47 protein-coding genes and 1 riboswitch (2 of these 48 only partly in view) are annotated in these 57,671 nt (G+C 35.0%); all 47 genes read left to right on the top strand.

Going from position 1 to position 57,671, the window contains the following annotated elements; genetic code table 11:
• Positions 1-1,048: the 3' end of a non-ribosomal peptide synthetase gene (locus HBB17_RS09420; protein WP_167957221.1), read on the top strand. It extends 1,334 nt beyond the left edge of the window; the window shows 1,048 of its 2,382 coding nt (coding positions 1,335-2,382); its start codon lies off the left edge, out of view; the stop codon is at positions 1,046-1,048.
• Positions 1,049-1,072: 24 nt separating this feature from the next.
• On the top strand, positions 1,073-2,710 hold the full coding sequence (locus HBB17_RS09415) for a PhpK family radical SAM P-methyltransferase (RefSeq protein ID WP_167957220.1): 1,638 nt from the start codon (positions 1,073-1,075) through the stop codon (positions 2,708-2,710).
• A 132-nt stretch (positions 2,711-2,842) separates the two neighbouring features.
• Complete coding sequence (locus HBB17_RS09410) at positions 2,843-4,759, top strand: alpha/beta fold hydrolase (protein ID WP_167957219.1); 1,917 nt, start codon at positions 2,843-2,845, stop codon at positions 4,757-4,759.
• Positions 4,760-4,777: 18 nt separating this feature from the next.
• Complete coding sequence (locus HBB17_RS09405) at positions 4,778-5,038, top strand: acyl carrier protein (protein WP_167957218.1); 261 nt, start codon at positions 4,778-4,780, stop codon at positions 5,036-5,038.
• Between the two features lie 15 nt (positions 5,039-5,053).
• Complete coding sequence (locus tag HBB17_RS09400; RefSeq protein WP_167957217.1) at positions 5,054-5,482, top strand: VOC family protein; 429 nt, start codon at positions 5,054-5,056, stop codon at positions 5,480-5,482.
• 17 nt (positions 5,483-5,499) lie between these two features.
• Positions 5,500-6,678, top strand: a complete 1,179-nt coding sequence (locus tag HBB17_RS09395; protein ID WP_167957216.1) for a pyridoxal phosphate-dependent aminotransferase — start codon at positions 5,500-5,502, stop codon at positions 6,676-6,678.
• Between the two features lie 77 nt (positions 6,679-6,755).
• Complete coding sequence (locus HBB17_RS09390; RefSeq protein ID WP_167957215.1) at positions 6,756-8,519, top strand: non-ribosomal peptide synthetase; 1,764 nt, start codon at positions 6,756-6,758, stop codon at positions 8,517-8,519.
• Positions 8,520-8,554: 35 nt separating this feature from the next.
• The gene (locus tag HBB17_RS09385; protein ID WP_238483713.1) at positions 8,555-10,207 is read left to right on the top strand and encodes a B12-binding domain-containing radical SAM protein; all 1,653 of its coding nucleotides are present in this window, start codon (positions 8,555-8,557) and stop codon (positions 10,205-10,207) included.
• Between the two features lie 45 nt (positions 10,208-10,252).
• Positions 10,253-10,501 (top strand): acyl carrier protein, encoded by a 249-nt coding sequence (locus tag HBB17_RS09380; RefSeq protein WP_167957214.1) that lies wholly within the window; start codon positions 10,253-10,255, stop codon positions 10,499-10,501.
• A gap of 13 nt (positions 10,502-10,514) precedes the next feature.
• On the top strand, positions 10,515-11,594 hold the full coding sequence (locus HBB17_RS09375; protein WP_167957213.1) for a C45 family autoproteolytic acyltransferase/hydolase: 1,080 nt from the start codon (positions 10,515-10,517) through the stop codon (positions 11,592-11,594).
• A gap of 17 nt (positions 11,595-11,611) precedes the next feature.
• A complete protein-coding gene (locus HBB17_RS09370) occupies positions 11,612-12,349 on the top strand; it encodes a hypothetical protein (protein WP_167957212.1) in 738 nt (245 codons plus the stop codon).
• Positions 12,350-12,400: 51 nt separating this feature from the next.
• On the top strand, positions 12,401-13,522 hold the full coding sequence (locus HBB17_RS09365; RefSeq protein ID WP_167957211.1) for a hypothetical protein: 1,122 nt from the start codon (positions 12,401-12,403) through the stop codon (positions 13,520-13,522).
• Between the two features lie 324 nt (positions 13,523-13,846).
• Entirely contained in the window at positions 13,847-14,791 is a 945-nt protein-coding gene (locus HBB17_RS09360; RefSeq protein WP_167957210.1) for a DUF362 domain-containing protein, read from the top strand.
• A 36-nt stretch (positions 14,792-14,827) separates the two neighbouring features.
• Positions 14,828-17,248 carry a hypothetical protein gene (locus tag HBB17_RS09355; RefSeq protein WP_167957209.1) on the top strand — a complete coding sequence of 807 codons (2,421 nt, stop codon included), beginning with the start codon at positions 14,828-14,830 and terminating at the stop codon, positions 17,246-17,248.
• 21 nt (positions 17,249-17,269) lie between these two features.
• A complete protein-coding gene (locus HBB17_RS09350) occupies positions 17,270-17,539 on the top strand; it encodes a phosphopantetheine-binding protein (protein ID WP_167957208.1) in 270 nt (89 codons plus the stop codon).
• Positions 17,536-18,960, top strand: coding sequence for a condensation domain-containing protein (locus tag HBB17_RS09345; protein ID WP_167957207.1), 1,425 nt, complete (start codon positions 17,536-17,538; stop codon positions 18,958-18,960). The genes HBB17_RS09350 and HBB17_RS09345 overlap by 4 nt, the downstream gene beginning before the upstream one ends.
• Positions 18,944-20,065, top strand: a complete 1,122-nt coding sequence (locus HBB17_RS09340) for a U32 family peptidase (protein ID WP_167957206.1) — start codon at positions 18,944-18,946, stop codon at positions 20,063-20,065. The genes HBB17_RS09345 and HBB17_RS09340 overlap by 17 nt, the downstream gene beginning before the upstream one ends.
• A complete protein-coding gene (locus HBB17_RS09335) occupies positions 20,062-21,168 on the top strand; it encodes a U32 family peptidase (protein ID WP_167957205.1) in 1,107 nt (368 codons plus the stop codon). The genes HBB17_RS09340 and HBB17_RS09335 overlap by 4 nt, the downstream gene beginning before the upstream one ends.
• 19 nt (positions 21,169-21,187) lie before the next feature.
• The gene (locus HBB17_RS09330; protein WP_167957204.1) at positions 21,188-23,782 is read left to right on the top strand and encodes a non-ribosomal peptide synthetase; all 2,595 of its coding nucleotides are present in this window, start codon (positions 21,188-21,190) and stop codon (positions 23,780-23,782) included.
• Positions 23,782-25,734, top strand: a complete 1,953-nt coding sequence (asnB, locus tag HBB17_RS09325; protein ID WP_167957203.1) for an asparagine synthase (glutamine-hydrolyzing) — start codon at positions 23,782-23,784, stop codon at positions 25,732-25,734. The genes HBB17_RS09330 and asnB overlap by 1 nt, the downstream gene beginning before the upstream one ends.
• A gap of 15 nt (positions 25,735-25,749) precedes the next feature.
• Positions 25,750-27,162, top strand: coding sequence for a radical SAM protein (locus HBB17_RS09320; RefSeq protein ID WP_167957202.1), 1,413 nt, complete (start codon positions 25,750-25,752; stop codon positions 27,160-27,162).
• Positions 27,163-27,240: 78 nt separating this feature from the next.
• Entirely contained in the window at positions 27,241-28,299 is a 1,059-nt protein-coding gene (locus tag HBB17_RS09315) for a hypothetical protein (RefSeq protein WP_167957201.1), read from the top strand.
• Positions 28,300-28,480: 181 nt separating this feature from the next.
• A complete protein-coding gene (locus HBB17_RS09310) occupies positions 28,481-28,957 on the top strand; it encodes a pyridoxamine 5'-phosphate oxidase family protein (RefSeq protein WP_167957200.1) in 477 nt (158 codons plus the stop codon).
• Between the two features lie 250 nt (positions 28,958-29,207).
• Positions 29,208-30,464: an ACP S-malonyltransferase gene (gene fabD / locus HBB17_RS09305; protein ID WP_167957199.1), complete on the top strand. Its 1,257-nt coding sequence runs from the start codon at positions 29,208-29,210 to the stop codon at positions 30,462-30,464.
• Between the two features lie 75 nt (positions 30,465-30,539).
• Positions 30,540-35,624, top strand: a complete 5,085-nt coding sequence (locus tag HBB17_RS09300; protein ID WP_167957198.1) for an SDR family NAD(P)-dependent oxidoreductase — start codon at positions 30,540-30,542, stop codon at positions 35,622-35,624.
• A gap of 50 nt (positions 35,625-35,674) precedes the next feature.
• Complete coding sequence (locus HBB17_RS09295) at positions 35,675-37,774, top strand: B12-binding domain-containing radical SAM protein (RefSeq protein ID WP_238483724.1); 2,100 nt, start codon at positions 35,675-35,677, stop codon at positions 37,772-37,774.
• 276 nt (positions 37,775-38,050) lie between these two features.
• Positions 38,051-39,064 (top strand): MerR family transcriptional regulator, encoded by a 1,014-nt coding sequence (locus HBB17_RS09290; RefSeq protein WP_167957196.1) that lies wholly within the window; start codon positions 38,051-38,053, stop codon positions 39,062-39,064.
• Entirely contained in the window at positions 39,054-39,668 is a 615-nt protein-coding gene (locus tag HBB17_RS09285) for a DUF6273 domain-containing protein (RefSeq protein WP_167957195.1), read from the top strand. The genes HBB17_RS09290 and HBB17_RS09285 overlap by 11 nt, the downstream gene beginning before the upstream one ends.
• A gap of 300 nt (positions 39,669-39,968) precedes the next feature.
• Positions 39,969-41,192: a methionine adenosyltransferase gene (gene metK, locus HBB17_RS09280; RefSeq protein WP_167957194.1), complete on the top strand. Its 1,224-nt coding sequence runs from the start codon at positions 39,969-39,971 to the stop codon at positions 41,190-41,192.
• Positions 41,193-41,258: 66 nt separating this feature from the next.
• The gene (locus tag HBB17_RS09275; RefSeq protein WP_167957193.1) at positions 41,259-41,636 is read left to right on the top strand and encodes a MerR family transcriptional regulator; all 378 of its coding nucleotides are present in this window, start codon (positions 41,259-41,261) and stop codon (positions 41,634-41,636) included.
• Positions 41,637-41,922: 286 nt separating this feature from the next.
• A riboswitch (cobalamin riboswitch) is annotated at positions 41,923-42,106 on the top strand.
• 293 nt (positions 42,107-42,399) lie between these two features.
• Complete coding sequence (locus HBB17_RS09270; RefSeq protein WP_167957192.1) at positions 42,400-43,170, top strand: sirohydrochlorin cobaltochelatase; 771 nt, start codon at positions 42,400-42,402, stop codon at positions 43,168-43,170.
• 55 nt (positions 43,171-43,225) lie between these two features.
• Complete coding sequence (locus tag HBB17_RS09265; RefSeq protein ID WP_167957007.1) at positions 43,226-43,447, top strand: hypothetical protein; 222 nt, start codon at positions 43,226-43,228, stop codon at positions 43,445-43,447.
• On the top strand, positions 43,395-44,465 hold the full coding sequence (cobT, locus tag HBB17_RS09260; protein ID WP_167957191.1) for a nicotinate-nucleotide--dimethylbenzimidazole phosphoribosyltransferase: 1,071 nt from the start codon (positions 43,395-43,397) through the stop codon (positions 44,463-44,465). The genes HBB17_RS09265 and cobT overlap by 53 nt, the downstream gene beginning before the upstream one ends.
• Positions 44,462-44,986: a bifunctional adenosylcobinamide kinase/adenosylcobinamide-phosphate guanylyltransferase gene (locus HBB17_RS09255; protein ID WP_167957190.1), complete on the top strand. Its 525-nt coding sequence runs from the start codon at positions 44,462-44,464 to the stop codon at positions 44,984-44,986. The genes cobT and HBB17_RS09255 overlap by 4 nt, the downstream gene beginning before the upstream one ends.
• A 30-nt stretch (positions 44,987-45,016) precedes the next feature.
• Complete coding sequence (locus HBB17_RS09250) at positions 45,017-45,742, top strand: adenosylcobinamide-GDP ribazoletransferase (protein ID WP_167957189.1); 726 nt, start codon at positions 45,017-45,019, stop codon at positions 45,740-45,742.
• A 64-nt stretch (positions 45,743-45,806) separates the two neighbouring features.
• On the top strand, positions 45,807-46,253 hold the full coding sequence (locus HBB17_RS09245) for a bifunctional adenosylcobinamide kinase/adenosylcobinamide-phosphate guanylyltransferase (protein WP_167957188.1): 447 nt from the start codon (positions 45,807-45,809) through the stop codon (positions 46,251-46,253).
• An 89-nt stretch (positions 46,254-46,342) separates the two neighbouring features.
• On the top strand, positions 46,343-46,951 hold the full coding sequence (locus HBB17_RS09240) for a histidine phosphatase family protein (RefSeq protein ID WP_167957187.1): 609 nt from the start codon (positions 46,343-46,345) through the stop codon (positions 46,949-46,951).
• 2 nt (positions 46,952-46,953) lie between these two features.
• Positions 46,954-47,931, top strand: a complete 978-nt coding sequence (gene cbiB / locus HBB17_RS09235; protein WP_167957186.1) for an adenosylcobinamide-phosphate synthase CbiB — start codon at positions 46,954-46,956, stop codon at positions 47,929-47,931.
• 44 nt (positions 47,932-47,975) lie between these two features.
• Positions 47,976-49,091, top strand: a complete 1,116-nt coding sequence (locus HBB17_RS09230; RefSeq protein WP_167957185.1) for a pyridoxal phosphate-dependent aminotransferase — start codon at positions 47,976-47,978, stop codon at positions 49,089-49,091.
• Positions 49,084-50,604 (top strand): cobyric acid synthase, encoded by a 1,521-nt coding sequence (locus HBB17_RS09225; RefSeq protein WP_167957184.1) that lies wholly within the window; start codon positions 49,084-49,086, stop codon positions 50,602-50,604. The genes HBB17_RS09230 and HBB17_RS09225 overlap by 8 nt, the downstream gene beginning before the upstream one ends.
• Before the next feature lie 123 nt (positions 50,605-50,727).
• Positions 50,728-50,808, top strand: coding sequence for a precorrin-8X methylmutase (locus HBB17_RS20790; RefSeq protein WP_167957327.1), 81 nt, complete (start codon positions 50,728-50,730; stop codon positions 50,806-50,808).
• Between the two features lie 62 nt (positions 50,809-50,870).
• On the top strand, positions 50,871-52,130 hold the full coding sequence (gene hemA / locus HBB17_RS09215) for a glutamyl-tRNA reductase (protein ID WP_167957183.1): 1,260 nt from the start codon (positions 50,871-50,873) through the stop codon (positions 52,128-52,130).
• Between the two features lie 24 nt (positions 52,131-52,154).
• Entirely contained in the window at positions 52,155-52,619 is a 465-nt protein-coding gene (locus HBB17_RS09210; RefSeq protein ID WP_167957182.1) for a precorrin-2 dehydrogenase/sirohydrochlorin ferrochelatase family protein, read from the top strand.
• Between the two features lie 77 nt (positions 52,620-52,696).
• Entirely contained in the window at positions 52,697-53,596 is a 900-nt protein-coding gene (hemC, locus tag HBB17_RS09205; protein ID WP_167957181.1) for a hydroxymethylbilane synthase, read from the top strand.
• Between the two features lie 7 nt (positions 53,597-53,603).
• On the top strand, positions 53,604-55,214 hold the full coding sequence (gene cobA, locus HBB17_RS09200) for a uroporphyrinogen-III C-methyltransferase (RefSeq protein ID WP_167957180.1): 1,611 nt from the start codon (positions 53,604-53,606) through the stop codon (positions 55,212-55,214).
• Between the two features lie 181 nt (positions 55,215-55,395).
• Entirely contained in the window at positions 55,396-56,379 is a 984-nt protein-coding gene (gene hemB, locus HBB17_RS09195) for a porphobilinogen synthase (protein WP_167957179.1), read from the top strand.
• A gap of 81 nt (positions 56,380-56,460) precedes the next feature.
• Positions 56,461-57,671, top strand: the 5' portion of a protein-coding gene (gene hemL, locus HBB17_RS09190; protein WP_167957178.1) for a glutamate-1-semialdehyde 2,1-aminomutase. 88 nt of this gene lie beyond the right edge of the window; the window shows 1,211 of its 1,299 coding nt (coding positions 1-1,211); the start codon lies at positions 56,461-56,463; its stop codon lies beyond the right edge, outside the window.

The following is a 57,671-nucleotide window of genomic DNA, read 5'->3' as shown; positions in this document are numbered from 1 at the left end:
TACACCATCACAACTAGAATTACTGATCAATGAGGGCATTTTGATTAAATGTAGCGATGTGTTAGAGGTAGTTTTGGTTGGGGGGGAGAGCATTCCCAGTAACATGTGGACTCAATTAGTAAAAGAAAAAAGGATTAATATCTTTAACGTCTATGGACCAGCAGAGTGTACAGTTGATTCAACTTACTATTTAATAAACGGAAGTGAGCATGAATATCCGGTGATTGGTAAGGCAATTGATAACTGTTGTATACATATTCTTGATGAGGAACAAAACATTGTCCCTATTGGTACAGTAGGGGAAATATATATATCTGGATACGGCGTTAGCCGAGGTTATTATAACAGAGAGGAGTTAAATAAGAGTAGTTTCTTTGAGAATCTTACTTCATGTAATGAAAAGGTTCGCCTATATAAAACGGGCGATAAAGCATACTATCTAGCTGATGGAAATATTAGGTATGTAGGCAGAAGTGACGATCAAGTGAAAATTAGAAGTCATAGAATTGAATTAGCCGAAATAACAACAAATTTGTGCAAGAATGATAACATTAAGGATGCTTTAGTTACTGTAAACGATTCTTCTGGTTATAAGAAACTAATTGCTTACGTAATCCTTAAGGATGATAGTAAGTTTGATGCGCAAAACATATCTGATTTTTTAGCGGATTATGTTCCAAAATATATGGTACCAAATCAATATATTCCTCTTTCTGAGTGGCCACTTACTGCAAATATGAAGATTGATAAGAAACGATTACCATTGCCGGAGGAAATTCATGAGGAAGGAGCCAATGGTATTGATTCTAAGGATGCGATTGAAAGGGAATTAGCGGAAATAATGGTAAGAATTCTGAAGATTAAGATGATTACAGATACGGATAATTTTATGACCCTTGGAGGAGACAGTTTACGGGTTATGACGCTACTAGCAGAGATATTCAGTAAGTATAATACCGAGATTGACTTTGAAGAGTTCTTTAAAAATCCTACGCTTAAGTTTATTAAACAAAAAGTAGTAGATACAAGAAATAAGGAAAACGTATAAAGAAAGAAATTGAGGTGAGAAGGAATGTCATTCGATTGTATATTAATTGGTTTTAATGATGAAAAAATGGAGACAACCATTAAAAGAATAGAACCATACAAAGCGCAAGGTGCAGCATATCAACATATGCTAACAAGATCAGCCATTGTGGATGGAAAGCGCTTAAAATATTCGGAGCTTGTAAGAGAAAGTATTAGTAGGTCTTTGGGTATGGAGAGTGATTTATCTATATACCGAATGCCTAATATGGCAGTTCATTATTTGAGACAATATCTGATAAAGAGAGGAATCAGTGTTGAAGTTATTAATAATTATAATTTTGGAAAGGAAAAATTACAATCACTATTAACGACAACAGAACCTCTCTTGGTTGGTGTATCAACTACCTGTATTGTTGAATCAGCACCAATAAGAGAAGTAGTCGATTTCATTCGTAAAAGTAATCCGAATGTCACAATTGTAATTGGTGGTCCATTTATTAACAGTATTAATTTTGAGTATCGAGACCAACAGCAAAAATACTTGTTGCAACGGATGGGTGGGGATATCTTTATTCATGAAAGACAAGGAGAGGATACGTTATTTCGTATATGTCAGGAATTAAAAAAAGAAAAACCTGATTTAAGCAGTATACCTAATATCCTATATAAAGAAGGAAATGAAATAAAGCGTACGAGAAAAGTACCGGAGAATATATCTTTAGATCTTGATCCAATTAAAGAATTCACATTCTATGAAAATCATATCTTACCACCCGTATATGTAAGAACTGCAATTAGTTGTACGTTAGAATGTGCCTTTTGTCGTTATCCAATACTAGGTGGGGAACCTATGTATATGAAACTGGATTCTGTAGAAAAGAATTTGGATTATATATATTCTTTAGGCGTTAAATATATTGTATTTGTTGATGATTCATTGAATATACCGTTGGACCGATTTAAGAGCCTATTACGATTAATGATAAAGAAAAAGTATAACTTCAGATGGTGTTCATTTTTTAGAATATCGCATTCTGATGAAGAGACATATGAATTAATGGAAGCATCAGGTTGCTTGGGAGTGATTCTGGGAATAGAATCCGGGAATAATACAATCCTAAAAAATATGAATAAACAAGTGACAAGAGAAAAATTTATATTTGGTATAGAGCAATTAAGAAAGCATAATATCATAAGTTATGCTTCCTGTGTAATTGGTTTTCCTGGTGAGACCATAGAGACTGCCAAAGAGACTTTGCAATTTATAGAAGATGTAAAACCAGTTTTTTATGACTTACAGACTTGGTTTTTTGAGGGTGCAGTTCCAATTGCAAGAGAGAAAGAGTATTACCAATTAACGGGATATGGATATGATTGGTCACATAAAGATATGGATAGTGCTACTGCCGCTAAGATTGTGGCAGAAGGGATTAAAACAATTAAGAATTCGCAATTTATGCCATCGTTGTCTTTTAATCTTTGGTCATTTGCCTACTATATGTCTCAAGGAGCAACTCTCAATGAATTTTTAAAGTTCTCAAATATCTTTAAAAAGGTAATTGATTATGAAAAAGAGGAAGTAGATGATACATATAAGTATAACATAAACGAACTCATGATGGTTTTCAAAGATAACAAAGCATTATATGATAATCTAAAAATGAGAAGTGTGAAAGAGTAACGCTTTCACACTTCTTTATTTATATAAATCCTCCGGGGGATGCGCACTCGCACATAAGGTTGCTGTCAGCTTAAGCTGACTGTGCTCAACGTTGTTTCAAAAAGCTGCCAGAGGCAGCAGAGGGGAGCTGATATGAGAGAAATTATACTATTTACCGGAATTTATGATCTGTTCAGTTTAAAACTAGCCAGTAAAGTAAGTGGAAAGTATCCATTTGCCGTATACTACTTTGGGACAGAGGAGAATACAAAATACCTATATAAGATAATCGAAACGGTTCGATCTGTGGAGGAAAGAGAGTACTTGTCTACATGCTTGAATCGATTTATCTGTATAAAGGATGAGAAGTACTTTGCACAGATAGATAAGCAAGACTTCCAGATATACGTATGGTACATGGATAACGTCTATCCCGAAACGGAAACGTATAATCTACAGGCATTACTTTATAACGAAAGAGAAGCCAAAAGAATAGAGCGACTTTGCAAGGAGTTTAAGGTAATACGAATTAATTATTTAAGCTCAATCTATGCATATATAGAAGATGGAATGAACAATATCTTCTTAAAAGCAAAAGAATTAAATGAAGAATATGTATTAAACATATGTAAAGATAATGATATTCAAGGGAGGATTTACCGGACACCAATTTTGTATAAACAGACGCAACAAGTAAGTGGGAATGATTATATTGGCTTACTTGCAAAACGGATTAAAGAGTTTGTTAATTGGGTAAAAGGTCGTGTGCCTAATTATTTTGAAAAGTACAAGATACAGCTGTTACTTGGTGATGATAGTGTCATACATACTCTTGACAGTAATAAGATCATTAACAAAATAATCGACTTAGAAACAGAAGAATATGAGAAACAAGAGAAACGAGAGTTGACGGAGGTTTATCATCTATGTGCAAGAACAAGCTATTCCACAATGGAGGTATGTAGAAGAATCCTAAAGGAATTCTATAATATTGATGCTGATCTGACAGAGAATGTAACCATGCTAACAGATATAGATCATATATTGCATAAGATTTGTACCTATCACTTACCTTATTTACAAGAAAAAAGGTGTAATACAAAAAAAGTGGAATTAGATACTCTTAGGTTGGAGGAATTAATAGAAAGACAATTAATAAGTGAGGATAGGACCGATGGATCAAATGGCGTGACTACAAAAGAAGTATGTTTGCAAACGGGGAATAAACTTACTTATCAAGTGGCTGGTAGTGGTCCAGCGATCTTAATTGTCAATGCTTATGGAGTGAGTACACAGGCATGGGATCCATTAGTGAAGATGCTATCACAGAACTATTATGTAATTTATTGGAGAAGTAGGGGATTATATCATCACGAGAAGAATGGAGATCCTGATTCCTATTGTGGTATAGAGGATCAGATCGAAGATGTGGAACAGATTGTAAAACAGGAACAATTGCGTAATTTTCATATTATGTCGTGGTGTTCTGGTGCAAAAACAGCTATTCTATATGGTTTAAAACATCCAGATAAAGTCTTGTCACAGATTTTTATAGCGGGTGAGTTTGCTCCTTTTATAGGGAGTGAACCGTATCATTCAAAATTCCGTGAGAATATACAGTTAATTGCAGAGTTAATACAGAACAATGAACGCATGTTGGATTTTTATATGAAGATTATAGACAAAGGAATGTTTAATCACCCGGTAAAGGAATTTTCAGATATAGACAAGGGATATATATATGAAATAATGCCGGAAGAACATAGAGATATTTTATTGTCTCCTTTTGCTACAAAAGAGACAATGGTGAACTTTTTAATGATGTGCATGGAGTACTACAAACATGATGTGACGGAAAAATTGAAGACGATCGATGTTCCAACACTATTTATAGCAGCGGAGTGTGATCAAGTAGCACCATATATGCAATCCAAGTGGGCTCATACGGAGGTAAAAGATTCTGCATATGTGTGTCTTCCGGCCGGAACGCATCTAATAATTTTAGAGAGAACCTCAGATGTATATGAGATTATCATGCAACACATGAAGTATAACAATTTTAAAAGTTAAGAAGGGTGGAATTGATTCATGAATGAAAAAGAATTACTTAAAGAGTTTTTAAAGAAGGAGATTTTCTTTAGTGAGGAGGAGTTTAGCGATAGTCAGCAATTAATTGATAGTGGAATGATTGACTCGATTAGTATTGTTAAGGTTATTATTTTTATTGAAAAAAACTTTGGTGTCTCGTTCAGTGAAGATGATATGTCGCCAGAAAATTTTGAGACATTGCAGGCAATGTTAAACACAATTGAGTTGAAAAGATCCAAACTTAAGTGTGAGAGTAAATAGTAGTGAGGTAGCTCAATGATAATACATATAGATTTATTTGTTAATTCGATGGATGAGATGTTGCAGTTTTATGTCGAAAAATTAGGAATGAGAATTGTAGATGACCAGATCGTATCAGGAGAGTTGGTAAGATTTGTGTCTGATAAGCAGTATAATTCCTATCGTGTTGTATTGCTCAAAGCCTCAGTTATGGGAACGATGCTCGAATTAATTGAATATTTGGGTGAGGATAAGAAGTATGTAGATCGATCAGCAACTGGTACAACGCTTACTGTACTCGTACCATCACTTGATGAGGAAGTAACACGCCTGAGGAAAAAAGGATTAGAACCTCTGAGCAGTGTATTTTCTGTAAGTTTTCCAGTTGTCGGTGACTCTAGACTTATCTTTTATGAGGACCCAGAAAGGAATAAAATTGAGCTGCTTGAGATGATAGAAAAATAATGGTAAGGAGAATGAATATGGATATAAGATCTAAGATTAACTTCAATGAAAATCAATTTTTAATGTTTGTTGTAGATGACATGGCAAACCATATGGAGTATGAAGAAGGAAAAAAAGTAATTCGAATGACTTTAGGGAAGTCGGAAGTACCATTGCATACTGATATTATACAGGAGATGAATAATGCGATTGAAGATTTTAAGAAGAGTTCACTTGTATATCCGGCAGGATTACCTGAATTAAAGAAAAAATTATCGGAACATTATAAAGAACATTACAATGTTGAAATTGATGAAAAGAATTTTATTATATCTCCAGGTACGAGTGCAATTTTTAGAAATCTTTTTGCAATCTTGACATCTTCAGGAGATGAAGTGTTGATTCCAAAACCTTATTACTCTTTATATCACTTTTCGGCATTACTTACAGGTGCGACGATAAGGTATTATTCGATTGACACTGAGACAAGAAGAATTGATATGGATTCTTTTAAGAAGAACTTTACGGATAAGACGAAAATTGTAGTAATCAATACACCTGGTAATCCATTGGGAAATGTTTTGACAGATGAGGAACTTTATGAAATGGATCGCTTCGTGAATGGAAGAGCGGTAATTATTAATGACGAAATCTATTCTAATGTGTACTTTGATGAACCAAATAAATCAGTAATGAACTTAAAGGATACGAAGTCCGTATTTATAACTACCAATGCTTTTTCCAAAGCGTATAGAATGTATAGTAAAAGAGTAGGGTATTGTATTGTTCCAGATGAGTTAATTGAACCATTAACAGTAATTCAGCATCATACCTTATTAACAGTAGATCCTGTTGTCCAATACGGTGCCATTGCCGCTTTAGATAAACAGGGTGAAGTGGAAGAATTGGTATCAAGGTATAGGGATAGACGTGATTACACAATGAAGGTTTTAAGTGGTATTCCATATATTAGACCTATTTATTCAGAAGGTGGATTTTATATAACACTGGATTGCGAAGAGTTTATGAAGAAATTCAATTATGGGACAAGTCTTGACCTAGCAGTGCGTATCTTAAAAGAAAAATCAGTAGCGGTAGTGCCAGGATCAGACTTTGGACTTGATTATACAATTCGCCTTTCGTTTTCGACGCCATATTATAATGAGGGTATCGACTTGTTGAAGGAATTTTTTCTGCAAGAAGAGAACCATGAATAAATTATGACTAATAGCTAAGTTAGTAAAGGAAAGGATTATGATGGTTTTACTTCTATAAACATCATACGAGAGAATATATGAAGGATAGATTATTGCAGGAATTAATAATCAAACAATGTAAACAAAATGGAGATAAGATTGCTGTTGTGGATTATAACAGAACAATTACGTACTCTGAGTTAGATCATATATCGGAATCCTATGCCAATCTATTCATAGAGGAAGGTATTGTAGCGGGTACACCTGTTGTAGTAGTTGCTGATAGATGTTTGGAACTAATTGCTATAGCACTTGCCATATTAAAATGCGGAGCTATATATGTGCCAGTTGATTTGAATTATCCATTACATAGAGTTGAGAAGATTATAAGTGATACAGGAAGTAAGATCGTTGTTAATTTATCTGATTATCAATTAACGGAGTGTAATAGAAGGATAATAACGTTACAGAAGTTACGTTCGTATAAAAGTGATAATTATAGAAAAAGAGATCGAGTATCAGCAGCACATATAGCTTATATTATCTATACCTCAGGTACCACTGGTAATCCTAAAGGTGTAATGGTATCGCATAAAGCAATTATTAATACACTTAGATGGATGACAAAACAATTTGAAATTAGTGGACAGGATGTTATTGCTCATAAAACATCAATTAGTTTTACGGATTCGATTTGGGAGATATTCTGGCCTTTGGTGAATGGAGCAACAATATCTATATTAAATAGTAAAGATGTGAAAGACCCCAAAAAGATGTTTGAGTGGCTACTACAACAGCGAATTACGTATACACAGTTTGTGCCATCTATGCTTAAAGTATTTGTAGAATATGCGGAAGTTAACAAATTAGGTGATTCATTAAAGGACTTGAAATGGGTTTTTAATGGTGGAGAACAAGTGGGAGTTAATTTGGTGCGACGCTTCTATGATAGCTTTAAGACCACGAAGTATGCCAATATATATGGTATGACGGAGTCTGCTATATATGCAACCTTTCAAATCGTAGAGAGAGAATCACTGGAAATGTGGAACTCCATTCCTATTGGGAAACCAATACGGAATACAACGGTACGTATTCTTAATGAGCGTAATCAAGTGTGCGATTCCTATCAAAAAGGGGAGATCTGTATAAGTGGTGTTAGTTTGGCGGATGGATATTGGAAAGATGAGCGATTAACCAGGGAGAAGTTTATATCTTATAAAGAGAATAAGGGGAGGCTGTATCGGACAGGAGATCTTGGAATGACAGATGAGAATGGTCGTCTTTGGTACTTTGGGAGAAAAGACAACCAGGTGAATGTATATGGTAATAGAGTAGAGATATACGAAGTAGAGAAGAATATTTTGGAATATGAAGGAGTTACTCTTACTGCAGTTATCCCTTATCTTGATCAATATGGTGAAACATATCTAGTTTGTTACTTAGAGAATGAACATATTGACATTAATAAATTAAAAGCATTCTTGAAACTAAGATTACCAGAATATATGATACCGAAAATATTCCAAAAGGTTAAAGCATTACCACTTTCCGTGAATAAAAAGGTTGATAAAACGCAGCTAAAAAACAGTATGAGGGATAGGGAGGTTGAGAAGAATCATAAACCAGTGATGAATTCGGTATCGCGTATTATTCGAGAGATATGGGGCTTGGTTTTGGAGTGTGATAATTTTGGCAATGATGATGAATTTCTACAGGTAGGTGGTGATTCTCTTACATTGGCAAGAGTACAAATTGAGTTGGAAAAACAAGGTTTGTATCTAAGTTACGATGATCTATTAGAACATAAAACAATTAACCAAATAGTTAGCTTATTGAAAAGGAGAGAATCTATTGGTTAACAACAAAATGGAATAACATTAGAAAGGATAGGGAAATGAGTATAAAAAAGAAGACAAAAATATTACTACTCAGTGTGTTAACTGAGAAAAATGCAATTATAACAGAGGAAATTGGAATGTGTTCCATTGCAGCTTTTCTAGAACAAGATGGATTTGATGTTGCATTAGTCAATTCTACACGTTCCTACTTGGATTTTAATAAAATCTATAAGGATAAACCAGATTTAATTGGTGTTTCTATGTACTCCACAACGGAAACAGTTGTATATGAGACCTGTAAAACAATAAAAGAAAATCTTCCAGATGTAAAAATCTCAATTGGCGGATATTGGCCAACACTATATGGGAAAAAGTTATTAGAAAAATACAGTATATATGATTATGCAATATGTGGAGAGGGTGAATTAGCATTTCGTGATTTAGCCAATGCGATCGAATATAATACGAGTTTATCTACGGTAGGTAGCTTAATATACCATGATAAGGGAGAAATAATTGAGAATAAAAGACAAGATCTGATTGAAGATTTGGATTCTCTTCCATTTCCAAGAAGAGATTTGTTGCTAAATAATAAACTTAAATATGCATATATCTCTACAAGTAGAGGGTGTATGGCTAGTTGTAGCTTTTGTTGGCATCAAAATTTCTGGGGGACGAAAGCGAATAATAGATGGAGGGGAAGAAGTCCTCAAAGTGTAGTTGCAGAAGTCAAAGAAATTGTTAATAAGTATGGAGTTAACCGCTTTTGGTTTATTGATGACAGCTTTGAGGATTCCAAAGCAGGTAATACAAATCGAATGTGGGATATTGCACAGTTAATCATTGACGAGGGATTGCATATTACCTATGAAACGTATTTTAGATCAGAAGTACATAAACGATTTAATCCAGAAAAAATGAAACTAATTAAGGAGTCTGGACTTGTAGGTATTGTGTTTGGAACAGAGTCAGGGAATGAAGAAGACCTTAAGTTATATAATAAACCTGCTTCTGTTACAGATAACCTAAAAGCAATTGAATACTTTAGGGAAAATGATATCGCAGTCGATATTGGATTTATTAATTTTAATCCATATTCAACTTTTGAAAACTTGAGAAAAAATATTGATTTTCTTGAGAAAACCAAATTTGCATCTGTACTATATTACATTGTGGAACGTTGTGGTATTACAGAATTTTCAAGCCTTTACTATAAACTAAAAAAAGATGGACTCTTAATCGAGGAACAGGATTTAGGCTGCTATTCCTATCATTATGTTAATGAGGATATTGGTAAACTTTCGAAGTTCCTCTACTATAAATACCATGAGAATGAAAATTCCAAAGTATATTTTTATGCAAAAAAAATCGGAAGTATTATCAGAGAAGAATTTAAGATCATTAATTATCTAAAAAGAAGTTTTGGACAAATGAATGATACGATTACTCGTATAATTGCTGAAAATGAAGAGAGGGCATGGGAGTATCTAGAACGCGTTAATCATTCAAATGCACAATGTTTTAGAGAATTATTAGATATGACGGAAAAAGGGTTTGATCAAGTATGTGCGGAGAGTATAACAGAAAAATATTTGAATTTAGAGTACATAAAAGGAATTAGTGATCTACTTGAGAAGAATAGGTTAGGACTTTATATGCGATTAAAGAATGAAGGAGTTCCACCAGAACTGTATCTTAACATTGAGTAACATGTATTTGGATTTATAGATAGGCAAATAGAAGGAGGTAGTAAGATGAACGTAGTTTCAAAGTATTCAGATAATATTTTAAAGATGATTTCCGAGGTTTTGGAATTATCAGGAGATATGGTTACCCCAGAGAAAAATTTTCAGGATATCGGTATGAATTCAATTGGATTTATTAACGTTATTATCAAATGTGAAACGGAATTTGATATAGAGTTTGAGGATGACAAATTCTTGATGACTAGTTTTCCTACTATTGGTGATTTTATCGAATATGTAGAATCCTTAGTGTTGTAAAGGAGTTATTATTGTGAATACAAAAATTCCTTATATAAAAGTTACAGGAGATAATTGGGAGAGAGGATATAGTCATGGAAGTCAATGTACGGAGTTGATTAGAAGAAACTTAGAAATATGTAAGTCTTTATGTTGCTATATGAGAAAAATCAGCTGGGATCGTTTATTGGTTGATGTAAAGCGTTTTCGTAAAGTGATTTGTAAATACGATTGGGATTTATACAAAGAGATGGAGGGGATTGCCTCCGGTGCTGGTCTAAGCATAGATGATATTATCTTTTTAAATGTAAGAACGGAGTTAATGAATGCAGTTTGGAATAAAGCATCTTTAACGAAGGAAGGATGTACTAGTGTATATGCAGGTACAGAACGAACAGATAACAATAAAATATATATGGCTCAGACCTGGGATTGGATTGAAGACTCGAAAGAGGTAATTATTATGTTGCATTCCGATGATCGCAAAGGTCATCAATTCATTACAGTTACAGAAGCTGGAATTATTGGAAGTATGGGGATTAATAATAAGGGAGTAGCAGTATTACTTAACTATTTACCAATCAGTGAGTTGAATGTACAAGGTACACCATACCATATTTTATTGAGACGAGCATTGGACTCTCAAACTATGTTAGAGGCACAGTGTAATGTTATACGGTCTCCAATAGCGTTTGCATTAAATATTATGATAGCTGATTCGAATGGAAAAGCAATCGATATGGAATTGACAGCGAAGGGAATCGATCTGCATTATCCAGAGAGGGATTTGTTAGTACATACGAATCATTTACTCAGTCAGCGTTTGAAGGTTAGAGAAGTAAAAGCTTTATATTTACAATCGAATATGCGACTAAAAACAGTATATGAGCAATTATATTCCAACTACAGTATTGAATTGAATCATGTGAAACAATTATTTACAAACCATACACATAAGACATTTGAGATATGCAAACATGCAATAAATAAGAATGATGCTTGTACAGTATATACAGTTATTTTTGAACTAAGTGAGCAGAAATTTTATTTATCCTACGGATTGCCTTGTCAAAATGAGTTTATTAGTTATGATCTTAAGGAATTATTTGGTTAGTAATAACGGAGGTAGATATGGAATATCAAGTAAGTTCGTACAATAAAGAGTCAAAATGCATTTGTGAAATACAGAATATTAATGAAAAAGCATGGCCCAAGTTTATGCAAGGGGAAAAGGTAATGAGAAGTTATTGGGGCTTCATGCTAGGAAATTATAGCGATTGTCAGAAAGTATTAACACACAATAATAAAATTGTAGCAGTTGTCAACGCAGCACCATTTCGATTAGGGGATGATGTGAATGCGTTACACGAAGATGGTATGTACTGGGGATTAAAGCAAGTAACACATAATTATTATAGTGGAGAGAAATTAGATACATTACTAGCATTACAAGTAGTGGTGAACCCTGAATTTCGTGGTAACGCAATTAGTTATGAATGTGTTGAAATTTTAAAAATGATTGCACGCGAACAAGGGGTGGATAAAGTAGTTATTCCTCTAAGACCCTCATTAAAACACTTATATCCGCTAATAGATAGTAGAGAGTATATTAGCTGGAAGAACGATGATGGTTTACCTTATGATCCTTGGTTACGAGTTCATGTAAAAGCGGGAGGGGATATCGTTAAACAATGTAGGGGAATATCCATATGGGCTCCTATCGAACAATGGAAAGAGTGGAGCGGCTTGTACTTTGGTTCAACAGGTGAGTATATAGTCCCAGGAGCCCTAAATCCTGTACATGTGGATATCGATAAAAATCTGGGTACCTATACGCAGGATAATATATGGGTAGTACATAGAGTATGACAAAGAGTAGGATACAATCAGTATTCAGGTGAGGTAAGAGGGTGATTGGATATGGATTTGAAAAATGTGATTTATACAGGAAGTAAAGATAAGAGTATATACAATTGCTTTGAACAGCAAATTATGACTTTGTGCTATTTTTTTTACAATGAATATTGGAAGCTATTTATTGAAAATTCAATTACGTGTACAAAAGAAGAACGTAGGTATATAGACGAGATTATAGAATTTAATACGAATATTAGTATTATGGCAACTAAATATTACGGTATTCAGTGTGAACCGATACCTTGTGATAGTGAGCTAACTTTTGATAAGGATCAGATTTACTTTATTATAATGAATTTACAGGATTATCCTTATACACAGAAGATCGAGGAGGAAGGGGAACATTGTTTTCTAATATATGGTAAAAGTCATGATGGATATCTAGTGAATGATGTTTATTATAATGTAACAGATTTTACGTTTGATGTTGAACAATATGAAAAGGCAAAGAAGAGTGTATACAGAGTAATCGTGCAACCTGATTTCAAACCATTATCGGATTATAAGAATCAAGTCATCCAAAAGTTAAAGTGTAATTACTACGATGAAATAGAAAAGGTAAGAAAGATAGTAAAAGAGAAGGAGTTGTATGACTACCATTCATCACTTCTGTTTGATCGAGTTCAATTAATCTACTCCTTTATTAAAAAAGATGTTTTGCTAGTAGAGAATAACTATATGGTAGAACCGTATATGAAGGTGTGTCTGAACATTTTAGACGAGGTTGCTAATAATATCAAAAAAGTATGGTTTTCTTTGATTAAAAGCCAATTAAAATACGAAACGATTCCAAGAGATAAAATTGAGGATAAGTTTGAGGAGATTAGCAGATATCTAGAAGTGGAAAAACGTGTTAAGAATGAAATTATTCAATTGCTATTAGCAAAAGATAGTTTAAAGGAACGGTTAGAGCAACAGCTCTTAGAGTACTTAGAAGTGGATAAGGTCGATGATACACGTTCAATCTATGAAGATCATGAAGGACTTGCAGTTATGCTTCTTATAAACTACTGGGAAGAGAAAAATGAGAATGTAGAGCTTGACTATATTTTATATAAAGAATTACAAACCTATGGCCAATATAAATTAGTGACGTATGAAAATATTCTAAGAGGAGGTATGTAATACTTACATACAATTGTACTTTTGGTGATAAGGAAAGGGGGTGAAGACATGAAAAAGATTAAAGTTAAACTTTTAGGAGCATCAGTAATTAAGGCAGTATCGTAAATGATGTGAAAAGAAGATGTGGTAGGACCTAGAATTAGGTTTTACCACAATTCTTTTTTCTGACGAGTAAAAAGTGCTTTAAGAAGGGAGTAAGTTAGAATAGATAGTAAGATAGAAGTAATTAATAAACAGAATTATGATAGCCTATATAATAGTTATAACCAAGTGTATAACTACATAAAGAATAACTTACCTACTGATAAAGGGAGAAAGGTTGCGGTGAAACTAAATCTCTTAGGTCCGCTAAAACCAGAACAAGCAGCAACAACACACCCTGCTGTAGTTTCTCTTATTGTAGATATACTAATCTCTTTAGACTGTGAGGTAATGCTCTGTGAGGATATGGATAGTATAAACACGCTCAAGGAGACGGGAATTTTACCTGTACTAGAGCAATATAATCTTCCTTTTTATAATTTGAGAGAGTATGGGTATACGGATATTGAGGTTGCTGGGATAACGTATAAATACTCTTCGCTCATTGCTATGTGTGATGTTCTAATTGAGATACCTAAGTTTAAGACACACATGTTAACAAACTATACAGGCGCAATTAAGAATATGTTTGGTTGTATAAAAAAGGAGCAAAGAAAAGAAACACATAAGTTTTTAGATGAGACTGATTTTGCTAATGTACTCTGTTCTATATATTCGATTAAAAAACCGGATATTGTTATTATGGATGCAATCGTGGCGATGGAAGGTATGGGGCCTTCATTTGGGAATCCAAAATATCTGGGGAAACTTGTACTTGGGACAGATGGAGTACTAGTAGATTACTACTGTACGAACATGACCGGATTTGATATTAGACAGCTAAAGACTTTACAACAAGCGATGAAAAGAGAACTTAGTATATTAAAAACACCACAAGAGTTTTCTTTATATTGCCCGAAAGAAGTTGATAGGAATGATGAATTATACCGATTGCCGATTTATGAAAGTGGAGATCGGAAAACCTATATTTCTGTTCTACGCCGATTATTTACGATTGATTATGATGTATGTATTCGATGTGGGAAATGTGCGGAGGTTTGTCCTTTTGGTGCAATAGAGATAATAGATAAAAAACCAAAGAATAATAGAAATAAGTGTAATTTATGCATTTGTTGTATGGAATTATGTCCAGTTGGAGCGATACGACTTAGTATTAAGAAAAAGTAGCATATATAGAATTTGAATTAGGAATGGAGAGCGGGTATGGATAATATAGTAAATTATGTTTATACGGGTAATACAATATTAGTTAATACATTTTCTATTCTGAACAAGGCGAGTAAGGAAAGCTTTGATATATTTTGTCTTCAATTAAATAAAACAATAAGGGAATCTATTCATAACATCCAAAACAACTTAAAAAGTACAGTAATCCATAACAAAATTAAACTTCTCTATAGTGATTTAACTGATTTTGATCCCGATCAGTGTATATGTTTTGGAGTAACAGTTGAGTGTAATCAAATGGAAAGAGTTGTGATGGATATTGGATTTTCTGGTATATTCAAACTATGGGTTAATAGAAAACCAGTTTGTGTAGGATTAGAATTTCAACAACGAAAATTCATTGAGTTAATGCTTAAGAGAGGTAAGAATGAAGTCATAATTGAATATATCAATCAAAAAGATAACACGTTAGCACAAGGATATATTCAATTATATGATTATACCAAAGCATTAAATGGTGAGATATTCCCACTACTAGGTAATATACTATCAGAAAAAAAGATAGAGATCATATCGCAATATAATTCAGAAAATGGAATGTTAGAATACATGCTGTTGTGTCCATTTGAGCAAATTACACAAGCTGAGTACATTACATATGGAATCCCGGCGATAAAGGAAGTTCAATTAAGAGGATTAACAAGATATAAGGTAAATTTGGGACGATATAAAGATAAGATATTTCATGTAGGACTCCGTATAAATAGGGAGAATCCGTTTATCAGCTTGGCCGTGAATTTACCAGAAAGGCAATTAACTGATTTATATGAGCGAGCAGATCATTGTGAAAAGGAATGGGATACGAAGAAAGCGATTACGATAAAAGGAATTCGTAAAAAGCTTACTAAGATGTATATACCAAAGGAAAGACGATTTGAGCTAGTTATGTTGTTATCGCATATTCTACACGATATACCAGTACATACGAATAGAAAATACTTTGTTTCTGACACAGATCATTCCATACAAGAAGTAATAGTAAAAGAGCCGGAGGGCTATGATGATACGTTATCCTATCCTTTAGTGCTTTATTTAGTAGATAAAGAAGAATATTTTTTTAGCGAGAGTGTAATCGATTGTGATGAATACATTCTCGCTGATTTTTATTGCGGCGGTATTTTAGGTGGAGGATATATGAGTGAAGCCAGATATTTTGAGGTGTTGGATTACTTGTATGACAATTATAACATTGATAAAAATCGGGTTTATCTAATCGGTCAAAGTCATTCAAGTTTTGATTTGTGGTTTTTGTTGGAGCATTATCCGGATTTATCAGCAGCAGCATTTTTGATATCCGGATCACCGATCTACGACAAATTAATGAATGTATCAAATCTACCTATAGTCAATGTAGTATCAAATTATGATTATAACTATTTAGACAATATCGGAGCTGTTAAGGCTGGTTTAAAATCAGAAAATTATCAAGAAGTTAGATGTGAAAATATCATTAGTGCTTCTTTATCAGATTTTAAACTATATCCAATTGCAGATTATTTTCGTAATAAAGGAAAAGACCAATATCCACTTGAAGTATATTTTAAGTCTAGTATGAATCGATATTTAAAGTCGTTTTGGTTAACGCTATATGGGATTTCTTATGATAAAACACAGTTGAGTATTCATGGGCGAATTGTTTCGAATGAGAGGATTGAGCTCGAAGTAGATGATACGGATGGATTTAAGGTGGAGTTACCACCGTTCATTAATAGGAAGAGCTTTACAATTGTGATCAATCAACAGGTGTTTTTATTTGAAGAATATGAGAAAGACCAAGTGATTTTTTTGTGTACGCAAGATAGTTACTTAGTCGTTAGTGAATGGACGAAATCTATTGACTATAGAAAGGGGATCGGAATCTTAGATGTATATATGGCACCTCTTACTATTTATATACCTGAAAATTATTCAAAAATAGTATATGAAACAGCAGAAAAATTTGCTTCTCCATTAACAAATGGTGTTGTAGGTAAATTCGATGTACATTATCCAATTCATATAATTGATAACTTTGATTTAGATGTGAGTCAAAAGATCAATAACATATTCATTAATGTAAATCAGAGCATCATTGAAAAGGAGCTATTCTACGGAACTTGTTTGAAGATACCAATTAAGACATATAATGAATATTTTGAATATAAAGGTATTCGATATTTTGGAGAGTATTGCGTTTTGCAAACGATACCGCACCCTAGAAATAATGAAAGAAGTATTCTGTTCATCCATACAAATAATGAAAAATTATTAACGCGCAATTTCTTAACAAGGAATGTTATTATTCCATTTATGTTTAATGGATTTCATCCATATTATCATAATGAAGCAGTAGTTTTGTATGAGAAACGATATTATGCAATTTATGAATGGGATAATGATTTTGTAGAAATTAATTAATCATGTTGAAAGGAAAAGCTAATGGAGAGAAAACAAATTAAAAATTATACGAAGTCTGTGATTGAAGAAATTAAAGGGGTTCAATATAATGAGGATTTATTTGATAAGCAGTTAGGCGAATTGAATATGGACTCTATCTCCTTTATCAAGATGCTCGTTAAACTTGAACTAGAATTTGACATCACTTTTGGAGAAGAAGTCATTTTAATTAATCAGGATACAACAATCAATTATATCATTGATTGTATCGGTACAATTATGGATAGTCAGATGGAGGTAGTTGATGAGTGAGTAAGTTCTGTAAAGAGAACGTAGAAGATATAATGGGGCTGACGCCTATGCAGATGGGAATGTTATTCCATTACCTAAGCGAATCAGGAGAGGGAGTTAACATTGATCAACACTGTTATCGTTTAAAAGGGGTAATTAAAATTGCGTTTTTAAAGAGAGCATGGGAGTATGTTGCCAAGAATAATGAGATGCTAAGAACCGTATTTTGTTGGATTGGACTTAAATTACCAGTACAAATTATATTAAAAGAATACCAGATTCCTTTTAGGGAATATGATTACTCAACATTATCCATGAATGAGAAACAAAAGTGTTTGGACGATTTGTTGCACTCTGATCAGAGCGAACGTATTAATATTGATCAAAACCCATATCGGATTATATTTTGTAAGGTATCAGATGATGAGTATTACATGATAGTCAGTGCACATCATATCATATACGATGGTTGGAGTAATGGAATAATATTTAAAGAGTTATTATATGCATACGAGGAGTATCTGAATGGTAGAGAGCCAAAGATATCGAATAAGACAAAATATAAAGAATTGGTAAGATGGTATCAAAATCAAGATAAGCAAAAGCAGAAAGTATTCTGGGAAAATTACCTAAAGAATTATAAGCCAACATGTTATTTGGGAAGGGAAGAGTCGTATAAGAGTAGAGGTATGCCAAGTAAATATATGTATCATCTAGATAGAAGCATGGAAGAAACGATGAAAGACTTTATTCAACAGGAACAGACTACATTAGCCGCCCTTATATACGCAGCGTGGGGGATCGCGTTACAAAAATACAGTGGATATGAGGATACAATATTTGGAGTAACACTGTCAGGTAGAAGCACAGACATCCCCTTGGTAGACAATATCGTAGGATTGTTTGTAAATACTCTTCCATTACGGTTGACGATACAGAAGAATCGTAAGATAAGAGACATTCTTAGAGAGGTTAAGCAAACAATAATAGCATTTGAAGAATATCAAGGTACATCTTTAGTTGACCTAAAGCAATATAGTATGTTGGGGATAGAGGGACAACTTTTTGATTCAATTGTAGTTGTTCAAAATTACCCACTTGAAGTTACAAAGATCAAAGATACGCAAAAGATGAGTATCGCGTTTGCCTCTTCTTCTTATTCAACAAACTTTGATATTGCATTAGATATAAGAACTATGGATGGGATAGATTTTGTGTTTAGCTATAATAATGAAAAATATGATTTATTAGGGATAAAGAAGATATGTGAGTGTGTTATTACAATTATAAATGCATTTATTTTAGATAAGGGGCATGCTTGTAAAGTGGAGGATATTGAATTAACGAATTTTAATGAAAGTGAAGATGTATTGAGTGAGATGAAAGATACAATAAATTATTTAGAAGGATTGGAAGAGGTTGATTATGAAGAAATATTTTAGTATACCGGCAGATTTTAAATTGGATACAATTGATCAGCTCCATGAATTAAATGAAACCTATAACGATTCAAAAGTGATTGAAACTTACGGACAAGCAACTTCTGTTCCTCTCGTTAACTCAGGAAGGGTGACAGATACATTACCTAAGGTAGACTTAAAAGATCTTGAAAAATACGTAATGTATCTAAGAAGAAAAGGAATGCAGTTTAATTACACATTAAATCCAGCTTGTATGGGGAATGCAGAATTTACGAAAGAAGGTACCAAGGAGCTTATTCGTTTTTTGAGGACATTGAATGGAATCGGTGTAGAGGCTTTAACACTCACCTCGCCACAACTGATAGAATTGGTACAAGCAACAAACTTAGGTTTTAAGATAAAAGCTTCTGCTATATGTGAAATTACTTCTCCAAGTAAAAGCTTATTCTATAAGAATAAGAATATCGACAGGATAGTTGTAGATCCTGATATTACAAGAGATTTTGATACACTTAGGAGGGTGTGCAAGGTTTTTGGTAGTGGGGTGGAGGTAATAGTAAACAATGTGTGTTACAAAAATTGTACATACAAGATGTTTCATTATAATCACGAAGCACATTGTACTCCTCAGAATACATCACAACTGGTAAGAGATTTTTATCTTTGTCGATGCTCTATGCAAAAAGCAAATGACTTCAAAAATTCAATTAAGTTAAATTGGATAAGACCAGAAGACTTAATATATTACGTCAATACAGGGATTTCATACTTTAAGATACAGGGACGACAAAATATATTACATGGAGACATTATCAAAACATTGAAACATTATTTTTCAGAAGATTTTGATGGTAATTTATTTGATTTAATAACGATATTCGCACCATATAATTCATTTCAACCTTATGTGGATAATAAAAAATTGGATGGGTTTGTAAAAATGTTTTATGACAAACCAGATTTTTGTAAGGATATCTGTCACTCGTGTGGATACTGTGAAAGTTATGCAAAAAAGAGTATGAATTCTAATGAAGTGAAAGAATTAAATGAAAAAGCACTTAGGTTTTTTGGAGAAATGGATACCTATACAAAGATGGTGAATAGATATTTGGAGGAAGATGTATGAGATATTATAATGTCCCAGCGGATTTTAAATCAGAAACTCTAGAACGATATTGTGAGTTAAGTAATACATATCCGGAGAATAAGGTAATGGAGACTTATGGACAAATTACCGTAGGAAATATAGTAGGATCGGGTAGAGCAGGGGATCTGTTACCAGAAGTTGATATGAATAAATTGAGTAAATATGTGAATGACTCAAAGCAAAAAGGAATTGATTTCAATTATACCCTTAATGCAACTTGCTTATCAAATAGAGAATTTACTACGAAAGGAATTAAGGAGTTAACTGATTTTTTAGATACAATTTATGAAATCGGAATTAATAAGTTAACCATCGCCATGCCTTCGTTAATCGAGCTTGTAAATCTATCGAAATATCAATTTGAAATAAAAGCATCCACATTGTGTCAAGTAATAAATGCAAATAAAGCAAGCAGTTTCAAGAAACTTGGGGTTGATCGAGTAGTCGTGGATGAATCCATTAATAGGGACTTTAATACATTAAGGAACATCATTGGAGCTTTTGGGAGTGGAGTAGAAGTTATTGTAAATGTTATATGCAATAAAAATTGTATCTATAGAATGTTTCATCAGAATCAGGTCTCACATGACTCCAGTATGGAAAAGAAAAGTACAACCTATTATTCACATAGATGTATTATGAAGAGAGTTGAAGATGTGGGAAATCTAATGAGAATGAATTGGATTAGACCAGAGGATATCAAGTATTATTCTGAGATTGGTATCAATAATTTTAAGATACAAGGGAGACAAGCTGTTATTACTGGTGATATTGTGAAAACGGTGGAAAGTTATTTTAGACAGTCATTTGATGGAAATCTGATGGAATTATTGGATTCCTTTTCTCCAACTAATAATTTTAAGATATATATGGATAATAAGAAGTTAGACGGATTTATCAAGCCTTTTGTCGAAAAGGATAACTTTTGTAAGAATAACTGTGATAACTGCAACTACTGTAATAAGTTTATTGAGGACAAAATTGATTATCAAAAAGTAAGTGAGGTTTTTCAGTTAGCCAGAGAATTTTATCCTAAGTTTGATGATTTTATTAATATGGTAGTAGAACATAATTATGAGTAAGTAAAGTAGGAGGTAGATCGTGATAAGGAATTACAGTATCTCAAGCAAAGAGTTTGAACAGGCCAAAGAATACTGGCTTAATAAACTTGCAGGTAATATAGAAGAAGTGAAGATACCTTATGGCCATAATAAAGAAATGATTGGGAGTGCTAGTGAAGAAATAATGTTCACTCTTAGCAGAAAATTGGATGAAAAGCTTACAAAGTTATGTAAAAAAAGTGAGATATTACTGTATGTATATACAGTAGCAGCACTAAAGATATTACTATTCAGATTGTCTGGAGTAAGGGATGTTTGTGTATCTTCGCCTGTCTATTCCCTACAGAACATGAAGAAAGAACAGGGATATAATAGATTCATCGTACTAAGGGATTATGTTAAAGAGAATATATCATTTAAAGAGCTTTTACAGGAAGTGAAGCAAACCGTAATAGAGGGGTATAAGTATCAATATTATCCGATGGACAGTATATCTGAACTATTAGGTGGGGGACAGAATCCCATAAGTAGTCATAACGTGTGTTTACATTTTGAGAGTATTCATAGCAAAATATCCTGTATTGATGAATTGATTCGTGATGAAAAGTGTCCGTTTGTTATTTCATTAGAGCATAAAAAATTTTTAAATGTAAAACTATTATATAACAAGAAGGTAATGGACGGCGAGTATGCCAAAAGAATACTTGAAGCGTATCAATCTGTTCTATCGCAAGTTATTAAGGACATTAATATAAGTGTAAAGGATATTCAACTAGTTAATAAGAAGGCAATAGAATCATTACAAAAGTTTAATGATACCTTCCTTGATTTTGGAGATGTAAAAACTATTACGGAGCTCTTTGAGGAACAGGAGAATACATGCAGTAATGCGATTGCAGTAACTTACGTGAAAGATCAGATGAGAAATTATGAACAACTAACCTATAGGGAATTAAATCGTAGAGCAAATCAACTTGCTCGAAATTTAAGAAGCCACGGTGCGAACAATGGTGACATCATTGGTTTAATGGTACACAATTCAACAGAGGTTGCAGTAGGCATACTAGGCATATTAAAGGCAGGTTGTGCTTATATGCCAATCGAACCTAGTTACCCAGACGACAGAATCCAATTTATGATTAGCGATAGCAATGTAAGGTTACTTGTAACAAATTGTTGTAAGGAAAGGACGATACCATTCGATGGAAGTATTATACATTTATCAAGTCCGGATCTCGATCATGAAATTGATACAAATCTGTCATTAAGGAGTTCGTCAGTCGATCCTGTATATGTAATATATACATCTGGTTCTACGGGAACTCCAAAAGGAGTTACTGTCTCACATAGGAATTTATATAATTATGTAAAATGGAGAATTCGTTCACTTGGACATAATGCAAGTGATATATCATTACAACTATTGTCAATTGCATTTGATGGGTTCGGAACAAATTTCTATCCATCATTATTATCGGGCGGTAGTGTTGTATTTGTCGACAATACTTATTGGAGAGACGCAAGTTATGTAGGAAATGTTATCTTAGAACGGAAGATCACAAACTTTAGTGTGGTACCTTTAATCTATAAAATGATACTTCAGAATGTGGAAAATGAAAGGTTAAAGAGTTTACGATTTATTGTACTTGCAGGAGAAAGAGCAGATGGTTCTATTATTGAGTTGAGCAAAAAAACATGTCCAGAAGTAAGGTTGATCAATGAGTATGGACCTACGGAAACTACAATAGGAACAACTTATTCAGAATCAATGGATGCGAATAATACGTCTATCATAGGTAGACCAATTGCCAATAATAAGATTTATATACTGGATAGTGAAAAACAGTTACTTCCAATTGGAGTATTTGGTGAGTTATGTGTAGTGGGGGAAGGGGTTTCGCTCGGTTATGGAAATCAAGCGGAGTTGACTGCTAAAAAGTTTATTCAGAGTCCATTTGCAGAGAATGAGATTATGTATAAAACAGGAGATTTAGCAAGATGGAGACAAGACGGAACAATCGAACTTATGGGCAGAATTGATAATCAAGTGAAGATTATGGGGTATCGTATTGAACCAAATGAGATTGAGGCGGTATTCGCTGGACATAGGTATATAGATAAAGTGGTTGTACTAACATGTACAGATCAAGCGGAACATACCGAACTATGCTTGTTCTTCACAGCAACAAAGAAAATCATGGTAGCGGAAATAAGACAGGATTTGGCCCGTGAACTACCGGACTATATGATACCAACTTATATAATTCAGCTACAGGAATTCCCTCTTATGACAAATGGTAAAGTGAATATAGCTGCACTTAAGCGAATAAGGCAAGAGGAAGCAATTAAGCAGTATGTTGCGCCTACCAATGAGATCGAACATACGTTAATTGGTATATGGGAGAATGTTCTACAAAATCAAGATATCGGGGTGAATGATAATTTTTTCAGTATTGGCGGGAACTCAATATTAGTAATGCAGGTACATAGCTTAGTGGAGAAAACGTATCCGGGAGTAACGACAATTCCAGATTATTTTTCCTACCCTTCCATATCCGAACTTGCAGAATATATAGAAAATCGTATCAATAAAACGAATCAAAAGGAATTAAGTTCGACGATAGGAGGAGAATAATGTGTAGTATATCCGGGATTATTAACAGTAAACTATCATTAACACAAAAGGAAAATCTTCTTCATAAGATGATGAATACCTTATGGTATAGAGGACCTGATTCGAAAGGAATGTATAATGACACGAATTGTACAATGGGATCGACAAGACTTAAAATTATAGGAATCAATAATGGAGACCAACCGATCTACAGCGAACGTATGGATATAGTTCTAGTATGCAATGGTGAAGTGCTTAATTATAAAGAACTGAAGAGGGAGTTAGTTAAATTAGGGCATATATTTAGAACGGATACAGATGTAGAGGTTTTTATTCATCTATACGAAGAGTATTCTGATCGGTTTTTAGAGAAGGTAAATGGTCAGTTTGCATTAGCCTTGTATGATAAGAACAAAAATGTCGTTATATTAGCAAGAGATCGAACAGGTATTTCGCCTTTGTTTTATTATTATCATAATAATCATTTTTATTTTGCATCAGAAATAAAAGCTCTATTTGAATTAGACATTCCTAGAGAACTATCATTTCAATCGGTATATGAGTCTTTGTGTTTATGGAGTGTTCCCTATCCATATACCGTATTCAAGGATATCTATCAAGTTATACCTGGAGAGTTAATTACTATAAAGATTGATGACGACAAATCCTTGCAAGTGAATAAGACAAAATATTGGGAACTTAATTTTAATACGAAGTTTGATGGGACCTTCCAAGATGCAAAAGTGGAGATGAGACAATTACTTATTGATAGTGTTGATAGAGCTATGACAGCAGATGTGCCAGTTGGTATGTATTTGAGTGGTGGAGTAGATTCAACGATTATCGCAAGTATTATTACAAAAGTATTAGGCAGAAAGATAGATACATTCTCTGTAGCTTTTGAAGAAAAGTCTATTGATGAATCAGCATATCAATCCCTAATTGTTAAAGACATAGGAAGTAATCATCATAGTATTACCTGTTATAATCAAGATTTAGCTAGAATGTATCCGAATATGGTAAAACATGCAGAAACAATCCTTTTTAAATGTGCGCCGATCCCTCTTCAAGTATTATCTAGTTTAGTAAAAGAGAATACGATCAAAACTGTATTAAGTGGTGAAGGGGCTGATGAACTGTTTTGGGGATACCATATTTTTCGTGAACTCAAATTACGATTATTATGGGCAAAAGATCCGGAGTCAGATACAATTCCATCTTTATACAGAAATAATTTTCTAGATGAAAAATCATATGAACAATTCAAAGCTTTTCAAAGAAAACATCTTAAACAAAACAATAACGTATTCTATTCTCATTTAACAAGATGGGAAACCAATAAGTCGGTTACGGAGTTTTTATCTTGTGAGCATCTAGAAACATTAACATCCTTATCATACACAGATCGATTATACGAGGTATTACCCAAGGAGTATAAATCGTTTAATCCTTATGAGCGAGCGCAATGTCTTGAAATGATTACTCTATTAAATGGTTATTTGTTATCCTCTCAAGGGGACAGAATGCTTATGAGTAATAGCGTAGAAGGCAGATTCCCATATCTAGATAAAAAAATAATGGATTTTGCGAATTCGTTACCTGAAAAATATAAATGTAATGGATTTAAGGATAAATACATATTGCGGGAAGCCTTTAAGGATATTATTCCAGATAAGATATACCAAAGGGACAAGTATGCCTATAGAGCACCTGGTTTTAAGATATTCTATCAGGGGAATAAAATAGAAGATTATGTCCATGAAATGATGAGTGAACATGTTACAAAAGAAGTCGGTATATTTGATCCTATGAAAGTAAAGGTATTGCATGAGAAAGGATTAAAAAAGAAATTTGAGACGGTAACAGATGTGGAGGATATGGCGATTAATTGTATCATATCAACGCATTTACTTTATGATATGTATAACAAAAAAAATGAAAGAACTCTCATAAGAGAAGAGAGAGTATCTTAGACCAGGAGGTATATATTGAATAGTCGAGATTGTGATTTCCTTCTTGTTTCATGTACAACACTTAGTTCTAAAAAAGCAACTTATGTTTATAACAATAACAAGTATGATATACAGTTTACATTACCGTTTAGTGGAGCAGCAGCTTATCTAGGTTCCTATGTTACGCAAAGAGGGTATACATTTGACTTCATCAATTCATTTGATGAAGAAAAGGATATGCTTAAAGAAAAACTAAAAGGGAATGTTAAATTAGTGGGGATAACTACAAAGTTTGTTCCAGAGCTACAAAAAAATGCATTACAGCTACAGCAGATTGTTTCATTTATAAGAGCGTGTAATTCAAAATGTGAGATCGTAATTGGCGGTCTAAGTTTTGCAAGTTTAATTCAATATGAGACAGACAGTATGCGTAGCTTATTTATGAGGATCGTTGGTGCAGATTATTATATTAATAGTTTCTATGGGGAAGAATCAATTGTCCAGCTTTTGAATTATAAAAGTGGGATAGGGGAAATAAGTGAGGTAAATAATCTTTTTTACAAGGTAAAAAGTAACTATTTATTTACAAAACAAATAGTGGATTACAGTAACTTAGAGGATAATTATATAGATTGGACAGTATTTAAAGATCGGTTGGGTCTACAGATACCCATTCGTACTGCAATTTCATGTCCATTTAATTGTGAATATTGTTCCTTTCCTATGTATGGAGGACCGTATCAAGTAATGAGTATTCGTAATATTGAACGTGAGCTTCGTACTTTAGCAGCTGTTAATCCTACGGCATTATTACAGTTTATTGATGATAGCTTTAATGTACCATTAAACCGTTTCAAAGATATACTAAGGATGTTAATTCGTAATAAGTTTTCATTTCGATGGATTTCATATTTTAGATGTATTGATACCGATGATGAAACAATTGAGCTTATGAGACAGAGTGGTTGTATAGGAGTCATGCTTGGTATAGAGTCTGGTAGTCAGACAGTTTTACATAACATGAACAAAAAAGTTGATCATGAAAAGGCCAAAGAGTTAATACGGAAGTTTCGTAATGCAGGAATCTTAACGTATGTTTTCCTGTTGGTAGGGTTTCCAGGAGAAACAAAACAGACAATTGAAGAGACCATATCATTCATGAATGAAAGCTGTCCTACTACTTATTATATGCAAATGTGGAATTGTCAAATAGGTACGCCAATTGATAATAAAAGAGAGCAATATAAGATAACAGGAGCGGAATATAACTGGAAGCACTATACTATGGACAGTAGTACAGCACAAGAATGTATTCGTTATATGCGTTCAAAAATTCAGAATACAACAGATTATTTGGGAGATTATGCAATATTTGAATTCTGGTACCATTTCTTAAGGATTGGAGGGAAATTAGACGCCTTAAAACAAATAGATATCAAGTTACAGTAAAAATGATATACATAATTAGTTGAAGCGGTAGGAGAAATTTAATGAAAGAGTAAAAAAGTAAAAATAGGAGGATTGAATATGAGTGAATTAAAAAATGGAGTAGAGAGAGAAAATCATATATTTAGTTTGAATAATTTAGTATTTAAAACAGAAGTCCTAACTTGTTTTAATACAACACTTTCAAATTATCTAAGAATTAAGGGAATTGACCTATCAGAATCAGATATCTACTTTTTATGTGGATATACAAATCCTGATAGTACAATTGTTAATGTGAGTCAGAAACGATTTGCATTACCATATGTGCAGTTTGATATATTGATTAATAATTTGTTCTCGGATACGGATACAAACTATGAGATATATTTTGATAAAGAGTATCAATTTATCTCGTTGGATGTGAATCCAGATACATTTAAAGACAAAACGGTAATGCTAGCACTAAGTACTGCCGTATTAAACCACTTGCTTTTTCCGACTTATCCGGATCAAGGAACGATACACTGTGTGATATCTTCGGAAATTGATAAGAATAAAATTATGAAGGTAACAGATTATTTTAATATTGATAGTACAGGCAAAATTAATGTTTGGGATGGGGAGTATGCTTACGAGGATATTAAGGAGGGACTTCTTGGGTATCTCAATATTAATCATTTGGATACGCAAATGCTTGAGAAGAAGAGAGCAAATCTATTAAACTATGCAATGAAAGAATTTGAAGGGTTAGTGTATGATACAGGTACACACCCAGCTGGCGGTTTGGGATTTATTGAAGATTTGTTTGATCTGTATGAAGTAGAGAGTGGCAAAGACAAGGTATCAGAACAAAGAGATATCTTTCGAATGAACTTGATGCTACAAGCGAAGCATCTCTTGTTTTTTGGATATACTTGTGATCTTATCAGTAAGTACACATTAAAAGATGGCGAGAATATGTGCCAAAGATTAAGAGAAATGAAATATGCATGGCAAAGAGTCATTAATAAGTTGTTGATTCAAACATTGGCCTATAGTAGGAAAAGAACCACAACAATATTAAGTGAGGCAAGAGAACTTATTAAGCAACAAAGAGAATTAGTATTAGAATTAATTGATATGTATCGAAATGAATATGACATTACGTACAATGGTTAATGGATCTATGACAATGGTTGGGTACCTAGAAGAATAATAGGATTTATATGATTGACAGTTTAATAAAAATGTTATAATATGTAAAATATAGGCATTTATAATACCAATCATAATTTTTTTGTTAAACGAATTAGGTTGGATTTATTATAAATATAAATAATATTATTGGAGGTATGTAACAATGAGTAAATATGATGATGCAATTAAATTAATGGAAGAGCGCTGCCCAGATGATAAAGAAGTAGTTATTTCTCTTGCAACAATTTCGCTTACTCCTAATGCTACAGGTAATCCATGTCCTGCGACCCGTATGGTTTGTGCTTATTATGAGGATGGTGTGTTTTATGTATCCACAGATGCTAGAAAGAATAAGATGTTACAAATTGAAAAGAACAATGAGGTCGCAGTAGCTGGGTTAGATTGGTTTGCATTCCATGGAATCGCTGAGAATCTTGGTTGGGTTATGGATGAGAAGAATGCAAAGATTCGAGACAAGTTCAAAAAAGTTTTTGACTGGTTTGAAGAGGTCGGTGACGAGGAAAATCCGAATTCGATTGTATTACGTATAACTCTTACAGAAGGAACAATAATTGATAATGAAGAGAAATACGGGGAGCATCAGTATGACATTGATTTTATTAACAAGGTAATAAAATAAATACCCAAAGTATTTACCATTGGATAAACAGATTACATAATAACATAGGTATTCAACATATGGAAAATAGAATGATAAGGTAAGTCTAGAACAATATACGATGTTATATAAATCAAGCAATTTCTTACTACGCATTATAAATTGTAGTTAATAAACAATTTATAATGCGCATGTACGGAGTTGCTTGTTTTTTTATTTGTTACTTAAAAATATAGTATTGCATGATATATGCATGCGGAAAGGGCCGTACATGAAAAGTATTGTTTTATTGTTCCCAGGACAAGGTTCTCAATATGTAGGCATGGGGAAAGAGTTATATACGCAACATAGCATTGCAAGAAAAGTATTCGAGGAAGCAAGTGATAGTCTGCACATAGATATGAAGAAGTTATGTTTTGAGAGCAAAGCAAGTGAACTGATGAAGACAGAGAATGCGCAACCATCTATATTAACAACTAGTTATGCAGCTTTTTCTGTTTATATGCAGAATGAAGGAATACGACCTGATTATATGGCAGGACATAGTTTGGGTGAAATTACTGCATTAACATGTGCAGGAGGTATTCAGTTTTCTGATGCAGTGAAGATAGTAAAACAAAGAGGAAGATTTATGCAGGAGGCAGTAGCAATTGGATCTGGTTGTATGACAGCGGTGTATGGATTAGATATCGATGTGATTGATAGAGAATGTAAGAGATTTTCAACAGATGGTAGTTTGGTAAGTATATCCAACTACAATTCTGAAAATCAGGTTGTTGTTTCCGGCGATGTACATGCCGTATCAGAATTAGAGAACAGTCTAAAGCAACTTGGTGCAGTGCTGACAAGACTTAATGTAAGTGCACCATTTCATTGCTCATTAATGCAGCCGGCAGTTGATAAATTAAGAGAAGAATTGAATCAGTATGAATATCGTAATTTAAATTATCCAGTGATCTCTAATAGTTTTGCTAGGCCTTATAGCAAGTATGAGTCAATTAAGGAAAATATAGTAAAGCAGATTGTTATGCCGGTTAGATGGTTGGAAACGATGGAGTATCTATATAACAATGGTATCACGAATGCCATAGAAATGGGTCCTGGAAGTATACTTACCAACATTATCAAAAAAAGTGGAATAAACATGCAATCGTATTCCTATGAAGATGCAATTAAGGGGAAAGATAAAAGACCAATACAGACAATGGAGATGAGTATATTATCAAAGAAATCGGATGTACTAACAAGATGTTTAGCAATGGCAGTGTGTACCAAAAACTCAAATTGGAATAATGATGAGTATCTAGAAGGGGTCATAAAACCATATAACAGTATAAAACAGCTGCAGGAAATGTTAACTGCAAAAGGAGAGAGTCCATCTAAAGACCAAGCGTTAAAAGCAATGGAGATGCTAAAGTCTGTTCTTACAACGAAGAAGATTCCAAAGGAAGAACAGATAAAGATAATGGAAGAGATTATTACTGAGACAGAAACGGAAGAATTATTTACTGAATTTAAGTATCGTTGAAACTATTAATTGTCAAGAGAACATAAGGATAAGGCTATGTTTTTCTTAATCATTATTGATAATAAGGAGCTGGATATGAATAACTTAATTGATTTAATACCAATTGAAGAGAGAAAAGTATCAGGTGAAAAAGAGATCGAGAAATATTCTTCTAGAGATATTGCCATAATTGGAATGTCTGCAAGACTTCCAGGAGTAGACAGCATTCATGAATTCTGGGATAAAGTTGTAGAGGGGACAGATTTTATAGATACCATTCCAGAACAAAGGAGGAGGGACTTAGAGGAATATTATAATTTTATTGGACGCAAAAAGGAAGGGGTTAATTTTGAAGAAGGTGCCTATCTTAGTAATGTTGATCAATTTGACAACAAATTCTTTAATTTATCTCCTAACGAGGCAGCAGTAATGGACCCGAATCAAAGATTATTTCTTGAAGTAGGAATGGAAACATTAGAAGATGCAGGATATGGTGGGGACAATATAAGGGGCACTGATACAGGTGTATTTGTTGGATTATCTAATGATATGGATTACAAAAAAATGCTTAACGATGTCATAGACCCTTCCTTTTCGCCGATGTTGGTGCAAGGAAACTTGCCTCCGATTATAGCAAGTAGGATTTCTTATATATTTGACTTGAAGGGACCTAGTATGGTTGTGAATACGTTATGTTCTTCCTCGCTTGTTGCCCTTCATATTGCTTGCCAATCTATAAGGAATGGGGAATGTAGTATGGCTCTTGTTGGTGGTGTGCAGATTAATTTACTTCCTATTAGACAAGCGCATATAGGCATCGAGTCATCTAGTAAAAGAACAAGAACGTTCGACGATCAATCCGATGGAACAGGTGCAGGAGAGGGAGTTATAGCTGTTTTGCTGAAACCTTTCGATAAAGCAGTAGAAGATGAGGATAGCATATATGCAGTAATAAAAGGAAGTGCGTATAATCAAGATGGTGCATCTGCTAGTCTTACAGCACCTAATCCAATAGCACAGGAGAAGGTAATCGTAAAAGCATGGAAGGATGCTGGGATTGATCCTGAGACAATAAGTTACATTGAGGCACATGGTACAGGAACAAAATTGGGAGATCCGATAGAGATTGATGGTATACAGAGAGCTTTTCGAAATTACACGCAAAAGAAGCAGTTCTGTGCAATTGGTTCTGTGAAATCTAATATTGGACACTTGGATGCAGCAGCGGGTCTTGCCGGTCTGATCAAAGCAACACTTGCAATACAAAAGGGGATAATACCTCCAACAATTAACTTTGAGAGTCCTAATAGAATGATTGCATTTCATGAGTCGCCAGTATATGTGAATACAAGACTTAGCCAATGGAATACCTCTGGTTTTCCAAGGAGATGTGGTGTTAGTTCGTTTGGTTTTAGTGGAACGAACTGTCATGTAATCCTGGAAGAACCGCCACATACGGATAACCATCTATGTAGGAGTAGAAGACTTGGAGAAGAGTCTGACTTTAGAATATTAACTCTTTCGGCAAAGGAAGTAGAATCTTTGGAGAAATTAATTATACTTTATTCTAAGTTGGATTATGATAAGTTGGGACTGGATAATGTGTGTTACACAGCTAGTATAGGTAGAACGCATTATAATTGTAGGCTTGCATTAATAATTGAAAGCACAACAGATTTATTAAGAAAATTAGAATTATTAAAGCGTTTGGGATTAAAAGGAAACAGTGCAATTGGAGTTTTTTATACAGGAATATATTACAATAACTTTAAAGTTGTAAATGAGAGCAAAGAGGTAAAAAATCAAGGTGAAATAACGGAGAAAGAGAAAAGGATATTCAATTCGGAAGCATCGCGCATAGTAGAGTCAATTAAGTCAAAAAATGATTTGAATGGAGAAAAGTTGACACAGCTATGTGAGTTTTATGTTAAAGGTGCAGAGATAGAATGGAGTGCATTATATCAGTTTAATTCAAAAAAGAAAGTGCATCTACCAACATATCCATTTCTTAACAAAAGACATTGGTTTAGTAACCTAGAAAATAGTCCGGATAACTTTTATTGGATGAAACAGTGGAATAGAATGCAACTTACTGTACCATATAGAGATAAAGCTAATGGGTACACACTTATAATTAGCGAGAATTATAGCCACACAGGTTCAGAGTTATCAAAAAGATTTGGATCTAATGTAAGATATGTGGTAATTAGCAATGACATTAAGAAGACAAGTAATAATGCGTACTATATAAGCAATAAGGAAGAAGAGATTAAACGAGTATTAAATGATTTGAAAGGTGCATGTATAGCACGAATTATATATATTGCAGGTCCAGGGAATATTGAGGATAAGGTACCTGCGTATGGAAAACGAATGAATACGGTACTGTATAAATTCCTTCATTTAATAAAGGTTGTATTGAAAGAAAAGTTTAATCAATTGGATCTTATTCTTATGGGACAGTGTGCTAATTGTGTTGATGGAAGTGAGACGAAAATTAATCCTGAATATGCAGCATTATTTGGTGTTGGAAAAGTAGTCAATATGGAGGATTTTCGTATAAATTGTAGATGCATCGATACAGATAGGAATACTCCAATGAGTGAAATTCAAAAAGAGATTGAATTAGGAGAAGATCAATATGTTGCCTATAGAGACAGTGTAAGGTATGTGCAAGAGATTACTGCTACGAATCCTGTTAATCGTAAGAATAGAGAAGTTCATATAGAGGATGGTGGTGTTTATGTAATAACCGGTGGAATGGGGGGAATTGGACTTAATATAGCCTCTTCCTTATCATTAAAGGCAAAGGTAAAATTAATCCTAGTTAATCGAACGGAGTATCCAAACAGAAAGAATTGGGATTGTAGTGATGATTATGGTGATGATACTGTTACATACAAATTAAATACCTTAATGCAGATTGAGAAACGTGGAAGCTCAGTAGAACTTTACAGAGCTGATGTTGCTAAGTATGAAGATTTAAAAATGGTATTAGAAAAAATAAAAAGTAAATATGGGAAAATTAATGGAATCATTCATAGTGCTGCAATTGGCGTTGGAAGACAGGGAAAGCTTATCAAAGATGAGAATTTCGAGGATTTTGTTCAAGTAATTGCTCCTAAAATTCAGGGGACTTATTTTCTAGAAGAATTAACAAAGAATGAGAAGCTTGATTTTTTTGTAGTAATCTCATCTCCAATTACACTTATGGGAGCGATAGGTTCCGCAAGTTATACGGCTGCTAATTCGTATATAGAGTCCTTTGCAGAATCAAGAAATATATCTAAAAAAAATACAATCTGTATCAGTTGGGCGCCATGGGAGAGAACAGTGGAAGGTTCAAAGGGACAGTATAAGAGAAACAAGAATATGTTTGAAGTGCTTACCACAGAGGAACTACTTCGATCTTTTGAGATGATTATGAATAAGGAGATTAACACATTAATTGTTGGAAGAATGAATTATAGAAGTGATCTTTTTTCTATTAAAGAAATTTTACCGTTTTATCTATCAAAGGGGATAAAGGATAGGGTTCAAGCAATAAATAATTATAGTAGTTCAGATAGAAGGGAAAATAGTAAGTTGCTACCTGATGTAATCTTACATGGTAGAGAGGAAGGAAGTTATTCAACAGTGGAGAAATTAATAGCGAATGTCTGGGGAGATACACTTGGATATACGGTGTTAAGGATCGACGATAATTTCTATGAACTAGGTGGTGATTCCATAATTGCAATGAAAATTGTAAATAGAATAAATACGGAATTGAATACAAAGCTTACAGTAAAAGACCTTCTTTCCAGCCTAACAATAGAGAAAACGGCAGTATGTGTTGAAAGTAAACAAGTAGAATTAAAGAATCAACTGTATGAGTTAATACCAAAAGCAAAAAAGAAGGAATATTATGAAGCATCTATGGCTCAAAAAAGAATGTATCTATTAACGATTAGAAAGCATAGAGATATTAGTTGGAATATGTCATGGGTTTATAATGTTAAAGGACATTTAGATGTAGACAAGTTAGAAGAGGTATTACAATTCCTTATTCGTCGACATGAAATATTAAGGACCTCACTACATCTTATTAAAAATGAGATCGTACAGAAAGTAGAGGACACGGTAGAGTTTTCGATTGTTCAGCAAGAGATGAATAATCGAGATATTAATGAAGTTGCAAATGAGTTTATCAAGCCTTTTCATTTAGAGAAAGCACCCCTGTTTCGAGTAGGGCTGTTCAGAGCAACTGATGATGAGTATTATTTATTATTTGATATTCATCATCTAATAGCGGATGCTGCATCTATGCAGGTTATGTTAAATGATATTTCCAATATTTATCGAGGGAACAAATTGCCAGATATGACAATACAGTATACCGATTACTCTGAATGGCAGAATACTCTTCTTTCCAAAGGATTTTATAAGAAACAAAAAGAATATTGGTTAAATAAATTGCTACAAGATTTTACGGTATTAAAACTACCTTTTGATAAGATTGACAAGGCTGAAGTATTTACATCTGGTAATAAAATATATGCTGAAATCGAAAGGGATCTAACGAATAAGTTAAAAGTAATTGCCGAAAAGCAAGGCGTAAGTATTTTTGTTACTTTGGTTTCTGCTTTTTATATTCTGATACATAAATTTACAATACAACAGGATATAACGATTGGTGTTCCTATTTCAGGTAGAACGCATAGTGAATTAGAAAATCTTATTGGAGTATTTATTAATATTATAGTTTTAAGATGTACAGTGAAAGATGAGATGACATACGAGGATTTATTAAAGAAAGTGGACCAAGACTTTTTAGAATCATGTGATAATTGTGAATATCCATTTTTTGAACTAGTAAAGGATATCGGGGAAAGGACTGGTAATGTAGCAAATCCTATATCCAATATTGTATTTGTAATGCAAAATACTGGAACAAAAGAAATCGAGTTGGAAGGTGGTCTAAGTATAACTCCACATGAACATGTCAATCTTGTATCAAGAAATGATATATTACTGGAAGCAATAGAGAAGGAAGGAAAAATTCGACTGATCATGGAGTACAACACAAGATTATTTAAGAAAGATACAATAGAAAGATTACTTGAGCTGTATGAGAGGATTATTGCTAGTGTATGTGAAAACGATCAGATTAACATTGGAGATATTACTACGTTACCATAGAACGAATTGATTTTAGTTATCAAGATAAGGAAGGAGTCAGTGTGAATATTATGGACGCTTTATTTATATTTTTTGATTTTTCGGGTAAGTTTATATATCATCTGGGACAAAGTTATATAGTAGCCAGTCTAAGAGATAAAGGATATCGTGCGAACTGTTTTATCATGGATTCTTATGCAACCATGGAGGAAGTAGCAGATGCAATTACTAAATTAAATCCAAAAGTTATTGGCTATTCAATTTATGATTACAATTTCTATTTGATTAAAGAATTAGCTAGATTGCTTAAGGAAAGATTAGGTGATGATGTAGTAATGGTTGCTGGCGGGCCAACAGCAACTTTTTCCACCCAATACGTTATTGATGCTATTCCTGAAATTGATATATGTAGTAAATTTGCAGGTGAGGAAATCTGGCCTAATCTACTTGAATGTATCCTACATAAAAAAGACTATAGTCACTTAAGTAGCATATCGTATAGGAATGCATTAGGTGAGATGATTGATAATCCAGTGGGGAATCTGATATCAGATTTAGATCATTATCCATCTCCATACCTTGAGCAAGTAATTGATATTAAAGAATGTCAAAGGGTAAACCAAATGGTTATGTTGGTAACTTCTAGAGGTTGTGTGTTCAGCTGTAGATACTGCAATTTTGCAGCTATTGGACAGCATAGCATTAGCTTTAATTCGGTAGATCGTGTTATTGAGGAATTGAGGTATATTACCAATACTGCAAAAGAGCAGGGATTTAAGCCGAAGATTGAGTTTATGGACGATATATTTACTATTTCAAGAGCTAGAACAGTAGAACTATGTCAGAGAATCATTAAAGAACAGATTCATATTGAGTTTGGTTGCCAAACGAGGGCCGATTTGGTTGATGAGGAGTTACTTGAATTACTAAATAAAGCAGGCTGTGTAAGAATCAGTTATGGACTTGAAAGTGGAGTTCCTAGAATTCTAAACGCTATGGGAAAGGTTAGTCCTACTATTAATCATACATATGAAAAAGAAAAAGTATTCATATCCAAGGTAAGAGAGGCTGTAAGGTTATCGGTAGCATTAAAGATTGATACAACGGTTAATATGATCTTTGGTTGGGAGGGAGAAACGGAGCAAGAAGCATTAGAGAGTCTAGAGGTTCTTTCTCAGATGAATGCAAATCATTATGCACATAATGTTTTAACGTATTATGCAGGGACAGAGGCATTTATGAAAGTAAGTACGCGTTATAAGAAAGAAGTTGAAGCGCTTAAATTGTCGTCTCCACTCGTTTTAAATTATAATTATGATAATATGCCTATGTTATACAACTATAATCCTCAGATATTGCCTCATTTACCCAATGACCTAATTAAGTATGCAATGTCACATAGAAGAAGTTTTATTCAGACTATTATGGGGATTGGACTAATAAAAGAACAGGTTCCTCAAGTGTTATTAATTGATAAGGATAGTATTAATTTTTCTAAACTAATAAAGGATTTTGGGACTACGATTAAAGTGCATATAGTAGAGGAAAGTCAACCAGGTAATATAACATTTTATTATCCATTGAGAGCGTATGGGGGGGACTGTTTTGATGGAGAAGAATTTAATAAGCTTAATAATGCGGAGACAGTAGAATACAGGAAAAAAATCGCGGGAGAAGCTGCTTATACGAAAACATTTGATGATAAGCTGTATGTGGCATTAAAGGATGATAAAGATCTTCAGATGTATTTGTTTAATCTAGAGGCGGTAGATACAACAAAAATTTTAGCTCAAAGTTCCTATGATTGTAGTGATTATATGTTGGAGGATCATTGTAGATGGTGTGATGAGAAAGAGTGCCCTGCAATTGGATTAAAAAGAATTATAATTAAGGGCGAATATATCTATACATGCATGAATGGGGAACCCATTATGAAATGGAAGGATTTTGACTTGGTAACTGCACAGAAAATTGTTCAAGAAAGATTTGACGATGCTTGTGCCATAAGAGGTTGCAATACTTGTGAGGTACAAGAGCAGTGTCCAAAATGTATGAGTGTAACACAGTTTGGACAAGAAAAATACTGTGAATTTCAACATAATAAGTATAAATATAAGAATCTTAAAAGTTTATATAAATTAAAATTAAGGGAGTATTTTTATACACCATAATAGGATAATAATAGAAAAAATAGTAAAATTTATTGTTAAATTATCCCGCATGTTATATCATATAGTAGGAACTGTTGCAAAAAAAGTCTACCAACTATGTGGTTACTACAGATCTGTCGTGATAATTTTTTTTTAATAATTATATTGACATTTACGTCGCGTCAACCTTTATGATTAGATTGAAAGACCACTAGTAGAAGTTACAAAGAGAGATTTAATAATCTTTTTAATGTAGTATTTTATGACTATGACATTATTATACTAGGGGGGATATCTATGGAACTAAAAACCATTGGTCAGGTTTCTAAACATTTTTCTATATCAAATCGCACGCTTCGGTATTACGAACAAGTAGGGTTGATCATGCCTACTAAAAAGGATAATTATGCTTACCGTGTATATGATATGGAGGCAATAAAACGTTTGCGTCAAGTTATTATATTACGGAAATTGAGGATACCGCTAAAACAAATAGCTGAGATGTTGAATAATTCAGATGTGAGTATAGCAATCGATATATTGGAACGTAATCTTAGTGACATCGAGGAGGAGATTGCATCACTCTCAACCATACGAGATGTAGTTGAAGTATTTATCAATCGTCTCAATATTGGAAGTGACGTGTTTGTATTACCAGATGATGAAGGTTTATTAGAGATTGTAGATTCGCTGACTGTATCAAAAATTAATTTTAAGGAGGATAAATCATTGGAACAACTGAATCAAGCAAGTAAAAAACTAAATAAGTTGGAAGATAACGACGTAAGAATTGTCTATCTTCCACCTATGAGTGTGGCCGTTACGTATGCCTATGGGGATGACTGTGAGGGTAAGGTGTTTGATACGATAAGTCAGTTTGTAAGGAATAATGATTTACTAAGATTAAAACCGGATGCTCGTAGTTTTGGCTTTGACTGCTCTACGGAAGATATGGCAGAAGAGAACCCTTCTCGTGCATATGAGATGTGGGTATCAATTCCAGATGATATGGAAGTTTCTCTACCACTAGTAAAACGTACTTTTAATGGAGGCTTATATGCTGCTCATGTGTTGAGAACGTGGGATTTTGAAGATTGGCGTCTGTTAAAGGAATGGGTAAGTAATAATGATAAGTATGAGGAAGATTGTGATACCAAGCGTTGGAATTCTACAGATACTTGTGTAGGATACGGTTTTGAAGAAACACTTAATTTTTATCATTATATACAACATAGTGAAATGGAGGCTTTACAATTAGATTTGTTATTGCCAATTAAAGAGAAGGATAAGGAGAAACTGAATGATGAATAATGTGATTGGAGATGTAATACACTTTGGAGAGTATAGTTGGAGAATTCTTGATATTAAGGATGATTTGGCTTTAATTATAACAGAGCATATAATCGACCATCGTTCTTATCATGATGAGTATAAAGATATAACTTGGGCTGATTGTTCCCTAAGAAGATACTTGAATGGAGAATTTTATGACAAATTTAGTACAAACGAGAAAGAAAGAATAGTACCTGTGATAAATAAAAATCTTGATAATCAATGGTATGGAACATATGGTGGAGAAGATACAACGGATCGTATATTCTTGCTTAGTATGGAAGAAGCAGTATGTAGATATTTTGGCGATAGTAGTGCAAAACTGTACAATCCAGGGAAAAATCAGAGATATTGGTTTGAAAGAAAAGATGTAAACAATAGTAAACGAGTAGCACGGCTAGAATCTAATAATGAACAAGTTTGGTGGTGGTGGACTCGGACACCTGGTCGTGTTGGTGTTAAAGCAGTATATATACATGGTGATGGTAATATTGGTATTCAGGGTAATAATATATTAAAAGGTAATATAAGTGATGGAAGATGTACAGGTGGGGTTCGTCCTGCCTTATGGCTTAAAATCTAAGTGAATTTGACCAATGTTGATGTACGAATTGTCTGTTGCTTTGCAACTCCCACAATGACCTTTTGACCCTTGCATCATCATTATAATTTAATAGTAAATTAGAGGCTACCTCAATATAGGATAATAGACCTATATGGGGTAGCTTTTCTATTACTTTACTATGCAAAATTATCACCCAAGAGTCTATAAGACCAGTAAATTAGAACAATAGTGTGTTGTTGAGATGATCAACATGAAGTAAGATATCTTAAAGATTTAGTAGTTTAAATAGGGGATATCCCTAAAAAGAGGAGGGACTGTATGAACAATACATATTTATTTACATCAGAATCCGTAACGGAAGGACATCCTGATAAAATGTGTGATATTTTATCGGATGCAATATTAGATGCATACTTGGAGAAGGATCCTAATGCAAGGGTTGCATGTGAGGTTACTGCAACTACAGGTATAATCTCAGTTATGGGTGAAATAACTTCAAATGCAATTGTGGATATAGAAAGGGTTGTTAGGGAAACTGTCGAAGAGATTGGGTATGTTGGAGATCAGTTTGGATTCAATGCAAAGACATGTGAAGTTATTATTAGAATAGACAAGCAATCAGAAGATATTAATATGGGAGTTAGTAGCTCGAAAGAATACAAATCTAGAGAAGTAAATTGTAATATGTGTGATTCGTGTCTTGAAAATGATAACTATAATATGATAGGTGCAGGCGACCAAGGTATGATGTTTGGATATGCCTGTGATGAAACGGAAAGCCTAATGCCGGCGCCATTATTCTATGCACATAAATTATGTCATCAATTAAGTTATGTCCGCAAAAATAAGGTGCTTGATTATCTTGGACCTGATGGAAAGTCGATGGTTACGTTTGAGTATCGGGATGACAAACCAGTACGGATTGATACAATTGTAGTATCAACGCAGCATAAGGATAATGTACCACAAGATAAGATTTTATCTGATGTAAAAAATTCTGTTATTATGCCTGTTATTCCGAATGTCTATATAGATGATCATACCAAAATACTTGTTAATCCTACCGGACGATTTGTTAAAGGGGGACCTTCAGCAGATACTGGACTTACAGGAAGAAAGATTATTGTAGATACTTATGGAGGTATGGGACGGCATGGTGGTGGTGCATTTTCGGGAAAAGATGCAACGAAAGTCGACCGAACAGGAGCATATGCTGCTAGATATGTAGCAAAAAATATAGTTGCTGCTAAGATTGCAAAAAAATGTGAAGTTCAGATTGCCTATGCAATTGGTGTAGCGAATCCTGTATCGGTTTATGTTAATACATTCGGTACATCGAATATACCTGACGAAGATATAATACATATGATTAATGCAGTATTTGAGCTAAGACCTGCATCAATTATAGAAAGATTCCAGATGAGAGAACCAATATACAAGAAATTAGCAGCATATGGTCATTTTGGAAGACTCGATTGTATTAGACATTGGGAGAATGTAGATAAAGTTGGGGCGATTAAAAAGTACTTTCATCAAGTATAATGCTTTTTAGAATATATATAGGATTGTTCAACACTTGAAGTAAATTGTAAATTGGAGGTGATTCCGATGCGAATATCAGAAGTATGTAGAAAATACGATATTACAGCAGATACTTTACGGTATTACGAACGTATTAAATTATTGCCCAGGATAGGTAGAACATCGAGTGGTATTCGCAACTACTCGAAAGCGGATTGTACATGGATCGAATACATAAAATGTATGCGAAGTGCAGGGGTATCTGTTAACGCTTTAATTGAATATGTATCATTGTTTGAAGGTATGGAAGATACAGTTCCAGTAAGGAAAAAGATTTTATTAGAGCAAAGAGAACATCTAGTAAATAAGATTCAGGAATTAACGAATTCGCTATCAAGACTTGACTGGAAAATTAACAGTTATGAACAAGGAATTGCACAGTTTGAAAACAAATTAAATATATAAAATATTTTCTAGGGTAAGTGAATATAAATTTAAGATGTAGTTAATATAAGTCACGAACCTGAATTGTTAGAAGACAACTACGTTAGATCTGTAAGGATACGACGTATGTTGACAAGTAAAGATACGCATGCTACTCTTATTAAGGTAAATTTAATGTAATTTTCAGGATTATCTATAATCTTGACATGAATGTATACGAACTGGACGGTAGAGTGTAATCCATCTGTATCGTATTATGCAATGGGAAGAAAGATGCCATTGTTCTAACAAATCTTACACAGTGGTGTTTGTGTGGTATTTGTACGTCTTATCATGTAAGAATATAGATGGGGAAGCAGGTCAGAATCCTGCGCAGTACCCGCTGCTGTATGGGAATAGTAGTACTTCATTATGTCACTGTGAATAATGGGAAGGCGAAGTACTATGATTGAAGCCCGAGCCAGAACACCCGACTGAGAATGAATTTACGAGGTTACGGGGATATAACCAGGTAGTTAATGTAGAGAGAATTAGCAAATTAGAATAGATGCTTCCTCTCTTTCTTTTCGTACCTGTTGTTGTATCTAGGTAGGTAACGTGTAATTGGAAATTCCAATACATGAACTTACCTGGGTATACTCACAGGTGGGAACCTGTGGTATACGCAGGAAGAAGAAAGAGAAGGAGGCTTTTTTTATGTCAAGAAGGCAGAAACTCGTATGTAGAGTATGTCCAACAACAATAGATGAGTTGATGGTCATGATAGACGCTGGAGGAAGAATAAATGAAGAAAGCGATATTAGTGGTTAGTTTTGGTACTAGTGATGAAGATACAAGAAGAAAGACAATAGATGTGATAGAAAAGAAGATAGCAAAAGAGTATCCAGAATACCAAGTATATCGCGCATTTACAAGTAATATTATCATTCGTAAGTTGCGTAATTGTTATAATACGATTGTGCCAACGGTTGCAGAGGCAATGAAGTCCTTAGTTGATAAAGGATTTACGGAAGTAATCGTACAACCAACACATATTATCAACGGGATTGAGTATGAGAAAATGTTGGAAGAGATTGAGCCTTATCGTGCCAGGTTTGAAGTTGTTCGTATAGGAAAACCATTATTATCAGACACCACGGATTATAAGGAATTAGTTAATTGCATTGTAAGCGATAATCATGTGAATGAGCAGGAAGCAATTCTGCTCATGGGACATGGTACGAGTCACCATGCCAATGCGGTATATCCTGCCATCGATTATACGTTCCGTGCAGAAGGATACTCGCAAGTTTATATGGCTACGGTTAAAGGATATCCAACATTAGAAGATGCAATCGGACGAATGAAACAAAGACAATACACAAAAGTATTATTATTGCCATTCATGATTGTGGCGGGAGACCATGCTAAGAATGATATGGCATGTGATGAAGAATATTCGTGGAAATCAATCTTACTTAGGGAAGGATATGAAGTAGATTGTAAGATGCAGGGTTTAGGAGAATTAGAAGTGGTACAAGAGATGTTTATCCGTCATATTGTAGAGGCGGAGTAAGGACTTTAATTGTCCATGGCAAGTATGAGAGAATGAAACCTGTTGTAGAAAAGAGATGAAAATCCCGGTTGTAGGATATTTGCCACCTCTTGAGAATTTTCAGTTAGAAAGTCGACATCTAGGTTTGGTACTGCCAGAGAATACAAGACAAAGTGGGGTAGAAATTATCTGCTGGCATGTAAGTGTTATCATCATATTAATTCATTTAGGGGAGGACAATAAGCATGGAAGAGCATTCATTAGAGGAATTCATAGCCAGAATACAGCCGAAAGATAAGGTGGCAATGGAAGCGGCTAGAAAGCATTGGCTTTTAATTGCAAAACCTTTATTTAGCCTGGGGAAATTAGAGGATGCAGTTATTGATATGGCTGGTATGAAGAGACAACATGATTATACATTAGATAAGAGAGGGTTACTTATCTTCTGTGGTGATAATGGTGTTGTTGAAGAAGGTGTTACACAGACCGGGCAAGAAGTAACGGCTATTGTATCGGATAATTTCTCAAAGAATGAAACAAGTGTATGTAAGATGGCACAGATTGCAAAGGCAGATGTTATTCCAATTGATATTGGTATTGCAGTTGATGTCCCTAGCATAACAAGAGCGGATAGGAAAGTTGCATATGGAACAAAGAATATGACCAAAGGACCTGCTATGACAAGAGAGGAAGCAACGAAAGCAATCTTAATCGGTATTGATGTTGTAAGAACATGCAAAGAAGAAGGGTACAATATACTTGCGACAGGAGAGATGGGGATTGGTAATACAACAACAAGTAGTGCAATTGCTTCTGTCCTACTAGAACAACCAGTCTCCTTAGTTACAGGTAAGGGGGCGGGGCTTACGAATGAAGGGCTGAGTCGTAAGATTCATGCAATTGAAAAAGCAATTGAAGTGAATAAACCCAATAAGGAAGATCCGCTTGATGTAATTGCTAAGGTTGGAGGACTGGATATCGCGGGGCTTGTTGGAGCATTTCTTGGAGGTGCAATCTATCAGATTCCGATTGTAATTGATGGATTTATCTGTGCAGTAGCAGCATTAGTAGCGGCAAGGATTGAACCAAAGGCACTTGACTATATGATGCCATCTCATGTATCCAAAGAACCAGCAGGACATATGGTCTTAGAAGCTTTAGGGTTAAAACCATATATTACGTGTGATATGTGTCTAGGAGAAGGAACAGGAGCAGTAGCGGTGTTACCTCTTCTTGATATGGGGTTAGCAGTTTATCGTTCGATGAGTACATTTGAACAGATAAAGATTGATAATTATGAGGTATTTGAATCATGATGATGGTAGTGACAGGCGGAAGTGGAAGTGGAAAATCAGAATACGCCGAAGATCGAACAATACAATATAGCCAAGACAACCGAATCTATATTGCTACAATGGTAGCATTTGATGAGGAAGCAAGACAAAAGATTAACAGACATCGTAGAATGCGAAGGGAGAAGAATTTTACTACAATTGAATGTTATACCGGTTTGAATAGACTTAGGTTAGATGCGAGTCATACCGTATTGCTAGATTGCATGTCTAATCTCGTGGCAAATGAAATGTATCAAGAAGATGGAGCGGGCAATCATACCGTTCCATGTATTGTAGAGGGAATTCATCGTTTGAAACAACAAGTAAAAAATCTTATTATAGTGACAAATGAAGTAGCTAGTGATGGGATTGTTTATGATGAAGAGACGATGCGATATATACGTTATCTCGGTGAGATTAACCAGGAACTTGCACGTATGGCAGATGAGGTTATTGAAGTAGTGTATGGAATTCCGGTGTATTGTAAGAAAGAAGGTGATTGAGTGTTACAATCGTGTATCATTGCATTCTCTATGTATTCGAAAGTTCCAATGCCGAAGGTGAATTGGACCGATAAGAATATGAGATATGCATTCTGTTTTTTTCCTTTGGTTGGAGCGTTATTGGGAGCAATTGTGTATGGTGTTGCTAATCTATTGTGGTACCAAGGGGTAGGAACGATATGTTTTGCAGCGGTTATGACCGTGTTGCCAATTCTTTATACAGGTGGAATTCATGTCGATGGACTCCTAGATACTTTAGATGCTTTAAATTCTTATGGTGATCGAGAGAAGAAGTTAGAGATTTTAAAAGACCCTCATACCGGTGCATTTGCAATTATTGGTGCTGTATGTTACTTTGTGTTGACATTTGGAATGTGGAGTGAGGTTCCAGTAGAGGTAGTACCATTTATCGCTGTTGGTTATGTATTAACAAGAGCATTGAGTGGGCTTAGTGTTGTAACATTTCCCTTAGCTAAGAATACAGGGTTAGCGGCTACATTTTCAGATATGTCCCACAAAAGTCGTGTAAAACTTACGATGATTGTGTATAGTTTCGTGTGTTTTACAGTGCTATTGTGGATGGATTTACTGCTTGGCGGAGGAATCATTATCGTTTCCATGTTGGTATTCGCATATCATTATCATGTATGTAAGCGACAATTTGGAGGAATAACAGGTGATCTTGCGGGGTATTTCCTACAATATAATGAGTTGGCTATCTTAATCTGGCTGGTAGTGTGTCATAGAATGGTATAGGTATGCATGGTCTTATATAAAGAGGGCAGAGGAATAAATGTAAATAAACCACCAGATCCTTTCGGTGGAACACGGAAAGTTGGTGAAAGATATGAGACTGGTTATAGGTGGAACAGCACAAGGTAAATTAACATTCGCAAAAGAGTTTGTTGAAAAATCTTACGCAGATTATTCTGGATATAGGGAGAATGAAGGCAATTCGTGTAGGATTGTGGATGAGACATATACGAAGCTTGAGGAATTATATGAAGCTACAATTATTAATCACTTTCATCTGATTGTCCGTCGTATGTTAAGTGAGAAAGTAGATATATCTGAAATTGTGGAGCAGATCGTCCTTCAAAATCCACAAGTAATTCTAGTAACTACAGAAATTGGCTATGGAATTGTTCCAATTGATAAGTTTGAAAGAAACTATCGTGAACAGACAGGAAGAATCTGTTGTACAATAGCGAAAAAGTCACAGGAAGTTTATCGAATTACTTGTGGAATTCCTATGCAATTAAAATAAATGTGTTACGTTCAGTGGATTAAGTAATCTAATAATTAAGCAGGATTACCAGAAGAATGTTATGAATAATTACCAGGAGGTACGAAAGTATGTTGATTTATCTGATAAGACATTCAATGACACCAGGAAATAAGAAGAGATGTTACATCGGTTCGACAGATGAGTCGTTATGTAAAGAAGGAATTGAATTGTTAGCAAGGTATCAATATCCAACTGCCCAGATGTTGATAACAAGCCCAATGAGACGATGTATAGAGACGGCAGAATATATCTATCCAGATATGCAATCGAATTCTTTGGTGGAGTTACGAGAGTGCGATTTTGGTCGATTTGAAGGCATGAACTATGAAGAATTAAAAGACGACCCTGTCTATCAAGAATGGATTTCTAAAGAGGGTAAGATACCATTTCCAGATGGGGAAGATCAGATGATGTTTCGAGAGCGTTGTGTGATTGGATTTGATAAAGCGGTAGAACGGTTCTATAAGAATGGGGTTAAAGAGGGGGCACTTGTTGTTCATGGTGGAACCATTATGGCAATCCTTGAGAAGTATGCAAGACCAGTAGAAGATTTTTATCATTGGAAAGTAGATAATGGGCAAGGTTTTACGATAGAGGTTAATGAGGTGACATGGTTTGGTGATTGCAACGATCGTTATGTGGTTGTGAAAGAGAAGCTTAATAGGGAGGAACAGTAACGATGAGATATACCATATATGCATGTATCATAGGATTTGTTCTAGATCTTATAATAGGTGATCCCCACTGGTTATACCACCCGGTTCGATTAATCGGAAAGCTTATACAGATTATGGAGAAGGCGGTAAGAGCGTGTTTCCCTAAGACAAAGCGTGGAGAATTAATCGGTGGTACCTTGTTAGCACTTATAGTGATGGTAGTTTCAACGACAATTCCATTGGCAATCTTAGTATTCTGTTATGGATTTGATCGCTACCTTGGTTTGGCTGTGGAGAGTGTGTTCTGCTATCAACTTCTTGCAACGAAATCATTGAAAGTTGAGAGTATGAAAGTATACAAAGAATTAGCGACGAAGGATATTGAGAAGGCACGCTGTGCAGTGTCTATGATTGTTGGTCGTGATACACAGAGTCTTGATGCAGTAGGAATTACAAAAGCAGCAGTAGAGACAGTTGCAGAGAACACCTCAGACGGAAGTATAGCTCCTTTACTTGCTATTGTGATAGGAGGAGCACCACTTGGTTTCTTATATAAGTCTATTAATACTATGGATTCTATGATTGGATACAAGAATGATAAATACCTATATCTAGGAAGATTTGCAGCGAAGTTAGATGATATCGTGAATTATATACCAGCAAGATTTTCAGCATATATGATGATATTAAGTGCATTGCTATTACGTATGGATGCGAAGAATGCATACCGAATCTATAGAAGAGACCGCTATAAACATGCAAGTCCGAATTCGGCGCATACAGAGTCTGTATGTGCGGGGGCATTGCGAATCCAATTAGCAGGCGATGCGTATTACTTTGGAAAACTTTATAAGAAAGAGTATATTGGTGATTCCATGCGAAACATAGAGATTGATGACATTAAGAGAGCAAACCAATTACTGTATACATGTGCAATTACCTCGTTAATCGCATTGTTGGGAATGAAGATTGTAGTTATGATGGGATTCGGTTTGTTCTAGGGGAAGAATAATAGAACAATTACTATAACGGAAAGGAGATAATCATGAAGCACACGAATGCATTAGATGAAGTTAAGAATGATAGACAGATTTATGTACATGGTGGCGATATCTATCGGCACAATCCAGAGCATGATTTCTCTGCCAATATCAATCCACTTGGAGTGAATGAACATATTATGAAAGCTGCAGCGGATAGTCTTAAAGATATGGGGAATTATCCAGATGTATCTTGTACAAAGTTGAGAATGGAACTTTCTAAGAAGTTATCGATTAATCCTGATTGGCTTTACTTTGGGAATGGAGCTGCTGATGTACTTTTTACTCTTATTCATGCATTGAAACCAAAACGTGCTTTATTACTTTCTCCTACCTTTTCTGAATATGAACAAGCTCTTCAGTCTGTTGACTGTTCTATTGCTTATTACTCTCTGACGGAAGAGAATGCATTCACCTTATTACCGGACTACTTACAACTACTTACTGATGAACTTGATCTAATTATACTATGTAATCCGAATAACCCTGTTGGCAATACGATACCTATGTCCACACTACAAGCCATACTTACTACTTGTGTGACGCGTGGGATTCGGGTGATTATGGATGAATGTTTCAATGATTTTCTTGATAATACGGAAGAAAATACGCTAACAAATGAGTTAGCTACTTACAACAATCTCTGCATTCTAAAGGCTTTTACGAAAATGTATGCAATGGCAGGACTTCGACTCGGGTATCTAATTACAAGTAATACTGCTGTGTTAGCACACATGAATAAAGTTAGCCAACCGTGGTCGGTGTCTGTTCCTGCTCAAGCTGCTGGAGTAGCAGCTGTTCATGAGGATGAGTATGTTGCATGTACAAAAAGATATGTGAGGAAAGAACGGGACTACTTATGTGCAGAATTAGAAAGTATGGGTATTCGGGTGTATAAGCCAGAAGCAAATTATATCTTCTTTCACCATGACACGGACTGGTATAGAGAACTGTTGAAATATAAAATATTAATTAGAGATTGTAGTAATTACAAAGGCTTAACAAAAGGATACTACAGGATAGCGGTTAGAAAAAGGGAAGAGAATCAACATTTAATTCGGGTTATGAAGAAGATTATTGCTAATCAAGAGATGTATGTAGGGGAGGAGCACAATGGGTAAGTCAATTATGATACAAGGGACAATGTCGAATGCGGGGAAAAGTATCTTGACGGGAGGATTGTGTCGAGTATTTGTACAAGATGGATATAAGGTTACACCATTCAAATCGCAGAATATGGCATTGAACTCATTCATAACGAAAGAAGGCTTGGAGATGGGAAGAGCACAAGTGATGCAAGCAGAAGCAGCGGGCATTGAACCTTCTGTTCTTATGAATCCTATCTTGTTAAAACCTACGAATGATACAGGATCGCAAGTTATTGTAAATGGTGAAGTGGTTGGAACAATGTCAGCAAGAGAGTATTTTGCGTGTAAGAAGAAGTATATACCAGATATTCTAAAAGCGTATCATAAGTTAGAACAACAGAATGATATTGTTGTAATTGAAGGTGCGGGAAGTCCTGCTGAGATTAATCTTAAGAGTGAAGATATTGTGAATATGGGCATGGCAAAGATGGCGAAGTCACCGGTATTGTTAGTGGGTGATATCGACCGAGGTGGTGTGTTTGCACAATTGCTTGGAACAATTCTACTTCTAGAGAAAGAAGAACAGGCGATGGTGAAGGGGTTAATTATCAATAAGTTTCGAGGTGATAAGACGATTCTAGAGCCTGGGCTTAAGATGTTGGAAGATAAAGTGGGAATACCAGTTAGTGGTGTTATGCCATATTGTCATCTTGATATTGATGATGAAGATAGTTTATCAGAACGTTTTTATAAAAAAAGTACAACAGGGTTGGTGGATATTGCGGTAATACGTTTGCCAAAAATATCGAACTTTACAGATTTCAATCCATTCGAATATATAGAAGAGGTATCCTTGCGTTATGTAAGCAATCCAGCGGAATTAATGGACCCGGATATGATTATACTACCGGGAACAAAGAATACAATAGAAGACTTGTTGTGGCTTAGAGAATCAGGATTAGAAGCAAAGATTCTACAACATGCAGCAAGAGGTAAAGTGATATTCGGTGTATGTGGGGGTTATCAGATGTTAGGGAATACAATTTCTGATCCAAGTGGCATTGAGACAAAGAATCATACTTTAGAGAAGGTAAAAGGACTTGGATTACTTCCAAATGATACAATATTTATGCCAGAGAAGACAAGAACTAGAGTAAATGGTGTATTTACTCATGTGGAAGGCGTTCTAAAAGGCTTACGTGGTGTGGAACTAGAAGGTTATGAGATTCATATGGGAATCACAACAAGCAGCAAGCCAAATTGTATACGACTACAGAGTGATACAGAAGTTGGAGAAACGAAAGAAGATGGAACTTGCAAAGGGAATGTATATGGAACCTATGTACATGGAGTCTTTGATTCATCAAATGTTGTAAACGGTATTGTGAGAGCCTTATTGGAGGCAAAAGGTTACAACGGCAAGGATGTTCGTGCATTAGATATCAATGAATATAAAGAGACACAATACAATCAACTAGCAGATGCTATTCGTAAGAATCTAGATATGGATGCCATTTATCGAATTATTGAAGAAGGTATCGAATAAGTGTGTTTGGATTAATTGAATAACTGGTTTGGGTGTCAAAAGCCAAATTTGTAAATCATTCTTGTGTTTTAATAAGTAGAAAACTATAATTACTAGTAGAATAGTATGAAATAATAGGAATCGTTGAAAGGTCGTAAGGGTGGTAGTTATGTAGCGGCGGCTATCTGTAATGCACTATTATACAAGATAAATAACGAACGATAGTAGTAGTTGAATAAAATAAGATGATTTACAAAATACGCGAGTTAATATGCTTTTGAAAGGATATGGAGATAGAGATGGATATTTTGATGGTAGGAATTGATCATAGTAAGGCGGCAATTGAATATAGAGAAAGTTTTAGCTTTACGAAACATGATGCTGCAAGAGCTATGAATCAGATAATGGCATGGTATCCAGAAGAAATCGCGGGCTGTGTATTGATTTCAACTTGTAATCGTACGGAATTGTATATAAGTACGAAGGAAGAAGAAGTGGATCCTTATGAAATATTGTGCAGAGTAAAGGAAATCGATATGAATTCTTTTGTCGGCATGTGTACAAGAAGAAAGGGAATGGATGTAGTGGAACATCTTCTAGAACTTGCATGTGGACTTAAGTCTATGGTATTCGGAGAAGACCAGATCATAACACAGGTGAAAGATGCTCTTGCAAATGCACGAGATACAGAGGCGACAGATATTGTGTTAGAGAAGTTGTTTCAGACAGCAATTACAGCGGCTAAGAAAGTGAAAGCGAGTGTGCATTTAACGGCGGTTAATTCTTCTGTAGTTGAGAATATGATTACTGTGTTACAACAGGAATTTGATACAATAAGCGGTATTCCTTGTTTGGTAATTGGAAATGGTGAGATTGGAAGATTAGCTGCTATGCGACTGCTTCAAGCAGGAGCAAAAGTAACCGTTACACTACGTCAGTACAAGAGTAGAGAAATTGATGTACCACTTGGTGTGAATTGTATAGATTACCAAGAGAGGTATGACAATCTTGCAGATATGAATGTAATTGTAAGTGCAACAACAAGCCCACATCACACAATTCGATATGAAGAAGCGTATCCGCTGTTTGCAGATGGAAAGAAACGTGTTCTAGTAGATATGGCTGTTCCAAGGGATATTTCTCTTCGTTTGGCAGAACTGGAGCATATAAAATTGTACAATATTGATAGTTTGGGTGGAATATCAACAAATACGGTTAATAATCAATCGGTTGCCATTGCAATGGAGATACTTGAGGAATATCAACAAGAATTCCGTAAGTGGTACCTGTTTAGAGAATATATACCATTAATTCAAAGTGTAGGAAGAACGTCTGCATTAAGTGTAATAGACAGAATTGATAAACAGACGAAAAAGTTAATTGTGGATGACAATACAGTAACAGAGTTAGAGAAGTTACTTAAGGTAGCAACAAATCGTGTTGTGACAAATCTGCTATATGGGTTAAAAGAAAACCTTGATCAAGATAAATGGGAAGTTTGCCTTGAAGCAATTGAGAAGTCTTCTAGGAAGAATAGTAATGAATAGAATCTTCTGAAAGTGGGTGTTTGTATGGATACAAATAGTAGGGCGTTTCCTTTGTTCATTCCATTAACGGATTGCAAAGTAGTTGTAGTTGGTGGTGGAAGAATTGCGAGCAGAAGAATAAACACATTAAATCAGTTTAGAGCTAATATTATTGTAGTATCTCCTCATATAACAGAGGAAATAATGGAGTTTGTTAAGCTTGGTAAGGTTGAGTGGCTGGAAAGAGAATACCGTTTAGGTGACGTGGATGGAGCTAAAATTGTAGTTACGGCAACAAATAATAGAGAAGTGAATCGGCAAGTGGGGCAAGATTGTTCAAAGTTATTGATACCAGTAAGTGTAGCGGATAGCAAAGAAGAATCTACGTACTATTTCCCGGGGGTGGCCTGTGAAGATTCTATTGTAGTAGGGGTAACAACAAGTGGGACAAATCATCATTTGGCAAGACGTATAACAGATAAGATTAAGAATTTACTAAAAAGTATGTAGCATGAAAGTGGATTCTTTCAAGTTGATACACGAGCGTAATATTAATATCTAGACGTTGGAAAGGACATGGGATTTGCATGAGTAAAGTGTTAAGAAAAGTAATTCGTATTGGAAGTAGAGAAAGTAAGCTTGCAGTAACACAATCACAAATTGTTATAGAAGCAATACAGAAAGCACATCCAGAGATTGAGATAGAACTAGTGACAATGAAGACAACAGGAGATATTATCTTGAATAAGAGTCTTGAGAAGGTTGGGGGGAAAGGCCTGTTTGTAAAGGAACTAGATATTGCTCTTAGAGAAGGAAGAATTGATCTATCTGTTCATAGTTTAAAGGATATGCCGATGGAGATTCCAGAGGACCTACCATTAATCGGATTCTCAAAACGTGAAGATCCAAGAGATGCCATTATCATAAAAGACGGATTTAACATTGATACAGATGCTGGAATTATGGGTTCTTCTAGTAAACGTAGAATCTTACAATTAAAACGTCTTTACCCTAATCTAGAATATAAGTTGCTTCGTGGAAATGTACAGACGAGACTTAGAAAGTTAGAGGAAGAAGATTATAACGCTACGGTGCTTGCTCTTGCAGGAATTAAGAGATTAGGACTAGAGAATGTTGTATCAAAGATTTTATCGACAGAAGAGATGATTCCAGCAGCGGGTCAGGGAATTCTTGCGGTACAAGGAAGAAGTGGGGAAGATTATTCTTTCCTAGAGGACTTTTTTAGCAAAGAATCAGCAATTGTATCTAGTTGTGAAAGAGCCTTTGTAACTGCATTAAATGGAGGATGTACGTCACCGATAGCTGGATATGCACAAATTAGTGGAGATGAGATTGAACTAAGAGGTTTGTATTGTGAGGAAGATAGTGAAGAAATCTGTATTGGCACAATCCATGGTGACTGCAAAGATGCAGTGAAGTTAGGTGAAACACTTGCTAAGCGACTTAAGCCGAAGAAATGGAGGTAATTCGATCATGGAGCAAGGAAAAGTATGGCTTGTAGGTGCAGGTCCAGGAGATATCGGGTTACTGACATTAAAAGGATTTGAAGTATTGCAAGAAGCACAAGTAGTTGTATATGATGCGCTAGTTAGCGATGAGATTGCAGCACTTATACCGAAAACTGCTAAGAAGATTAATGTTGGAAAGCGTGCGAATAATCATCTTGTAAAACAAGAAGATACGAATCGTATTCTATTAGAGGAAGCATTGGCTGGTAAGAGAGTGGTAAGACTAAAGGGTGGAGATCCTTTTGTATTCGGACGTGGTGGTGAGGAATTAGAACTGCTTGTAGAGAGGGATATTCCTTACGAGATTGTGCCTGGTATTACTTCTGCGGTTTCTGTGCCTGCATATGCAGGAATACCCGTTACTCATCGCGATTATTCATCTTCCGTTCACATTATTACAGGGCATACACGAAAAGGTCGAGAGTCAAGAATCCAATATGATGCTCTTGTTAAGATGAATGCTACACTTATATTCCTAATGGGAATTGGTGTACTAGAAGAGATTTGTAACTCTCTCATGGCAGCGGGAATGGATCCGGATACGAAAGCGGCAGTACTAGAGAAAGGAACAAGTGCAAAACAAAGAAGAGTAATTGCGACAGTGGGTACTTTAAAGATAGAAGCGGATAAAGCAAAGGTTCAGACTCCAGCAATTATAGTGGTAGGTGAGGTGTGTGGTTTAGCAGATTCCTTCGCATGGGTAGAGAAGCAGGTTTTATCTGGTTTGCAGATTGTTGTGACGAGGCCGAGACAGAAGGCTTCTTCGTTAACAAAGAAGTTACGCAACCTAGGTGCGCATGTAATAGAGATGCCAGCAATTAGCACAAGAACATTAGAAGAAGAGGAAGTTAGGAAGACATTCAAAGAAAGTATTGAAGGTATTAGGCAACGTCTTGAGCGTGCCGCTTTGATGGAAGAATATGAGAAGACACAAGTAGATTGGCAACAACAAGATAGGCAATTACAAGACACACAGGAATGGATTGTTTTCACAAGTCCTAAAGGTGTTGAGAGTTTCTTCTTGTTACTTGCTTCTTGCCAGCTAGATATTCGAGTGTTATATTGTAAGAATGTAAGTTTTGCAGTGATTGGAGATGCTACAAGGAAAGAATTACGTAACCATGGTATCGAAGCGGATTATATGCCAGATACATATTGTGGAGAGGCATTGGGTAAAGGTTTAATTCCGCTACTTTCAAAGAATTCCAATGTTACACTTTATCGTGCACGGAATGGGACAGAGGATATTTGCGAAGTATTGTCGAATAATAAAGTTGCATATAACGATGTTGCTGTATATTGCACGGAATATGAGTTGGACGATGAACTTTCTAATCGTGTTAAAGAGGGAATAGAGAATCAGTTGATTGACTATGTAACATTTACAAGTGCTTCCAGCGTGACGGCTTTCATAGCTTGTCAAAAAGAACTTGATTATACAAGGGTGAATGCAATCTGTATTGGAGAGCAGACAGCCGCAGTGGCAAAAAAGTACAATATGAATGTTGTAGTCTCAAAAGCAGCAACCATTGATAGCATGATTGAAACACTAGAAGAGTTAAATATAGGTAATTAACTCAAACTTCGCAGCTCAATTGCTGCCAAAACCTATCATATAAAGGCGTTTTTAAAGTGCAACTGTTTGACGAGAATGCGAGGAGTTTTGCACCTTTTTAATGGCTTTTTGCCAACCCTTCAGGGCAGCAATTGAACTGCGATGATTGAGTAATTAAGCATAGAAAGAGAAGGCGATAAGAATGGATTTATTGAGTAGACCAAGAAGACTAAGAGGGAAACAAGCACTTCGGGATATGGTTAGAGAGACAAGGGTTTCTAAGAATGGATTAATCTATCCTGTGTTTGTTAAGGAAGGAAATCAGATTAAAGAAGAGATTCCTTCTATGCCAGGCCAATATCGTTACAGTCTTGATACGTTAGCTTATGAATTAGAGAAGGTTCAGAAGTCGGGAGTTCGAGGTGTATTATTCTTTGGGATTCCAAAGGAGAAAGATGCTTGTGGAAGTGGAGCTTGGGCTGATGATGGTATTGTCCAGAAAGCAGTTGAACTTGCCAAGAAAGAATTCCCTGACTTATATCTTATTACTGATGTTTGCTTATGTGAATATACTTCACATGGACATTGTGGTTTATTACATGGTCAGAATGTAGATAATGATAGTACGCTTGAAGTGTTAGCCAAAACTGCTCTTTCTCATGTACAAGCGGGGGCAGATATGGTTGCGCCATCGGATATGATGGATGGTAGAATTCTTGCGATTCGTAATCTGTTAGACAAGTCGGGTTATGTGAATACACCAATTATGTCCTATGCAGTCAAATATTCGTCTGCCTTTTATGGTCCATTCCGTGATGCAGCGGGTTCTGCACCTGCATTTGGGGATCGCAAGACATACCAGATGGATTTTCATAATCGAAGAGAAGCAATCAAGGAAGCAGAGCTGGATCTTGCAGAAGGTGCTGACATAATAATGGTAAAACCAGGATTAGCCTATCTTGACATTGTACGAGAGATCGCAGACCGTTTCCCCGTTCCATGTGCCGTGTATAGTGTAAGCGGGGAATACTCCATGATGAAGGCAGCAGCAATGGCTGGGTATATAGATGAAGCTGCTGTTGTAAGTGAATCGGCAGTAAGCATGTTCCGAGCTGGTGCGGATATTTTGATTTCCTATTATGCAAAAGAAATTGCTGGCTATATTACAGAAGGTAGAATTGGATAAACATAGAGAAAACGTAGAGTAAGCATAGAGAAAGCGCAAACAAAGAGTAGAAAAAGTATAGAGAAAGGAATTGATTAAGGAATGAACACAACAAGATCGGAACAATTATTTGCAAAAGCAGTGGACGTTATTCCTGGAGGTGTCAATAGTCCTGTTCGTGCATTTCAGGCAGTAGGGGGAAGCCCTCGGTTTATTGAAAAGGCAAAGCAACAATACCTCTATGATGTGGACGGGAATCGCTATATTGATTATATCGGGTCATGGGGGCCAATGATCCTTGGACATCAGAATGAGCAAGTACAGGAGGCCGTGCAGAAGGCAATCGAGAATGGATTGAGTTTTGGAGCTGCAACGGAGATTGAAGTAGAGATGGCACAACTGATTTGTGAGCTGGTTCCTTCCATCGACATGATTCGAATGGTTAATTCGGGCACAGAAGCAGTAATGAGCGCCATCCGTGTGGCAAGAGGTTTTACAAAACGTAATAAAGTGATTAAGTTTGCAGGATGTTATCATGGTCATGCGGATGCAATGTTAGTAAAAGCAGGTTCTGGTGTCATGACTTCGGGAGTTCCAGATAGTGCAGGTGTTCCGATTGGTTGTGCGGAGGATACCCTAACCGCAATCTACAACGACCTTATGAGTGTGGAAACATTGATGCAGGAACACAAAGGAGAGGTTGCCTGTGTGATCGTAGAACCGGTTGCTGCCAATATGGGAGTTGTTCTACCAAAGGAGGGATTCTTACAGGGCCTTCGTGAAATATGTACGAAAGAAGGCTGCCTATTGATCTTTGACGAGGTCATTACAGGATTTCGATTGGGAATTGCCGGTGCATCTGGTTATTTTGGTATTCAGCCCGATTTAATCACGTATGGAAAAATTATCGGTGGTGGAATGCCTGTGGGTGCCTATGGAGGACGGAAAGAGATTATGAAAATAGTATCTCCAGTTGGCACCGTCTATCAAGCAGGGACACTAAGTGGAAATCCAGTGGCAATGCATGCAGGGATTACGCAACTACGAATTCTAAGGGAGCGACCAGAAGTTTATAGGAAACTAGATGAACTAGGAGAACAATTAAGAAATGGATTACAAGATTTAATTGAGACATACAAGATTCCAGCCGTTGTAAATGGAGTTGGTTCCTTAAGTTGTCTATTCTTCACAAAACAGCCGGTTATGGATTATGAAACAGCAAAAAGGTCCGATACAGCTCTGTTTGCCAAGTATTTTACACATATGCTTAACAAAGGGCATTATATCGGACCGAGTCAGTTTGAAGCGATTTT

It is taken from the genome of Anaerosporobacter faecicola (assembly GCF_012070565.1).
Classification (GTDB): domain Bacteria; phylum Bacillota; class Clostridia; order Lachnospirales; family Lachnospiraceae; genus Anaerosporobacter; species Anaerosporobacter faecicola.
The sequence above is the reverse complement of the archived record's forward strand: the minus strand, read 5'-3'. Positions and strand labels throughout refer to the sequence as shown.

Coding starts and splice junctions, on each gene's coding strand:
- HBB17_RS09385 (WP_238483713.1), top strand. CDS start 8,555: ATGAGTATAAAAAAGAAGACAAAAATATTACTACTCAGTGTGTTAACT.
- hemA (WP_167957183.1), top strand. CDS start 50,871: ATGGAGATAGAGATGGATATTTTGATGGTAGGAATTGATCATAGTAAG.
- HBB17_RS09300 (WP_167957198.1), top strand. CDS start 30,540: ATGAATAACTTAATTGATTTAATACCAATTGAAGAGAGAAAAGTATCA.
- metK (WP_167957194.1), top strand. CDS start 39,969: ATGAACAATACATATTTATTTACATCAGAATCCGTAACGGAAGGACAT.
- HBB17_RS09250 (WP_167957189.1), top strand. CDS start 45,017: ATGTATTCGAAAGTTCCAATGCCGAAGGTGAATTGGACCGATAAGAAT.
- HBB17_RS09315 (WP_167957201.1), top strand. CDS start 27,241: ATGAGTGAATTAAAAAATGGAGTAGAGAGAGAAAATCATATATTTAGT.
- hemC (WP_167957181.1), top strand. CDS start 52,697: ATGAGTAAAGTGTTAAGAAAAGTAATTCGTATTGGAAGTAGAGAAAGT.
- asnB (WP_167957203.1), top strand. CDS start 23,782: ATGTGTAGTATATCCGGGATTATTAACAGTAAACTATCATTAACACAA.
- HBB17_RS09265 (WP_167957007.1), top strand. CDS start 43,226: ATGAAAATCCCGGTTGTAGGATATTTGCCACCTCTTGAGAATTTTCAG.
- HBB17_RS09290 (WP_167957196.1), top strand. CDS start 38,051: ATGGAACTAAAAACCATTGGTCAGGTTTCTAAACATTTTTCTATATCA.
- HBB17_RS09400 (WP_167957217.1), top strand. CDS start 5,054: ATGATAATACATATAGATTTATTTGTTAATTCGATGGATGAGATGTTG.
- cobT (WP_167957191.1), top strand. CDS start 43,395: ATGGAAGAGCATTCATTAGAGGAATTCATAGCCAGAATACAGCCGAAA.
- HBB17_RS09415 (WP_167957220.1), top strand. CDS start 1,073: ATGTCATTCGATTGTATATTAATTGGTTTTAATGATGAAAAAATGGAG.
- HBB17_RS09210 (WP_167957182.1), top strand. CDS start 52,155: ATGGATACAAATAGTAGGGCGTTTCCTTTGTTCATTCCATTAACGGAT.
- HBB17_RS09370 (WP_167957212.1), top strand. CDS start 11,612: ATGGAATATCAAGTAAGTTCGTACAATAAAGAGTCAAAATGCATTTGT.
- HBB17_RS09355 (WP_167957209.1), top strand. CDS start 14,828: ATGGATAATATAGTAAATTATGTTTATACGGGTAATACAATATTAGTT.
- HBB17_RS09295 (WP_238483724.1), top strand. CDS start 35,675: ATGGACGCTTTATTTATATTTTTTGATTTTTCGGGTAAGTTTATATAT.
- HBB17_RS09335 (WP_167957205.1), top strand. CDS start 20,062: ATGAGATATTATAATGTCCCAGCGGATTTTAAATCAGAAACTCTAGAA.
- HBB17_RS09240 (WP_167957187.1), top strand. CDS start 46,343: ATGTTGATTTATCTGATAAGACATTCAATGACACCAGGAAATAAGAAG.
- cbiB (WP_167957186.1), top strand. CDS start 46,954: ATGAGATATACCATATATGCATGTATCATAGGATTTGTTCTAGATCTT.
- cobA (WP_167957180.1), top strand. CDS start 53,604: ATGGAGCAAGGAAAAGTATGGCTTGTAGGTGCAGGTCCAGGAGATATC.
- HBB17_RS09270 (WP_167957192.1), top strand. CDS start 42,400: ATGAAGAAAGCGATATTAGTGGTTAGTTTTGGTACTAGTGATGAAGAT.
- hemB (WP_167957179.1), top strand. CDS start 55,396: ATGGATTTATTGAGTAGACCAAGAAGACTAAGAGGGAAACAAGCACTT.
- HBB17_RS09285 (WP_167957195.1), top strand. CDS start 39,054: ATGATGAATAATGTGATTGGAGATGTAATACACTTTGGAGAGTATAGT.
- HBB17_RS09405 (WP_167957218.1), top strand. CDS start 4,778: ATGAATGAAAAAGAATTACTTAAAGAGTTTTTAAAGAAGGAGATTTTC.
- HBB17_RS09395 (WP_167957216.1), top strand. CDS start 5,500: ATGGATATAAGATCTAAGATTAACTTCAATGAAAATCAATTTTTAATG.
- HBB17_RS09390 (WP_167957215.1), top strand. CDS start 6,756: ATGAAGGATAGATTATTGCAGGAATTAATAATCAAACAATGTAAACAA.
- HBB17_RS09350 (WP_167957208.1), top strand. CDS start 17,270: ATGGAGAGAAAACAAATTAAAAATTATACGAAGTCTGTGATTGAAGAA.
- HBB17_RS09410 (WP_167957219.1), top strand. CDS start 2,843: ATGAGAGAAATTATACTATTTACCGGAATTTATGATCTGTTCAGTTTA.
- HBB17_RS09225 (WP_167957184.1), top strand. CDS start 49,084: ATGGGTAAGTCAATTATGATACAAGGGACAATGTCGAATGCGGGGAAA.
- HBB17_RS09255 (WP_167957190.1), top strand. CDS start 44,462: ATGATGATGGTAGTGACAGGCGGAAGTGGAAGTGGAAAATCAGAATAC.
- HBB17_RS09230 (WP_167957185.1), top strand. CDS start 47,976: ATGAAGCACACGAATGCATTAGATGAAGTTAAGAATGATAGACAGATT.
- HBB17_RS09340 (WP_167957206.1), top strand. CDS start 18,944: ATGAAGAAATATTTTAGTATACCGGCAGATTTTAAATTGGATACAATT.
- HBB17_RS09310 (WP_167957200.1), top strand. CDS start 28,481: ATGAGTAAATATGATGATGCAATTAAATTAATGGAAGAGCGCTGCCCA.
- HBB17_RS09365 (WP_167957211.1), top strand. CDS start 12,401: ATGGATTTGAAAAATGTGATTTATACAGGAAGTAAAGATAAGAGTATA.
- fabD (WP_167957199.1), top strand. CDS start 29,208: ATGAAAAGTATTGTTTTATTGTTCCCAGGACAAGGTTCTCAATATGTA.
- HBB17_RS09275 (WP_167957193.1), top strand. CDS start 41,259: ATGCGAATATCAGAAGTATGTAGAAAATACGATATTACAGCAGATACT.
- HBB17_RS09380 (WP_167957214.1), top strand. CDS start 10,253: ATGAACGTAGTTTCAAAGTATTCAGATAATATTTTAAAGATGATTTCC.